General features: G+C 75.7%; 57 protein-coding genes (2 of these 57 cut by a window edge). 27 read left to right on the top strand and 30 right to left on the bottom strand.

Annotated features, from left to right (window positions below):
* Together ACI79R_RS02700 and ACI79R_RS02695 are read left to right on the top strand one after the other, a co-directional pair.
* On the top strand, window positions 1-478 hold the 3' portion of the coding sequence (locus tag ACI79R_RS02700) for a spermidine synthase (protein WP_456572035.1). It extends 377 nt beyond the left edge of the window; only the last 478 of its 855 coding nucleotides appear in the window; its start codon lies beyond the left edge, outside the window; its stop codon occupies window positions 476-478.
* A gap of 32 nt (window positions 479-510) precedes the next feature.
* Window positions 511-708, top strand: a complete 198-nt coding sequence (locus tag ACI79R_RS02695; RefSeq protein ID WP_456572034.1) for a PspC domain-containing protein — start codon at window positions 511-513, stop codon at window positions 706-708.
* A gap of 23 nt (window positions 709-731) precedes the next feature.
* Here the strand turns inward: ACI79R_RS02695 and ACI79R_RS02690 are convergent, their stop codons facing one another.
* The 11 genes from ACI79R_RS02690 to murD all read right to left on the bottom strand — a co-directional run bounded on the left by ACI79R_RS02690 (window position 732) and on the right by murD (window position 10,007).
* Complete coding sequence (locus ACI79R_RS02690; protein WP_456572033.1) at window positions 732-1,016, bottom strand: DUF2516 family protein; 285 nt, start codon at window positions 1,014-1,016, stop codon at window positions 732-734.
* Window positions 1,017-1,135: 119 nt separating this feature from the next.
* Window positions 1,136-1,942, bottom strand: a complete 807-nt coding sequence (locus ACI79R_RS02685; protein WP_456572032.1) for a hypothetical protein — start codon at window positions 1,940-1,942, stop codon at window positions 1,136-1,138.
* Window positions 1,939-2,433, bottom strand: coding sequence for a helix-turn-helix domain-containing protein (locus ACI79R_RS02680; protein WP_456572031.1), 495 nt, complete (start codon window positions 2,431-2,433; stop codon window positions 1,939-1,941). Before ACI79R_RS02680 ends, ACI79R_RS02685 begins: the two co-directional genes overlap by 4 nt.
* Before the next feature lie 88 nt (window positions 2,434-2,521).
* Complete coding sequence (locus ACI79R_RS02675) at window positions 2,522-3,505, bottom strand: asparaginase (protein WP_456572030.1); 984 nt, start codon at window positions 3,503-3,505, stop codon at window positions 2,522-2,524.
* A gap of 8 nt (window positions 3,506-3,513) precedes the next feature.
* Window positions 3,514-4,071 carry an RsiG family protein gene (locus tag ACI79R_RS02670; protein WP_456572029.1) on the bottom strand — a complete coding sequence of 186 codons (558 nt, stop codon included), beginning with the start codon at window positions 4,069-4,071 and terminating at the stop codon, window positions 3,514-3,516.
* A complete protein-coding gene (locus ACI79R_RS02665; RefSeq protein WP_456572028.1) occupies window positions 4,068-4,835 on the bottom strand; it encodes a 3-keto-5-aminohexanoate cleavage protein in 768 nt (255 codons plus the stop codon). Before ACI79R_RS02665 ends, ACI79R_RS02670 begins: the two co-directional genes overlap by 4 nt.
* Window positions 4,832-5,926: a CAF17-like 4Fe-4S cluster assembly/insertion protein YgfZ gene (ygfZ, locus tag ACI79R_RS02660; RefSeq protein ID WP_456572027.1), complete on the bottom strand. Its 1,095-nt coding sequence runs from the start codon at window positions 5,924-5,926 to the stop codon at window positions 4,832-4,834. The genes ACI79R_RS02665 and ygfZ overlap by 4 nt, the downstream gene beginning before the upstream one ends.
* Window positions 5,927-5,928: 2 nt before the next feature.
* Window positions 5,929-6,399 (bottom strand): Fur family transcriptional regulator, encoded by a 471-nt coding sequence (locus ACI79R_RS02655; RefSeq protein ID WP_456572026.1) that lies wholly within the window; start codon window positions 6,397-6,399, stop codon window positions 5,929-5,931.
* Between the two features lie 9 nt (window positions 6,400-6,408).
* Window positions 6,409-7,269, bottom strand: a complete 861-nt coding sequence (locus ACI79R_RS02650) for a glutamate cyclase domain-containing protein (RefSeq protein WP_456572025.1) — start codon at window positions 7,267-7,269, stop codon at window positions 6,409-6,411.
* 35 nt (window positions 7,270-7,304) lie between these two features.
* On the bottom strand, window positions 7,305-8,624 hold the full coding sequence (locus ACI79R_RS02645; RefSeq protein WP_456572024.1) for a hypothetical protein: 1,320 nt from the start codon (window positions 8,622-8,624) through the stop codon (window positions 7,305-7,307).
* Between the two features lie 18 nt (window positions 8,625-8,642).
* Window positions 8,643-10,007 carry a UDP-N-acetylmuramoyl-L-alanine--D-glutamate ligase gene (murD, locus tag ACI79R_RS02640; RefSeq protein WP_456572023.1) on the bottom strand — a complete coding sequence of 455 codons (1,365 nt, stop codon included), beginning with the start codon at window positions 10,005-10,007 and terminating at the stop codon, window positions 8,643-8,645.
* Between the two features lie 133 nt (window positions 10,008-10,140).
* Here murD and nhaA point away from each other — a divergent pair, with 133 nt between their 5' ends.
* A complete protein-coding gene (nhaA, locus tag ACI79R_RS02635; protein WP_456572022.1) occupies window positions 10,141-11,526 on the top strand; it encodes a Na+/H+ antiporter NhaA in 1,386 nt (461 codons plus the stop codon).
* A 333-nt stretch (window positions 11,527-11,859) separates the two neighbouring features.
* A complete protein-coding gene (locus ACI79R_RS02630; protein ID WP_456572021.1) occupies window positions 11,860-12,570 on the top strand; it encodes a hypothetical protein in 711 nt (236 codons plus the stop codon).
* A 23-nt stretch (window positions 12,571-12,593) separates the two neighbouring features.
* Here the strand turns inward: ACI79R_RS02630 and ACI79R_RS02625 are convergent, their stop codons facing one another.
* The 3 genes from ACI79R_RS02625 to ACI79R_RS02615 form a co-directional block, all read right to left on the bottom strand.
* Window positions 12,594-14,276: a DUF885 domain-containing protein gene (locus ACI79R_RS02625; RefSeq protein WP_456572020.1), complete on the bottom strand. Its 1,683-nt coding sequence runs from the start codon at window positions 14,274-14,276 to the stop codon at window positions 12,594-12,596.
* The gene (locus ACI79R_RS02620) at window positions 14,273-14,818 is read right to left on the bottom strand and encodes an FABP family protein (RefSeq protein ID WP_456572019.1); all 546 of its coding nucleotides are present in this window, start codon (window positions 14,816-14,818) and stop codon (window positions 14,273-14,275) included. The genes ACI79R_RS02625 and ACI79R_RS02620 overlap by 4 nt, the downstream gene beginning before the upstream one ends.
* Before the next feature lie 136 nt (window positions 14,819-14,954).
* Window positions 14,955-15,887 carry an NAD-dependent epimerase/dehydratase family protein gene (locus ACI79R_RS02615; RefSeq protein WP_456572018.1) on the bottom strand — a complete coding sequence of 311 codons (933 nt, stop codon included), beginning with the start codon at window positions 15,885-15,887 and terminating at the stop codon, window positions 14,955-14,957.
* A 130-nt stretch (window positions 15,888-16,017) separates the two neighbouring features.
* Between ACI79R_RS02615 and ACI79R_RS02610 the strand changes: the two genes are divergently transcribed.
* Entirely contained in the window at window positions 16,018-16,698 is a 681-nt protein-coding gene (locus ACI79R_RS02610) for a TetR/AcrR family transcriptional regulator (protein ID WP_456572017.1), read from the top strand.
* Window positions 16,699-16,816: 118 nt separating this feature from the next.
* A complete protein-coding gene (locus ACI79R_RS02605; RefSeq protein WP_456572016.1) occupies window positions 16,817-18,469 on the top strand; it encodes a SpoIIE family protein phosphatase in 1,653 nt (550 codons plus the stop codon).
* Here the strand turns inward: ACI79R_RS02605 and ACI79R_RS02600 are convergent.
* The 8 genes from ACI79R_RS02600 to ACI79R_RS02565 form a co-directional block, all read right to left on the bottom strand.
* Window positions 18,466-20,163 (bottom strand): DUF885 domain-containing protein, encoded by a 1,698-nt coding sequence (locus tag ACI79R_RS02600; protein ID WP_456572015.1) that lies wholly within the window; start codon window positions 20,161-20,163, stop codon window positions 18,466-18,468. The genes ACI79R_RS02605 and ACI79R_RS02600 overlap by 4 nt on opposite strands.
* An 83-nt stretch (window positions 20,164-20,246) precedes the next feature.
* Complete coding sequence (locus ACI79R_RS02595; protein WP_456572014.1) at window positions 20,247-20,540, bottom strand: DUF1416 domain-containing protein; 294 nt, start codon at window positions 20,538-20,540, stop codon at window positions 20,247-20,249.
* An 8-nt stretch (window positions 20,541-20,548) separates the two neighbouring features.
* Entirely contained in the window at window positions 20,549-21,376 is an 828-nt protein-coding gene (locus ACI79R_RS02590; RefSeq protein WP_456572013.1) for a sulfurtransferase, read from the bottom strand.
* Between the two features lie 36 nt (window positions 21,377-21,412).
* Window positions 21,413-21,859 carry a DUF4395 domain-containing protein gene (locus tag ACI79R_RS02585; RefSeq protein WP_456572012.1) on the bottom strand — a complete coding sequence of 149 codons (447 nt, stop codon included), beginning with the start codon at window positions 21,857-21,859 and terminating at the stop codon, window positions 21,413-21,415.
* 149 nt (window positions 21,860-22,008) lie between these two features.
* The gene (locus ACI79R_RS02580) at window positions 22,009-22,449 is read right to left on the bottom strand and encodes a thioredoxin family protein (protein ID WP_456572011.1); all 441 of its coding nucleotides are present in this window, start codon (window positions 22,447-22,449) and stop codon (window positions 22,009-22,011) included.
* Between the two features lie 46 nt (window positions 22,450-22,495).
* Window positions 22,496-23,182, bottom strand: coding sequence for an LmeA family phospholipid-binding protein (locus ACI79R_RS02575; protein WP_456572010.1), 687 nt, complete (start codon window positions 23,180-23,182; stop codon window positions 22,496-22,498).
* 10 nt (window positions 23,183-23,192) lie between these two features.
* Entirely contained in the window at window positions 23,193-24,014 is an 822-nt protein-coding gene (locus ACI79R_RS02570; RefSeq protein WP_456572009.1) for a hypothetical protein, read from the bottom strand.
* Window positions 24,011-24,802, bottom strand: a complete 792-nt coding sequence (locus ACI79R_RS02565) for an alpha/beta hydrolase family protein (protein ID WP_456572008.1) — start codon at window positions 24,800-24,802, stop codon at window positions 24,011-24,013. Before ACI79R_RS02565 ends, ACI79R_RS02570 begins: the two co-directional genes overlap by 4 nt.
* Before the next feature lie 85 nt (window positions 24,803-24,887).
* Here ACI79R_RS02565 and ACI79R_RS02560 point away from each other — a divergent pair, with 85 nt between their 5' ends.
* The 6 genes from ACI79R_RS02560 to pstB all read left to right on the top strand — a co-directional run bounded on the left by ACI79R_RS02560 (window position 24,888) and on the right by pstB (window position 30,897).
* Complete coding sequence (locus ACI79R_RS02560; RefSeq protein WP_456572007.1) at window positions 24,888-25,634, top strand: winged helix-turn-helix transcriptional regulator; 747 nt, start codon at window positions 24,888-24,890, stop codon at window positions 25,632-25,634.
* Complete coding sequence (gene mshD / locus ACI79R_RS02555; RefSeq protein WP_456572273.1) at window positions 25,631-26,578, top strand: mycothiol synthase; 948 nt, start codon at window positions 25,631-25,633, stop codon at window positions 26,576-26,578. The genes ACI79R_RS02560 and mshD overlap by 4 nt, the downstream gene beginning before the upstream one ends.
* Window positions 26,579-26,830: 252 nt before the next feature.
* A complete protein-coding gene (gene pstS, locus ACI79R_RS02550) occupies window positions 26,831-27,946 on the top strand; it encodes a phosphate ABC transporter substrate-binding protein PstS (protein WP_456572006.1) in 1,116 nt (371 codons plus the stop codon).
* 103 nt (window positions 27,947-28,049) lie between these two features.
* Window positions 28,050-29,003 (top strand): phosphate ABC transporter permease subunit PstC, encoded by a 954-nt coding sequence (gene pstC / locus ACI79R_RS02545; RefSeq protein ID WP_456572005.1) that lies wholly within the window; start codon window positions 28,050-28,052, stop codon window positions 29,001-29,003.
* Window positions 29,003-30,082 carry a phosphate ABC transporter permease PstA gene (gene pstA / locus ACI79R_RS02540; protein WP_456572004.1) on the top strand — a complete coding sequence of 360 codons (1,080 nt, stop codon included), beginning with the start codon at window positions 29,003-29,005 and terminating at the stop codon, window positions 30,080-30,082. Before pstC ends, pstA begins: the two co-directional genes overlap by 1 nt.
* Before the next feature lie 35 nt (window positions 30,083-30,117).
* Window positions 30,118-30,897: a phosphate ABC transporter ATP-binding protein PstB gene (gene pstB / locus ACI79R_RS02535; protein WP_456572003.1), complete on the top strand. Its 780-nt coding sequence runs from the start codon at window positions 30,118-30,120 to the stop codon at window positions 30,895-30,897.
* Between the two features lie 64 nt (window positions 30,898-30,961).
* Here the strand turns inward: pstB and ACI79R_RS02530 are convergent, their stop codons facing one another.
* Window positions 30,962-33,097 (bottom strand): LCP family protein, encoded by a 2,136-nt coding sequence (locus ACI79R_RS02530; protein WP_456572002.1) that lies wholly within the window; start codon window positions 33,095-33,097, stop codon window positions 30,962-30,964.
* 169 nt (window positions 33,098-33,266) lie between these two features.
* Here ACI79R_RS02530 and ACI79R_RS02525 point away from each other — a divergent pair, with 169 nt between their 5' ends.
* A complete protein-coding gene (locus ACI79R_RS02525) occupies window positions 33,267-34,160 on the top strand; it encodes an alanine-zipper protein (RefSeq protein ID WP_456572001.1) in 894 nt (297 codons plus the stop codon).
* A gap of 21 nt (window positions 34,161-34,181) precedes the next feature.
* Here ACI79R_RS02525 and ACI79R_RS02520 read toward each other — a convergent pair whose 3' ends face one another.
* On the bottom strand, window positions 34,182-34,613 hold the full coding sequence (locus tag ACI79R_RS02520) for a DUF2795 domain-containing protein (protein ID WP_456572000.1): 432 nt from the start codon (window positions 34,611-34,613) through the stop codon (window positions 34,182-34,184).
* 46 nt (window positions 34,614-34,659) lie between these two features.
* Window positions 34,660-34,869 (bottom strand): DUF2945 domain-containing protein, encoded by a 210-nt coding sequence (locus ACI79R_RS02515; RefSeq protein ID WP_456571999.1) that lies wholly within the window; start codon window positions 34,867-34,869, stop codon window positions 34,660-34,662.
* Between the two features lie 310 nt (window positions 34,870-35,179).
* Here ACI79R_RS02515 and ACI79R_RS02510 point away from each other — a divergent pair, with 310 nt between their 5' ends.
* The 8 genes from ACI79R_RS02510 (at window position 35,180) to ACI79R_RS02475 (ending at window position 43,361) form a co-directional block, all read left to right on the top strand.
* Window positions 35,180-35,971 carry a siderophore-interacting protein gene (locus tag ACI79R_RS02510; protein ID WP_456571998.1) on the top strand — a complete coding sequence of 264 codons (792 nt, stop codon included), beginning with the start codon at window positions 35,180-35,182 and terminating at the stop codon, window positions 35,969-35,971.
* 67 nt (window positions 35,972-36,038) lie between these two features.
* Complete coding sequence (locus tag ACI79R_RS02505) at window positions 36,039-36,803, top strand: response regulator transcription factor (RefSeq protein WP_456571997.1); 765 nt, start codon at window positions 36,039-36,041, stop codon at window positions 36,801-36,803.
* Between the two features lie 16 nt (window positions 36,804-36,819).
* Window positions 36,820-38,340: a sensor histidine kinase gene (locus tag ACI79R_RS02500; protein ID WP_456571996.1), complete on the top strand. Its 1,521-nt coding sequence runs from the start codon at window positions 36,820-36,822 to the stop codon at window positions 38,338-38,340.
* Window positions 38,341-38,370: 30 nt separating this feature from the next.
* Window positions 38,371-39,090, top strand: coding sequence for a PaaI family thioesterase (locus ACI79R_RS02495; protein ID WP_456571995.1), 720 nt, complete (start codon window positions 38,371-38,373; stop codon window positions 39,088-39,090).
* Window positions 39,083-39,817: an inositol monophosphatase family protein gene (locus tag ACI79R_RS02490; RefSeq protein WP_456571994.1), complete on the top strand. Its 735-nt coding sequence runs from the start codon at window positions 39,083-39,085 to the stop codon at window positions 39,815-39,817. Before ACI79R_RS02495 ends, ACI79R_RS02490 begins: the two co-directional genes overlap by 8 nt.
* A gap of 99 nt (window positions 39,818-39,916) precedes the next feature.
* Complete coding sequence (gene cysD / locus ACI79R_RS02485) at window positions 39,917-40,825, top strand: sulfate adenylyltransferase subunit CysD (RefSeq protein WP_456571993.1); 909 nt, start codon at window positions 39,917-39,919, stop codon at window positions 40,823-40,825.
* Entirely contained in the window at window positions 40,825-42,162 is a 1,338-nt protein-coding gene (locus ACI79R_RS02480) for a sulfate adenylyltransferase subunit 1 (protein WP_456571992.1), read from the top strand. The genes cysD and ACI79R_RS02480 overlap by 1 nt, the downstream gene beginning before the upstream one ends.
* Window positions 42,159-43,361 (top strand): MFS transporter, encoded by a 1,203-nt coding sequence (locus ACI79R_RS02475; RefSeq protein WP_456571991.1) that lies wholly within the window; start codon window positions 42,159-42,161, stop codon window positions 43,359-43,361. Before ACI79R_RS02480 ends, ACI79R_RS02475 begins: the two co-directional genes overlap by 4 nt.
* A 69-nt stretch (window positions 43,362-43,430) precedes the next feature.
* Here the strand turns inward: ACI79R_RS02475 and ACI79R_RS02470 are convergent, their stop codons facing one another.
* Together ACI79R_RS02470 and ACI79R_RS02465 are read right to left on the bottom strand one after the other, a co-directional pair.
* Window positions 43,431-43,601: a hypothetical protein gene (locus tag ACI79R_RS02470; protein WP_456571990.1), complete on the bottom strand. Its 171-nt coding sequence runs from the start codon at window positions 43,599-43,601 to the stop codon at window positions 43,431-43,433.
* A 100-nt stretch (window positions 43,602-43,701) separates the two neighbouring features.
* Window positions 43,702-44,091, bottom strand: a complete 390-nt coding sequence (locus tag ACI79R_RS02465; protein ID WP_456571989.1) for an ATP-binding protein — start codon at window positions 44,089-44,091, stop codon at window positions 43,702-43,704.
* A gap of 200 nt (window positions 44,092-44,291) precedes the next feature.
* Between ACI79R_RS02465 and ACI79R_RS02460 the strand changes: the two genes are divergently transcribed.
* Window positions 44,292-44,666, top strand: coding sequence for a hypothetical protein (locus tag ACI79R_RS02460; RefSeq protein ID WP_456571988.1), 375 nt, complete (start codon window positions 44,292-44,294; stop codon window positions 44,664-44,666).
* On the opposite strand, the gene hrpA is transcribed toward ACI79R_RS02460, so the two are convergent.
* Complete coding sequence (hrpA, locus tag ACI79R_RS02455) at window positions 44,667-48,659, bottom strand: ATP-dependent RNA helicase HrpA (RefSeq protein ID WP_456571987.1); 3,993 nt, start codon at window positions 48,657-48,659, stop codon at window positions 44,667-44,669. It lies immediately after the preceding gene.
* A 233-nt stretch (window positions 48,660-48,892) separates the two neighbouring features.
* On the opposite strand from hrpA, the gene ACI79R_RS02450 reads away from it, so the two are divergent.
* From ACI79R_RS02450 to ACI79R_RS02440, 3 genes are all read left to right on the top strand, one after another.
* The gene (locus tag ACI79R_RS02450) at window positions 48,893-49,405 is read left to right on the top strand and encodes a MarR family winged helix-turn-helix transcriptional regulator (protein WP_456571986.1); all 513 of its coding nucleotides are present in this window, start codon (window positions 48,893-48,895) and stop codon (window positions 49,403-49,405) included.
* Window positions 49,402-51,168 (top strand): MDR family MFS transporter, encoded by a 1,767-nt coding sequence (locus ACI79R_RS02445; protein WP_456571985.1) that lies wholly within the window; start codon window positions 49,402-49,404, stop codon window positions 51,166-51,168. Before ACI79R_RS02450 ends, ACI79R_RS02445 begins: the two co-directional genes overlap by 4 nt.
* Before the next feature lie 88 nt (window positions 51,169-51,256).
* On the top strand, window positions 51,257-53,050 hold the full coding sequence (locus tag ACI79R_RS02440) for an acyl-CoA dehydrogenase (protein WP_456571984.1): 1,794 nt from the start codon (window positions 51,257-51,259) through the stop codon (window positions 53,048-53,050).
* 49 nt (window positions 53,051-53,099) lie between these two features.
* On the opposite strand, the gene ACI79R_RS02435 is transcribed toward ACI79R_RS02440, so the two are convergent.
* Entirely contained in the window at window positions 53,100-53,249 is a 150-nt protein-coding gene (locus ACI79R_RS02435; protein ID WP_456571983.1) for a hypothetical protein, read from the bottom strand.
* 222 nt (window positions 53,250-53,471) lie between these two features.
* On the opposite strand from ACI79R_RS02435, the gene ACI79R_RS02430 reads away from it, so the two are divergent.
* Together ACI79R_RS02430 and ACI79R_RS02425 are read left to right on the top strand one after the other, a co-directional pair.
* On the top strand, window positions 53,472-54,989 hold the full coding sequence (locus tag ACI79R_RS02430; protein WP_456571982.1) for an MFS transporter: 1,518 nt from the start codon (window positions 53,472-53,474) through the stop codon (window positions 54,987-54,989).
* Window positions 54,990-55,083: 94 nt separating this feature from the next.
* Entirely contained in the window at window positions 55,084-56,127 is a 1,044-nt protein-coding gene (locus tag ACI79R_RS02425) for a YihY/virulence factor BrkB family protein (RefSeq protein WP_456571981.1), read from the top strand.
* Window positions 56,128-56,188: 61 nt separating this feature from the next.
* Here the strand turns inward: ACI79R_RS02425 and ACI79R_RS02420 are convergent, their stop codons facing one another.
* Window positions 56,189-56,466, bottom strand: partial view of a hemerythrin domain-containing protein gene (locus ACI79R_RS02420; RefSeq protein ID WP_456571980.1) — the 3' end only. It continues 430 nt past the right edge of the window; the window shows 278 of its 708 coding nt (coding positions 431-708); its start codon lies beyond the right edge, outside the window; the stop codon is at window positions 56,189-56,191.

Raw genomic sequence — 56,466 nt, 5'->3', positions numbered from 1 at the left:
ACGCCCCGCCGACGCCCGCGCGGGGCTGGCGGCGACGCACGACGCGAGCTGCGACGTCGTCCTCAGCGACGTCTTCGCCGGCGCGCGCACGCCGGCGCACCTCACCACGGTCGAGTACGCCGCGCAGGCGCGCCGGGTGCTGCGGCCGGGCGGGGTGTTCGCGGCCAACGTCGCCGACGGCCCCCCGCTGCGGTTCGCCCGCGGCCAGGTGGCGACGCTGCGCGCCGTCTTCGCGCACGTGCTGCTGGTGGCCGAGCCGGGGACGCTGCGCGGGCGGCGCTTCGGCAACCTGGTGGCGGTCGCCTCGGACGCGCCACTGCCGGTCGCGGCGCTCACCCGGCGCTGCGCGGGCGACCCGATGCCCTCGCGGGTGGTGGAGGGCGCCGACCTCGACCGGTTCGCCGGGGACGCCGTGCCGGTCACCGACGCGGACGCGGTGCCCTCCCCCGCGCCGCCGCCGGGGGTCTTCAACCGCTGACCGGATCGCCCGGGAGGGCCTACGGTCGGGTCATGACCGCGCCCGCACGCCGACTCCGCCGCGATCCCCGCTCCGCCGTCCTGGGCGGTGTGTGCGCGGGCATCGCCCGCCGCTACGGGATCTCCACCCGCCGGCTGCGGCTGGCGTTCGTGGTCTCCTGCATCCTGCCGGGCCCGCAGATCGTGGCCTACCTCGTGCTGTGGGTGCTCATCCCCGCCGAGCGGTACTGAGCCCGGCGCATCGGGCCCCGGGCTCACCAGCCGGTGTTGCCCCGGCGCAGCCCGCGCACGGCCGGCCGCACGTCGACCAGGTAGACCACCGCGGCGATGACCGCCGGCAGCCCGAGGAAGCTCATCGGGCCCTGCCAGTAGAGGACCAGCCCGGCCAGCGCGGTGATCGCCAGCCACGCGGGCTTGGTGAGCTTGCCCGTGGCGACGTAGCTGCCCGCCGGGCGGATCAGGGCGTCGACGAAGGCCCACGCAGTGAGGGCGAGGGTGGCGTAGTACAGGCCGACGAGCAGCAGGCCGTCGAACGACATGCCTGGAGGGTACCCGCCGGGAGCGCTCCGTCCGGCCTCCGCGCGGAGAACTCACCCGGACAGGACAGGGCCCCGGAGCGCTGTCGCAGCTCCGGGGCCCTGGTCCGTGGGACCCGAGGTCAGTCGTTCTTGGCGGGAACGGCCGTGGGGTCGGTGCGCTTGGCGGTGCGGGCGCGGGTCACGCGGGCGGAGGTGCCCTTCGCCGCGGGGGTGGCGCGCTTGGCCGCCGAGCTCTTCTTGACCGGCTTGGTCGCGGGCTTCTCGGCGTCGGCCAGCTCGGCCTTCACCGAGTCGGCGGCCTCGTCGACGGCCTTCTCCGCCTTGCCGGCGGCCTTGGCGGTCTTCGCGGCGGCCTTCTGCACCACCGAGGTCACCTCGTTGGAGGCCTCGGTGACGGTCTCGGCGGTCTCCTCGAGCACGTCCTCGAGGCGGTCCTCGACGGCGTCGACGGCGCGCTCGGTGCGGGCGATGACCGTGCGGAAGCCCGGGGAGCGGCGCAGCTCGTCGAGGACGCCGGCGCCGCGCTCGGCCAGCTGCTCGACGGTGGCGACGGCCTGGGTGCGGGCGGTCTCGACCAGCTCGGCCACGGTGGCGCGGACGGTCTCGGGGTTCACCGCGGAGACCAGCTGGGTGGCGGTGCTGCGGGCCTGGGAGACGGCGCCGCGGGCACGGCCGGCGGCCTCCTCGGCGCGGGTCCGGGCCTCCTTGGCGGCCAGGTCGGCCTGCACCTGGGCCTCGCCCGGGAGCGACTCGGCGCGGGCGACGAGCTGGCCGACGACGGCGCGGGCGCGCTCGACGGCCAGGTCACCGGCGCCGACGAGGGCGAGCACCGGGGTGCGGCCGCGCCCGGCGATCTGCTCGGCGACGGTGCGGCCCTGGGCGACGGCGGTCTCGCCGTAGGTCTTGAGGGTCTGGGCGGGGGTCATGCCGACTCCTTCGTGGTGGGGGTCTGGGGTGCGGGGGCGGGCTGCGTGGCGTGCTCGCGGACGTAGGTCTCGTAGAGCTCCAGCAGCACGGCCTTGTGCCGTTCGGAGAGCGCGGGATCGGACCGGATGGCCGCGACCGTGTCCGGGTTGCCGGCCCGGCGGTCGAGGATCCCGGCCTGCTCGTAGAGCGTCTCGGCCGAGATCTTCAGCCCGCGGGCGATGGCGGCGAGGATCTCCGCCGACGGCTTGCGCAGACCGCGTTCCACCTGCGAGAGGTAGGGGTTGCTCACCCCGGCGGTGCGGGCCAGCTCGCGGAGCGACACCCGGGCGGCGTTGCGCTGCTCCCGGATGAACTCCCCGACCTGCGAGCCGACCGCCGAGACGTCGCCGGACTTCTCGGCGACGGTCTCCGCGACGCTGCCCGCGAGGGCGTCCACCTTCTCGCGGACGGTGGTCACCTGCTCGCGGACGAACTCGCCGGGTGTCTGCACGTCTCCGACGCTAACCGCGGGTGCTAGCTCCTGCAAGCGGAGCAGCTAGCACCCGGGCGTGAGTCCGCTCACAGGCGGTGCGCTCGGCTCAAGGAGCGAGCAGCGCGGCCGAGCGGACCTCCCCCACCACGCCGTCCCCACCGCTGACGGGGGTGGCGGCCCAGGGCGCGAGCAGGTCGTCGGCGACGCCCAGCAGGCGCAGGCCGGCGGCCAGCAGCGGCTGCCGGCCGCGCTCCCCGCCGTCGTCCAGCTTGAGCGCGACCGCACCGCGGCCGGGCAGCGCGGCCACGTGGACGCCGTCGGCACCGGCCTTGACCAGCAGGCCCTCGACGGCCTGCATGAGCCCGGTGTCCTCCTTGCCGGTGCCGGCCACCAGCCAGGGGTGGGCGCGCATGGCGTCGGCGACCGCGCGCTCGGGGGTGCCCTCGGCGGCCCCGACCAGGCCCAGCACGCCCCGGGCCAGGCCGGTCAGGGAGAGGGCGTGCTGCGGAGCGCCGCAGCCGTCGACGACGACGGCGGTCACCGGCTCGCCGGCCGCCTCGCCCAGCCGCGCCTCGATCGCCTGCTGCAGCGGATGGGTGCGGTCCAGGTAGCCCTCGGTCGGCCAGCCGGCCGCGACGCAGGCCGACAGCATCGCCGCGTGCTTGCCCGAGCAGTTCATCGCCAGCCGGTCCGGCGCCCGCCCGGCGGCCAGCCACCGGGCGAACGTGGGGTCGTCGGCGGGCAGCGCCGGTGGGCAGCCGAGCGCGGAGACGTCGAGGCCGGCGGCGGCGAGCATGCCGGCGACCAGGTCGCGGTGGCCGTCCTCACCGGTGTGCGAGCCGGCGCCGATCGCCAGCTCCTCCGCCGAGCGCGGCTGCCATCCGGCGGCCAGCAGCGCGGTGGCCTGCACCGGCTTGTTCGACGACCGGGGCAGCACCGGCCGGTCGACGTCCCCGAACGCGGCCGTCCGGGCGCCGTCGGGCCCGAGCACCACCAGGGCACCGCGGTGCACCGACTCCAGGAACCCCGACCGCCACGCCTCCACGAGCACGGGGTTCTCCGGCCACCCGTGCGAGGTGCTGGGTGGCACGGGGGACGTCAGCGCCCCTCGTCGGCCAGCAGGGCGGCGACGTCGGCCTCGCCGTTGCGGTACCGGCGGGCCAGCTCGCCGGCCAGCGCGTCCATCACCTGCTGGACGCCGCGGCGGCGCTCGGACAGCGAGCCCTCGGCGGCGGCCAGCGCGCGGGCGGCCTGCTCGAGGTCGGCGTCGGGGAGGTCGGCGAGCGCGACGAGGTCGACGCCGGGGGTGAGCCCGTTGACCCAGGACTCGTACTCCTCCGGCGCGGCCGGCTGCACGGTCTGGTGCCGGCCGAGCCCGTGCGCGGGCCCGCGGCCCTTCTCGGCGAGGATCTCCGGCAGCAGGTCCAGCAGCGACCGGCCGTCGTGCTCGGCCCGGCGCTGCAGCTCGCGGCGGACGATGTCCAGCCGGCCCTGCAGCAGCCGCCGCGTGTAGGAGAGGTTGACCTCCTCCTGCTCGGCCTGGCGGCGCAGCCGGCGCACGTCGGCCATCGGCCGGTGGACGGCGGCCTCGAGGAAGCCGGGGTCCAGCAGCGCGTCGACGGCGGCGCCGCCCGCGGGCGTCGGTTCGGTGCTCACAGGGCCTCCACGGAACGGTTCGTCGGGACGGCGTCGGTACCGGTCAGGTCGATCAGCGGTGCGCCCAGCAGCGAGCGGGCGGCGGCCGGGGCCAGCGGCGGGCGCTGGGCGATCCGCGCCAGCCCCGCGGCGCGGGCCACGAGCTGCAGGTCGCCGCGGGCCGGGCCGTCGGCGTCGTCGGGGGTGTCGGCGCAGCCGGCGCGCACGTGCACCCCCGCCGACAGCGCGGCCAGCAGCACCGGCAGCGCCCCGGCGCCCAGGCCGGTGGCCGAGACCACGGCGCCGGGCGGGAGGAGCGGCAGGCAGCCGGCCAGCGCGGGCAGCGTGGCGGGCAGGCCGCCGGGGGCGCCGAGCAGCAGGGTCACCGCGACGACACCGCCGGCGGGCGGACCGCCTCCGTCCAGCAGCGCGGCCAGGGCGGTCAGCTGGGCCTCGGTGGTGGCCGTGTAGGCGGCCGGGGTGCCGCGGCGGACGAGCTCGCCGTGCAGCTCGGCCAGGAGCCCGGCGGGGAGGTCCAGCGGCAGGGAGACGAGGTCGGGCCCGGCGTCCAAGCCGCCGACCGGGGTCTGCACCAGCAGGTCGCTGTCCTCGCGGAGGGCGGCGAGGGCCTCCGCCGTCCAGCCGGCGTCCGCGGCGGGGAGGACGGCCACGGCGGCGCCGACCGCCTGGCAGTCACGGGCGGCGGCGGCGACGTCCTCGGGGTCCCCCGCCGCCGGTGCCACCGTCACGAGGGTCCCGGAGGACGCGACCACGCCGCTGCTCACCGCCCGATGGTCGCAGACCGCACCGCCTGTACCCGCTCGCGGGCTGCCACCCGGGTGTCGTCGAGCGCCTCGGGCGCGTCGTCGGGGTCGATGGCGGCACGGGAACCGCCCACGGCGAGCGCGGCGTCCATGGGCACGGACTGCTTGACCAGGGCCAGCGCCACGACGCCCAGCTCGTGGTGGCGCACCACCGAGCCGACCCGGCCGACTTCGCGCGCGCCCAGCAGGACCGGCGTGCCCGCCGCGGGGAGGTCCTCGCTGACGCCGTCCAGGTGGAGCAGGACCAGCCGGCGCGGCGGCCGGCCGAGGTTGTGCACGCGGGCGACGGTCTCCTGCCCGCGGTAGCAGCCCTTGTCCAGGTGGACGGCGGTGCGCAGCCACTCCAGCTCGTTGGGGATCGTGCGGTGGTCGGTGTCCACGCCCAGCCGCGGCCGGCGGGCCTCCACCCGCAGCGCCTCGAACGCGTCCAGGCCGGCGGGCGAGGCACCGGCGGCCAGCAGCCGGTCGGCGACCGCGGCGAGCTCCCCGCGCGGGACGAGCAGGTCGACCACGGGCGCGCCCTCGCCGATGGGCGGCAGGCGGCGGGCGAAGCCGCCGCCGGGCAGCGCGACCACGCCGTCGGGCACCGGCAGCCCGGCCGCGGCGAGCACGTCCGCCGTCCGCGGGCCGACCAGGGTGAGCACCGCCCACGCGTCGGTGACCAGCGCGGGCTCCACGCGCAGCATGAAGACCATCCGGGACAGGAACGCCACCAGCGCCTCGCCGGTGCCGGGCTCGACGTCGAGCCAGACGGCGTCGCCGAGACCGGCGACCACCATGTGGTGCTCGACGTGGCCCTGCGGGGAGAGCAGCAGCGCCTCGGTGCCGGTGCCGTCGGCCAGCGACAGCAGCTGCTGGCTGGTCAGGTCGTTGAGCCAGGAGAGCCGGTCGGTGCCGCGGACGACGAGCACGTCGCGGTCGCTGCGGTCGACCAGGCCGGCGCCCTCGGCGAGCGCCCGCTGCTCGCGCAGGGGGTCGCCGTAGTGGGCCGCCACCGTGCCGCTGTCGACGGCGACGGCACCCGGACGGGTCAGCAGGGGAGACGTGCGCACGGTCATGACCTCTCGTTCCCGGCCCGCTCGCGGCAGCTCCGGCAGGTTCCGGAGAGCGCGACGTGGCCCACGTCCACGGTGAAACCCAGGTCGGCCGCCAGACGTTCCGCGGCGGCGTCGAGGACGTGCGGATCGGCCGAGGCGATCTCGCCGCAGGACTGGCACACCACGTGCAGGTGGGGGTGCTCCGAGGCGTGGTAGACCGGCGCGCCCTTGCCCAGGTGGGTGTGCCAGACCAGGCCCAGCCGCTCGAGCAGCTCCAGGTTGCGGTAGACCGTCGAGGTGTCCGGCGCGGCGCCGTCGGGGCCGGCCTCCTCGCGCAGCCGCGCGCCGATCGCCTCCGGCGTGGCGTGCTCGAGCGCGGCGACGGCGGCCAGCACCCGGCGGCGCTGGGTGGTCAGGCGCAGGCCCTGGGCGCGCAGCCGCTCGGCGAGCGGCGCCTCGGGGCCGTGCTCGTGCGGCGTCTCGGACACGCGGCGAGCCTATTCCCGGGCCCGGGCCAGGTCGGCCAGCTCGGCCAGCAGCCCGGCGTAGTCGCCGGCCGCGATGCCGTCCACGGTGCGGCCGGGCTCCCCGGTCACCCCGTCGATGCCGCCGGCGGCGCCCGCCGCGTCGAGCAGCGCGCCGTCCACCGCCGGGTCCAGCAGCGCGGTCAGGCCGGCCGCCGCGGCCGGGTGCGCGCGGGCCAGGGCGGCCACCAGGCCGTAGCAGCCCCAGTTGGAGGTGCCGGCCACCACCAGCGACCCCACCGGCGTGCGGCAGGCGATCTCCGGGCCGTGCGCGATCGAGGCGGCCACCACCGCGGCGGGCACGTTGCCCATGCCGATCTCGTTGCCGCCGTCACCGACGGCGCCGGTGAGCAGGCCCGGCAGGGCGAACGCCGCGTGCAGCGGCGCGGTGGTGGCGGTGATGTCGACGGCCCGCATGGTCAGCACCCGGCCGCGGGCGCCGGGGCCCAGCCGCTCGACGGCGAGCAGCGCCGCGAGGTCCAGCCCGGCGACCTCGGCGGCGGCCTCCTCCTCCGTCAGCGCCACCGGCACCACCAGGGGCCCGGCCAGGCCGGCGGCGGCCGTGCACGCGGCGACGACCGGACCGCAGGGCTCGTCGGTGACGACGACCGGCTCGGCCCCCAGCAGCGCCAGCGCCCGGGCGAGGACGGCGGCGCCCACGGGGCCGTCGGTCTCGGCGGCCGGCCGCGGCGCCCAGGCGATGTGCACCCCGGTGACCAGCCCGATCCGGCCGCCGGCGCGCGCGACCTCCGCGAGCTGTCCGGCCAGCCGGGCGAGCTGGCCGGCCACCGCCGCCCCCAGGGCGGTGACGTCGCGCGCCCCCGGGCGCTGCACGGCCCGCTCCAGCGGGTCCACGGCGGGGCCGGGGGTCAGGCGACCGGCGGGCGGGCGTCCGCGAGCACCCGCTGGAGCGCGGTCAGGTACCGCTCCGGGACGGCGTGCTCGCCGCGCGGCGGCAGGAAGCCCGCCACGGTGGCGCCGGTGACCGCCGCCGAGGCCGTGGCCTCGTGACCGAGCTCGCGGACCACCGGCTGGTCGCCCCAGGCCGCGCTCCCGGCCAGGTGCGCCATCGCCGCGGCGCTCTCCGCCCGCTCCCCCACGCAGTCGAACGGCTTCTCCGTCGCCCACAGCCGGCGGAAGCCGTCGGCCAGCGCGGGGTCGGCGAGCGGATTGCCGCCGAACATCTCCAGGGCCTGCTCGGGGGTCAGGAACACCGCGAACATCAGGAAGGTGAACAGGCACTTGTCGCAGTGCAGGCACCAGCGCTGCTCGGCCCGGCCGCCGACGTGCTCCTGGGTGTAGGAGCGGTTGCAGCTGAGGATCGAGGTGCGCAGCGGCAGCCCGGCGACCGCGGCCACGGTCGCCAGCTCCGACAGCTGCCGGGTGAGGCTGAAGTAGCCGACGCCGAGCTCGGCGGCGGCCGCGGCGAAGAGCAGCTCGAACTCGTAGGACTTCGAGTACTGGTGGTTCACCCGCGCGCCGCCGATGGTCAGCGTCTCCTCGTCGGCGGATCGCTCGTTGGCGAAGACCACCGGGTCGCACCCGCCGAGGACGGCGACCAGCGTCGCGATGGCGGAGTTGATGGCGGTCACCGGCACGTGCCCGTTGAGGCCGCCCTCCGCCGTCCGGCGGGCGAGCAGCGGGTCCAGCCGGCGCCGCACCGTGACCAGCGGGGCCCCGGCCGCGGCGACGACGTCGCGCTGGGCGGCCGTGGGGTTGATGGCCAGCGCCGTCCCGTCCGGGATGACGACGAGCGCGAGTGCGGAGTCCTTGCCGCCGCCCACCGGCAGCAGCGCGCCGCGGCTGCCGGCCGCCGGGGTCGGGCCCGCCTCGCGGACCTGCACGTCCCAGCTCACCTCGTGCGGCACGGGCAGCCGGTTGACCGCGGCGAACTCGCCGAGGCCGTCGCGGTAGGCCGCCCGCGCGACCGCCAGCTGCGCCGTGGTCACCGGCCGGGTCACCGCGATCCGGCCGGGCGCGCGCAGCTTGTAGTAGCTGGTGCCCATGACCAGGTGCACCAGGTCGAGGGCGGCGTCCAGCTGCACCGGGGCCGCGTCGCCCAGCAGCTCCGGGTCGAGGGCGAGGGTCTCGGTGAACTCGTCGTCCCCGAGCCGGTAGCGGAAACGAGCCTCGCCGGTGGCCGGGTCGAGGTCGCGGTCGGAGACGGTGAAGACGTCGGGGGCGGTCACGGGCGCCGGCCCGCGCGCTCAGACCGGCTGCGCACCGGCGTCTCGCAGGATTCGCGCATAGGTCGCTGCCAACTCCTCGTAGTTGCGGAAGCGGTTGTAGCTGGGGGCGCCCGGCGACAGCAGCACGACGCCACCGGACGGCGTCCGGTCGATCGCGGCGGCCACCGCGGCGCCGAGGTCGGGGGCCTCGGTGACCGCCACCGGGGTGCCGTCCGCGGCCGCCCGGACGTCGGCGGCCAGCCGGGCGCCGGTGTCGGGCACGGTGACCAGCGCGACGGCGTCCCGCCGGTCGGCCAGCGCGCGCGCCAGGCCGGTGTAGTCCAGGCCGCGGTCGGCGCCGCCGGCGATCAGCGTGATCGGCCGGCCGGCCAGGGCGTCGAGCGCGGCGAGCACCGACACCGGCGTGGTGCTCAGGGTGTCGTCGACGAAGGTGACGCCGCCCAGCGTCGCCACCGGCGAGAGCCGGTGCGGCAGCGCGCGGAAGTCCGCGACCGCGCGCACGACCGCGTCGGCGGCGGCGGTGAGGTCCAGGCCGAGCAGCGCGCAGGCGGCCAGCGCGACGGCGGTGTTGCCGAGGTTGTGCACGCCCGGCAGGTGCTCCGGGCGGGCCGCGGCGAGCAGGTCGGCGGGGACGACGGCGGCCGGGTCGACCAGCAGTGCGGAGTCCAGGTAGCGCTCGGCCAGCGGCCGGGCCTGCGGGCCGACGACCACCGAGCCCGGCGGGCAGGCGCCGAAGATCCGCAGCTTGTCGCGGTAGTAGGTCTCCTCCGAGCCGTGCCAGTCCAGGTGCTCCGGCGCCAGGGAGGTGAGCGCGCCGCGGCCGGTGAAGTCGGGCACCGCGGCGGCCTGGTAGCTGGAGATCTCCACGACGAGGGTCCGCCCGTCGGCGGTGCCGTCGAGCAGCACGTCCAGCAGCGGGGTGCCGATGTTGCCGGCATGCACGGCCGGCCGGCCGGCGCCGGTGAGGACGGCGGCGGCCAGCGCGCTGGTCGTGCTCTTGCCCTTGGTGCCCGTGACGCAGAGGGTCGGCACCCCGCGGACGGCGAACTCGGCCAGCGCCATGCCGGTGCCGGTGGTCACGCAGGTGCGGTCGGCCAGCGCGCGGGCGTCGTCCCGGTAGGGGCTGATCCCCGGCGACCTGACGACGACGTCGCAGCCGGCGAGCGTGCCCACGTCGGTCGAGGAGGCCACCCCCGCGGGGAGCGTGGCGGGGTCCACCGGGCGGGCGTCGACCACCAGCACCGCGGCGGCCCCGGCGGCCAGCGCGGCCCGCACCGCGGCGTGCCCCTCGCGGCCGTGCCCCCAGACCCCGACCCGCTGCCCGGCGAGCTCGGCCGGCCGGAGGGAGCGCTCCCGCGGCGGCGGTGCGGGGCGGGCGTCCACGGCTGTCCACCATACGGACCGGACGCACCTGCCGACCCGGCGCGCCGGGACCACCGCCGGTAGGCTGGCCCGCGGTGCGCCGGGAAGTCTGGTCGGCAGTTCCCGACCGGACCCCTCCTCCAGGAGCCGCCCCATGCCGTCGACCTCCTCCCGCACCCTCCTCGGCCGCGGGTCGTGGGCCGAGACCTCCCGGATCGCCGGCGTCCTCCGCAAGGAGACCGTCGGCGGCGTCCTCCTGCTGATCGGCGCGGCCGTCGCGCTGATCTGGGCGAACTCCCCGTGGTCCGCGGCCTACGAGACGCTGCGCGACACCCGGGTGGGCCCCGCGTCGCTGCACCTCGACCTGACCCTGGGCACCTGGGCGGCCGACGGCCTGCTGGCGATCTTCTTCTTCGTCGCCGGCCTCGAGCTCAAGCGCGAGTTCGTCGCCGGCGACCTGCGCGAGCCCCGCCGGGCGGCGCTGCCGGTGGCCGCGGCCGTGGGCGGCATGGCCGTGCCCGCGCTGTTCTTCGTGCTGTTCAACCTGGGCCGCGACGACGGCGCGCTGGGCGGGTGGGCCATCCCGAGCGCCACGGACATCGCCTTCGCCCTCGCCGTCCTCGCGGTGATCAGCACGCACCTGCCCAGCGCGCTGCGCACCTTCCTGCTGACCCTGGCCGTGGTCGACGACCTGCTGGCGATCGTCGTCATCGCGATCTTCTACACGAGCGACCTGGCGGTGACGCCGCTGCTGCTGGCCCTCGTGCCGCTGGCGATCTTCGGGTTCCTCGTGCAGAAGCGGATCCGCTCGTGGTGGCTGCTGCTGCCGCTGGCGGCCGTCACCTGGGTGCTGGTGCACGAGTCCGGCGTCCACGCCACCGTCGCCGGCGTGCTCCTGGCCTTCACCGTGCCGGTGGTGCGCAGCGAGGCCGCCGGCGGTCCCGACGCCGGTCCCGGCCTCGCCGAGCACTTCGAGCACCGCATCCGGCCGCTGTCGGCCGGCGTCGCCGTCCCGGTGTTCGCGTTCTTCTCCGCCGGCGTCACCATCGGCGGGCTGTCCGGGCTGGCCGCCTCCGCCACCGACAGCGTGGCCCTCGGCATCGCCGTCGGGCTGGTGGCCGGCAAGGCCATCGGCATCACCCTGGCGACGTGGCTGGTCGCCCGGTTCACCCGGGCGCAGCTGGACGAGAACCTGGGCTGGCCGGACGTCGTCGGGCTCGCGCTGCTCGGCGGGATGGGCTTCACGGTGTCGCTGCTCATCACCGAGCTGGCCTACGGGCTCGGCTCGCCGACGTACGACCACGCCAAGGTCGGCATCCTCGTCGGCACGTTCGTCGCCGCGCTCCTCGCGGCGGTCGTGCTGCGCACGCGCAACCGCCGCTACCGCCGGATGTTCGAGGAGGAGCAGGTCGACCGCGACGCCGACGGCATCCCCGACGTCTACCAGGTCGAGACGGTCGACGACCGGGCCGCCCACGACCCCGGCTGGAAGGGCGTACCGCCCCCGGGACGCACCGTGGGCGATTCAGCCGAGGGCTGACAAAACGTCGTTGCCGCACCCCCGGAGGCGTCGTACCGTCGAGGTACACGAGAGAGGAGGTGGTCCGTACTTTGCATGCTTATCGGACTCGTGAGGTGGCTGTCCGCTAGCCGCCGTCCAGATGGGCCGCCCGTTCAGGCGTCGTGGAAGACCCACCGCACCTGAGCGACGGCATGATCGCCCGTCCGTCGTACGGCGGCGAGCGAGAACCGGACAGTCACCCGACCCCCGGGCCGCCGACCGTTGTCCAGTCGGCCCGCGAGCTGCCGTCCCTGCGGGGATGGCGCCGCGGAGCAGCCCGGGGGTTGTCCGTTTTCTGGGTAGGTTGAGGCCGTGTTGCTCGCCGGCCGCCCCCTCGCCGCGGACGTCTCCGCCGGCGGCTGGCTGACCCGCGAGGTCCGCGCCGCGCGACCGGGCACCGTCGCCGCGCTCGTGCCCGCCGTCTTCCCGACCTACGCCCGGGTGCTGCACCCGGCGGTCCGCTACGCCGGGGACGACGACGTCGACGTCCGCTGGGACGAGGTCGCCGCCCACAACGGCACCACCGCGCACCGGCTGATGCAGTGGCCGGCGATCACCGGGGCGTGGGAGTACGTCGGCGAGGACGACCAGCCCGGGGTGTGGAACGACAGCCCCGCCGAGGGTCACCTGGCCGCGCACGTGGCCGGCGCGCTGGCCGCCCTGCTGTCCGAGGCCACCGCCACCCCGCAGGAGTGCTGGTTCGGCGTCTGCGACGACGTCGCCCACCCCTCCTACCGGCGGCTGGCCCTGAGCGACTGCGAGGCGCTGCTGGTCGGCGGCCCCCTGACGCTGGCCTCGGCCAACTTCGCCCCCGAGCCCCGGGAGCAGAGCGCGCACGTGTGGTGGCCGGCCGACCGCGCCTGGTGCGTGATGACCGGGCCCACGCTGATGAGCACCTACGTCGGGGGCCCGGCCGAGGTGGTCGACGCCCTGCTCACCTCGCGGCTGGAGGCCCACCCCGCCCGGCCCGAGGACCCGGTCGGCATCGGCACCGACCCGGTCAACCCGACGCCGCGCCGATAGGGGCGGGAACCACGGGGGTCCTGCTAGAGGGCGGCGAGCTCCGCGGCCAGGTCGTCGAGACCGAGGGTGCCCTGGGAGAGCGCGGCCATGTGCCACGCGCGGGCGTCGAAGTCCGCCCCGCGCGCCCGGCGGGCGACCTCCCGGCCGGCCAGCCACGCCCGCTCGCCGAGCTTGTAGCTGATCGCCTGCCCGGGGACGCCGAGGTAGCGCACCAGCTCGCTGTCGAGGAACGCCTCGGTGCTGCCGCTGTGCTCGCCGAGGAAGGCGCGGGCCAGCTCCGGCGTCCAGGGGCGGCCGCCGTGCGCGGCCAGGACGCCGTCGGCGTCGTCGGGCACGGGCAGCTGCAGGTGCATCCCGAGGTCGACGACGACGCGCATCGCCCGCAGCTGCTGGCCGTCGAGGTAGCCCATGCGCGACCACGGCTCGGCGAAGTAGCCGAGCTCGTCCATCAGCCGCTCGGCGTAGAGCGCCCAGCCCTCGATGTCCGCCCCGACCATGCCCACCGACGTCTGGAAGGTGGACAGCTCGCCGGAGACCAGCACCCACTGGGCCAGCTGCAGGTGGTGGCCCGGAACGCCCTCGTGGTACCAGATCGAGACGAGGTCCCAGAGCGGGAACCGCTCGCGGCCCAGCACCGGCAGCCAGGTGCGGCCGGGCCGGCTGAAGTCCTGGCTGGGCTGCGTGTAGTAGGCACCGGCGGCGCTGCCCGGCGGGGAGACCGCCGACTCCACCCGGCGCAGCGGCGGTGCGAGGTCGAAGTGGACGCCGTCCAGCGCACCGATCGCGCGGTCCATCACGCCCTGCAGGTACTCGCGGGTCGCCTCCACGCCGTCGATGGCCGGCCCGTGCACCGCCAGCCAGGCCATCGCCTCGCGCGGCCCGGCGCCGTCGAGGACCGCCCGGGCGGCGGCCCGCTGCTCGGCCAGCAGCCGCCGGTGCTCGGCCCAGCCCCAGGCGTAGGCCTCCTCCAGACCGTCACCGGCCCCGAGGTCCGAGCCGGTCCACCGGCGGGCGGCCAGCGCGTAGCGGTCCCGGCCGACGGCGTCCGGCGTGCCCTCGGCGCGGGGCAGGTAGTCCTGGCGGAGGAAGTCGCGCACGGCGGCGACCGCCCCGTCGGCGGCGGCCGCCGCGGCGTCGAGGTCGCGCCGGAGCGCGTCGGGCCCGGCGGCGGCGAACCGGGCGAACCACGGGCCGGCCAGCCAGGCGTCCAGCTGGCCGACGACGGTGGCGACCTGCCGCGGCGCCACGAACAGGCCCCGGCGGGCGCCCTCCTCCAGGCTGGCCAGGAAGCCGCGGTAGGCCGCGGGCACCCGGGCCATCCGGCGGGCGATGACGGACCAGTCCGTCGCGCCGTCGGCGGGCATCTGCAGGAACACCTGGCGGATCGCGTGCAGCGGGCTGAACAGGTTCGACAGGGCCCGCAGCCCCTCGCCGGCCTCGTGCGCGGCCAGCTCCGCGCCGAGTCGCTCGCGCAGCAGCCGGGCGCAGCGGCGGTCGACGGGGTCGGCGAGGTCGGCCCGGTCGAGGGCGGCCAGGGTGGCCCGGGCGAGGTCGGCCTGCGCCTCGAGCCCGTCGGGGCCGGGGTCGGGCAGCCGGTCGTCGCCGGGACGGGTGCCCAGCGAGGTCGCCACCAGCGGATCGAGGTCGCAGAGCGCCTCGACGTGCCGGTCGGCGACCGCCCGGGCGGTCGGGGCCGGAGCCGTCACCGGATCCGTTCGAGCCGCGCCGACATCACCGGCCGCGCCGGCTGCTCGCCGGTGGCCCGGTCGATGGCGTACGCCAGCGCGCCGTCGACGATCCCGTACAGCCGCACCTCGCGGGTGACGTCCGCGGCGTCCGGCGTCCGGGCCAGGACGTCGCTGATCAGCTCCCAGCTCGTGCTGGTCCGCGCCCGGCCGACGGCGATCTGCACCAGCCCGGCCGGATCGACGACGAGCAGCTCGACGTCGTCCTCACCCCGGGCCCGCCAGAAGCCGGACTCCCGCACCCCCGGCTCCTCGACCCGGCCGTCGTCGGACAGCAGCCAGGTGCGCGACTCGTAGGCGAGGAAGCCGCGGCCGTCGTGGGCGAAGCGCGCCCACTGGCCGAACCGCCGGTCGCGGTCGCGCCCGTCCACCCCGGCGGCCAGCACGCCCTCGCCGTGCCACTCGCCGAGCAGCGGCAGCAGCCCCAGCAGCTCGTGCCCGACCTCGGGGCCGGTGCGGACGTCGACGGTGTCCTCGAACGGCAGCTCGGTGCGGTCGCTCACGAGCGCACCGACCGCGGACGGCGGGCCAGACGGAAGGCGCCGTACCCGCTGCCGAGGGCAGCCAGCGACGCCAGGGCGACGAGGACCCAGGCAGAGACCATGACCCCCACCGTAGGACGGCCACCCGCGCCGGCGCTCAGCCGGCCGCCACCTCCGCCGCGCCCGCGGTCGCCGCGACCACGGAGGCCCACGGGGTGGCGGTCAGCCCGAACGTCGCCGTGGTGGCCGCGGCGTCCTGCACGTACGCCTGGTCCCACTGGTGCCGGATGGCGACGATCTCGCGCATCACGGGAGCGAACGCGCCGACCGCGCGCAGCACCGGCCAGGGGATGCCGCTGACCGGCACCGGCGGCCGGCCCATGGCCGCGGCGAGGTCGGCCAGGGCCTGCCGCTGCGACCGCGGCGGCGGGCTCGGCACGTGCCAGGCGCGGCCGTACGCCCGCTCGTCGGTGCCGAGGGCGGCGAGGGTGGCGGCGACGTCGGGCAGGTAGGCCCAGCTGCGCGGGACGTCGGGGTCGCCCACCACCCAGGCGCGGCGGCCGCGGCGCAGCGCGGGCAGCTGGCGGACGAGGTGCGAGTGGTCGGCCGGCACCTGCGGGCCGACGAAGTCCGCGGCCCGCGCCTCGGTCACCCGCACCCGGCCGGCCTCGTGGGCGGCGAGCGCGTCGGCCCACATGCGCGCCCGGATCCGGCCCTTGACGTCGGTGGCGGCCAGCGGCGTGTCCGGCGTCATCAACCCGTCCGGCCGCCCGTAGCCGTAGAGGTTGCCCATGATCACCAGCGCGGCGCCGGTGCGCTCCGCGGCGGCGAGCAGGGCCGCGGCCATGGGCGGCCAGTCGGTGGTCCACCGCGGATACGGCGGGTTGACCGCGTTGTAGAGCGCGGCGGCTCCGCGGGCGGCCTCGGTGAGCGCCTCGGCATCGGCCGCGTCGACCCGCCGGTGCTCCACGGCGTCGGTGGAGACGCCGCCGCTGCGGGAGAGCACCCGCACCCGGTGCCCCTGGGCGGCCAGCACCTCCGCCGTCGTCGTCCCGACCGCACCCTTGCCCACGATCACGTGCAGTGCCATCCGCTTCCTCCTGCCGGTCGTCCGAGAGCGGTGCTCTCGGTTGCGGACGACGCTCGCAGAAGACCGGCCGCTACGTCAAGAGCACTGCTCGTACTTGCGGACGGTGCTCTCGTAGCGGCAGGCTGGCCTGGTGTCCCCCACCGCCCGCGAGCGCGTCCGCGCCGAGCTCACCGCCGAGATCACCGACGCCGCACGGCGGCAGCTGGCCGAGGTGGGCGCCGCCGCGCTGTCCCTCCGCGCGGTCGCGCGGGAGCTGGGGATGGCCTCCTCGGCGCTGTACCGCTACTTCCCGAGCCGCGACGACCTGCTGACCCGGCTGATCATCGACGGCTACGACGCCCTGGGCGCCGCCGCCGAGGCCGCCGACGACCCGGCCGCTCCCCCGCGCGAGCGCTGGCTGGCGGTCTGCCGGGCGGTCCGCGGCTGGGCGCGGCAGCACCCGCACGAGTACGCGCTGCTCTACGGCTCGCCGGTGCCCGGGTACGCCGCTCCGCGCGACACCGTGCCGGCCGCGTCGCGGGTCGGTGTCGTGCTCGGCCGGATACTGGGTGACGCCGCGCGCTCGGGGGCGCTGCCCGAGGCGGCCGGCGAGCGCGATCCGGGGCTGGTGAGCGACGAGGCGGTCGCCGTCCTCGGCGGGGACGCCCCGGGCCTCGACGACGGCGTGCGGCTGCGGGCGCTGCTGGCCTGGAGCTCGGTGTACGGGACGATCAGCTTCGAGCTGTTCGGCCACTTCGTCGGGTCGGTGGCCGACGGCGACCGGTACTTCGACCGCGCGATGGGCGAACTGGCCGCGCTGATCGGCCTCTGACCCGCACGGGAGCCGGGGGAAGGGGTCGGAGGCGGATCCGGGTAGGGCAGGCTCGGGAGCGGCGGGACACGCGGGGCGAGGAGGGGACATCGACGAGCAGCACGGCGGGCAGCCGGCGGTGCCGCCCTGGTTCCGCGCGCTCCGGGACGCCGTCTTCGTGTCCGCCTGGGTGCTGACCCCCGGTGGCCGGCTGCTGGCCGCCAACCGGCTGGCCGTCGAGGGCTGCGGCTTCGACCGCCGCGACGTGCTCGGCCGGCCGTTCTGGGAGACCGGCTGGTGGGCCCTCGGGGACGACGTCCGCGCGCAGCTGCACGCGTGGGTCGACGCCGTCGGCGAGGACGGTCGCGAGGTGCGGGCGGTCACCCCGTACACCACCGCCACCGGCGAGGTGCGCACGGTCGACCTCGCGGTCCAGCGGGTCGCCGACGACCCCGGCGGGCCGGCGTACGTGCTGGTCACGGGCGTGGACGTCACCGACCGGGTCCTGGCCGAGCACCGCGAGCGCGACCTGGCCGAGCTGCGCGCGGCCGAGGCCGACCTCTCCCGGGCGCTGGCGCTGTCCGAGCGGGTGCTCGGCAACGTCGCCGACGGCATCTACGGCCTCGACCGCCACGGCCGGGTCGAGTTCGTCAACCCCGCCGCCGTGGCCATGACCGGGCTCCGCGCCGACCGGCAGCTCGGCGCCGACCAGCACGCCCTGCTGCACGACCGGCGCCCCGACGGCTCCCCGTACCCGCGCGAGGAGTGCCCGGTCTGGCGGGCGCTGCGCTCCGGTGAGGTGGTGACCGCCGACGAGGAGGTCTTCTGGCGCGCCGACGGCACGCCGTTGCCGGTCACCCTGATCGCCGTGCCGACCATCGAGGACGGCGTGGTGACCGGCCTGGTCGTCTCCTTCCGCGACCTCACCGACCGGATCGCCGCGCAACGGCAGGCCGCCGAGCTGGCGCGGCTGAGCGCCGAGGCAGCCGCCACCCGGGCCCTGGCCGACCGCCTGCAGGCCGCGCTGCTCACGCCGCCGCCGGAGCCCGACCACCTGCAGATCGCGGTGCGCTACCGGCCGGCGGTGCACGGCGCGCAGGTCGGCGGCGACTGGTACGACGCCTTCCTCTCCCCCGACGGCGCGACCACCCTGGTGATCGGCGACGTGGTGGGTCACGACAGCGGCGCGGCCGCGGCCATGGGGCAGCTGCGCGGGCTGGTCCGCGCGCTGGCCTTCGACAACGCCGAGACGCCGGCGGCCACGCTGCGCCGGGTCGAGCGCACCGCGCGCGGCCTGGGCGTCGGCGCCCTCGCCACCGCCGTCCTCGCCCGGGTGGAGCGCATCCCCGGCGTGCCGGTCGCCGGGGCGCGGCGGCTGCGGTGGAGCAACGCGGGGCACCTCCCGCCGCTGCTGCTGGCCCCCGACGGGTCGAGCACCTACCTGGAGAGCCGGCCGGAGTTCATGCTCGGCATCGACCCGGAGGCTGCGCGGTCCGACCACACGGCCGAGCTGCGCGACGAGCACACCCTCCTGCTGGTCACCGACGGGCTGGTGGAGCGGCGCGACGCCGACCTCGACGCCGGCCTGGCCGCCCTGCAGGCGGCGCTGGCCGATCTCGGCCGGTCGCCGCTGGAGGAGCTGTGCGACCGGCTGCTGGACCGCCTGCTGCCCCACGGCGCCGCCGACGACGTCGCCATCGTCGCGGTCCGCGCCTATCCGGAGGACCGCCCGCGGCCGCCCGAGGCCGGGCCCAACCGGCTCCCGCCCGGGTTCGAGGAGCCGGCCGGCTAGAGCTGCGCGAGCTCGGCCTCGAGGTCGTCGAGACCGAGCGAGCCCTGCGACAGCGCGGCCATGTGCCAGGCCTTGAGGTCGAAGTCGGCGCCCCGGGCCCGCTGCGCGGCCGCCCGCCCGGCCAGCCAGGCACGCTCGCCGAGCTTGTAGCTGATCGCCTGGCCGGGCAGGCCGAGGTAGCGGATCAGCTCGCTGTCGAGGAACGCCGGGTCGCTGCCCAGGTGCTCACCGGCGAAGGCCCGCGCGAGCTCGGGCGTCCACGGCCGGCCGCGGTGCTCGGCGAGCACGCCGTCGGCGTCGCCGGGCACGGGCAGCTGCAGGTGCATGCCGATGTCGATGACCACCCGGATCGCGCGCAGCTGCTGGGCGTCGAGGTAGCCCATCCGCGCGCCGGGGGCGGTCAGGTAGCCGAGCTCGTCCATGAGCCGCTCGGCGTAGAGCGCCCAGCCCTCCACGTTCGCGCTCACCGACCCCAGCGAGGTCTGGTAGGTCGACAGGTCCTTCGAGACGTAGGCCCACTGCGCCAGCTGCAGGTGGTGGCCCGGGACGCCCTCGTGGTACCAGATCGAGACGAGGTCCCAGAGCGGGAACCGCTCCCGGCCCAGCGTCGGCAACCAGGTGCGGCCCGGCCGCGAGAAGTCCTGCGCGGGGCGGGTGTAGTACGGCGCCGCGGCGCTGCCGGGCGGCGCGATCATCGCCTCGACCCGGCGGACCGGCTCGGCGAGGTCGAAGTGCGTGCCGTCCAGCGCGGCGATCGCCTCGTCCATCATCGCCTGCAGCCGCTCCCGGATGGCCTCGACGCCGTCGACGGCGGGGCCGTGCTCGTCGAGCCAGGCCATCGCCTCCCGCGGGGTCGCGCCCGGCCGCAGCGCCTCGGCCTCCGCCCGCTGCTCGGCCAGCAGCCGCTGGTGCTCGGCCCAGCCCCAGGCGTAGGCCTCCTCCAGCCCCTGCCCGGCGCCGAGGTCGGAGCCGTTCCACCGGCGGGCGGCGACCGCGTAGCGGTCCCGGCCGACGGCGTCGGGCGTGCCCTCGGCCCGCGGCAGGTACTCGTCGCGGAGGAAGTCGCGCACCTCGGCCACCGCGGCGTCGGCGTCGCGGGCGGCGGCCTCGAGCTCCGCGCGGAGGGACTCCGGGCCGGCCGCGGCCAGCCCGCCGAAGAACGGGCCGGACAGCCACTCGCCGAGCTGGCCGACCACGGTGGAGACCTGGCGCGGCGCCACGAGCAGGTCGCGGCGGGCGCCCTCGCGCAGCGTCTCGAGGTAGCCGCGGTAGGCCGCGGGGACGCGCGCCATGCGCCGGGCCACGACCGACCAGTCGTCGTCGGTCGCCCGCGGCATCAGCAGGAACACCTGGCGGATCGAGTGCACCGGGCTGAACAGGTTCGACAGCGCCCGGAAGCCCTCGCCGGCCTCGTGCGAGGCGAGCTCGGCGCCCAGCCGCTCGCGCAGCAGCCGGGCGCAGCGGCGCTCGATCGGGTCGTCGGCCAGGGCCGGGTCGGCGGCCAGCACGGCGTCCAGCTCGGTGAGGGTGCGACGGGTCAGCTCCGCCTCGACCTCCAGGCCCGCCGGGCTGGGGTCGGGGAGGCCGTCGTCGCCGGGGCGGGTGCCCAGCGAGGTGGCGACGATCGGGTCGAGGTCGCAGACGGCGTCGACGTAGCGGTCGGCCACCGACCGGGGAGTGCCGAGGTTCGCCATGCCGTCACCGTAACCACGGCCCGGATGGCACAGCGCCCGCCCCGGCGGAAGCCGGGACGGGCGCTGCACAGGGGGTCCTCCAGCTACGCGATGACGACCGTCGTCTCGTTCAGGCCGACCTCGGCGCTGATGACGCGCTCGCCCTTGCCGGCCTGCGCCAGCGAGCGCAGCTTCCACTCGCCGGGAGCGGCGAAGAAGCGGAACTCACCCTCGGGGCTGGTGACGACCTCGGCGGTGAACTCGTCGGTGCCGTCGAGCAGCCGCACGTAGGCGCCGGCGACGGGGGCTCCGTCGTGCCACACCTGGCCCTGGATGACGGTCTGCGTGCTCAGGTCGATGCCGACGAGGGCACCACCCTGCTTCGGGGCTGCGCACATGGGTCAGCTCACTTCTCGATCGGGACGCCGACCAGCGAGCCGTACTCGACCCAGCTGCCGTCGTAGTTCTTGACGTCGGTCTTGCCGAGCAGCTCGCGCAGCACGAACCAGGTGTGGCTCGAGCGCTCGCCGATGCGGCAGTAGGCGATGGTGGCCTTGCTGTCGTCGAAGCCCTGCTCGGCGTAGAGCTTGGCCAGCTCCTCGTCGGACTTGAAGGTGCCGTCCTCGTTGGCCGCCTTGCTCCACGGGATGTTGATCGCGGAGGGCACGTGGCCGGCACGCTGCGACTGCTCCTGCGGCAGGTGCGCCGGGGCGAGGATCTTGCCGGAGAACTCGTCGGGCGAGCGGACGTCGACGATGTTCTTGCTGCCGATCGAGGCGACGACCTCGTCGCGGAAGGCGCGGATCGACAGGTCGGGCTCCTGCGCCGTGTACTGCGTCGCCGGGCGCTCGACGGCGTCCTTGCTCAGCGGGCGGCCGTCGAGCTCCCACTTCTTGCGGCCGCCGTCCATCAGCTTGACGTCGGAGTGGCCGTACAGCTTGAAGTACCAGTACGCGTAGGCGGCGAACCAGTTGTTGTTGCCGCCGTAGAGGATCACGGTGTCGTCGTTGGCGATCCCGCGCGAGGACAGCAGCGCCTCGAAACCGGCCTTGTCCACGAAGTCGCGGCGCAGCGGGTCCTGGAGGTCCTTCTTCCAGTCCAGCTTCACCGCACCCTCGATGTGGCCGCCGTCGTAGGCGCTGGTGTCCTCGTCGACCTCGACGAGGACGATGCCGGGGTCGCCGAGGTGCTCCTGCACCCAGTCGGCGGTGACGAGCACGTCGTTGCGGCTCATGGGGGGTGTTCCTCCCTGGTCGGTGGTGCGGTCGGGTCAGGCGGTGTGCGCCGGGGCGGCCCGGCGGACGGTGAGGTAGAGCTCGCAGCCCAGGCAGAAGCCGGTGGCCGCGTTGAGCAGGGCCGCCACCAGCGCCAGGCCGGTGGCGACGGCGCCGACGACGGGCGCGCCGAGCAGGTAGCCGGCGGCACCGACGACGGCGAAGACGAGGCCCACGAGCTGGGCGAAGCGCAGCGGCGCCTCGGGCTCGCGCTCCCGCACCGGGCCCAGCCGCGGGGCGACCAGGACGCGGTACAGCAGGCCGTAGGGCGCCCGCCGCATCCCGCCGAGGGCGCCGGCGGCGAAGACGGCGGCCTGGGCGGCCACCAGCCAGCCCGAGGCGGTGAGCAGCGCGACGGCGAGGACGGCACTGGTGACCCACGCGGCGAAGCGCGGGCCCCGGACGTCCACGACCGCGGGTGCGGCGGCATGGCGAGCAGGCATGGAAGCAAGGTCTCCGGACGGCGGTCAGGGCACGTCTGGGCGGGGGTCAGCCCACCCTCAGGAGGCCGGACACAGGCAGCTGCCGACGCGGCACAGGTCCACTGTGCGGCGCGAGGTCAGCAGGGTGCCCATGGGGCGAGAGTAGCCGATCACGAGCGCGCCCCCGTGTGGGCGTCGACGAGAGCGGTCAGCTCCTCCGGCCGCGGGGCGCCGCTGCTGCGCCCGAGCAGGGCGCCGGTGCGGTCCAGGTAGAACAGCGTGGGGGTGCGCCGGACGTCGAGCTCGCGGACGGCCTCGAGGTGGCTCTCGGCGTCCACGTGCACGTAGGCCAGGCCCGGCCGGGTCGCCTGCAGCTGCTGCAGCCGGGCCCGCGTGGCCCGGCAGGGACCGCAGAACGCGGTCGAGAACTGGACGACGGTGAGGTCGGCCTCCTGCGGGCGGACCCCCAGCCCGGCGAGCACCTCGACCGGCTGCACGGCGGCTCCCTCCTCGACGGCGCGGACCGCGCCGCTGCGGGTGCGCAGCCAGACCGCCACCGCGGCGGCGACCAGCAGCGCCGCGGCCAGCACGACCGCCCCCGTCCCGTCCATCCCCGCTGCCAACCGCGGCCGCGCGGACGGCATTCCCGCCGGCGGCTCAGCCGCGCAGCACCGTGTCCGTGGCCTCGACGGCGACGGCCACGCCGTCCTCGGCCGGCTCGACGGAGGTGAGCCGGAGGCCGAACGGCAGGCTGAGCCGGTAGCGCAGGTCGAGCAGGTCGCTGGCCTCGTCCACCAGCGGCGAGGGCAGCTCGATGCCGGCGCCCGCGGCCTCCTCGACGTCGATCACCAGCTCGTCCCCGTCCAGCGAGACCTGGCCGACGGCGGTCAGCGGGAACGACTGCCCGAGCAGCTCGACGGTCCGGGTGATCCGCAGGCCGTCGCCCTCCCGGGTCAGCGTGGTGTCCGCACCGAGCTGCTCGGACAGCAGCGCGTACGACAGCGTGGCGGTCCCGTCGATCCGGTCGACCGGCACCTCGGTGACCGAGCCGCCCAGCACCGCCGACAGCGGCACGTGCACGCCGCGCAGCGTGACGTCGGCGCGGGTGCCCTCCGGCTGGCCGAGGTCGGAGGCGGTGAGGGCGATGCGCACCTCCTCGTAGTCGCCGGCGACGGCCTGGGTGAGGAACGGCCACCCCTCGATCGCGACCGACGGCGTGCCGGACAGGCCCCCCCGGTCGGCCATGGCCTCGGCGACGCGGTCCTCGGCCACGCCCACGGCCACCCGGTCGGCGACCAGCGCCAGGCCGAGCAGGACGACGAGGACCACCAGCAGACCCTTCACGCGGGCGGCCTCAGAACCCCGTCTGGAGGGCGACGGAGAACGCGACCGGCGCGGTGGCCGCGATGGGCAGCGCCGCCTGCACCACCGGCAGCGACCAGCCGCGCCCGCGCCCCTCGGCGACGACGTAGCTGGCGGCCAGGCCGATCAGCACGGCGACCGCGGAGAGCACCAGGCCCACGGTCACCGAGGAGAGCGTGTCCAGCAGCCCGCCCGGGGAGTGCCGCACCAGCGCGACCGCCGCACCGGCCAGCACGGCCAGCAGCAGGGCCAGGACGCCGACCGGCACGCCGGGTGCGACCTGCGGCCGCGGCAGGACGGTGTCGACCAGGTGCCCCACGACCAGCGCACCGCCGACGACCAGGGCCGCGGTGGCCGCCGCGCCGTCGCCACCGGCGACGTCGGGCACCCGCAGCCACACCGCGCCGGCGCACACCGCGCAGACCAGCAGCACCACCCCGGCCAGCGAGCCGACGACGTCGGCCCGTGGCGCCTTCCGCAGCATCTGGTGCAGCACCGCGGCGACGAAGGCCACCCCCGGCACGGCCAGCAGCGCGCCCAGCTCGGGGCGCTCGGGCAGCACGAGCAGCAGGTCGGCGGCGGCCGCCGCGGCCAGGCCGATGACCAGCGACCCGGCCGGGCCGCGCATGCGGGTGGCCGGGCCCCACGCCGCGACCAGGGCCAGCTGCAGCGCCAGGACGGCGGCCAGCCGGCCCTGGTCGCCGAGCCGGTCGGGCAGGACGACGAGCAGCGCGGTGGCGGCCGCCACCACCAGCGCGGCCGGCAGGTGGTGCGCCCGCGCGGGCAGCTCCAGGTCCGGCGTGGCGGCAGTCACGCCCCGATCGTCGCAGACGCCCAGCGCCCGATCCGCTCGACGAGCGGCGCGGTGGCCCCGCTCTCGGCGTGTCCGAAGCCCGGGACCACCCACGCGGTGGCCGCCGGACCGGCCGCGGCGACCAGGAGGCGGAAGTGCTCGAGCGGGAAGTACTCGTCGCGGTCGCCGTGCACGAGCAGCAGCGGCGTCGGCGCGATCCGGCTGACCACCTCCAGCGGCGCCGGCGGCGGGGTGAGCCAGGGGTCGTCCAGGCGCAGCCGCACCACCCGCGAGGCCAGCCGCCGGCCGGGCGTCGTCTCCAGCAGCCAGTGCACCCGGCGCATGGGGGCGGTGTCCCGGACGTACCAGCGGCTCACGGCGCTGACGCTGACCACGGCGTCGGGCCGGTGCCGGCCCAGCGCCGCCTGCCGCAGCGCCGCACCGCCGCCCATCGACATGCCCACGGTGACCACCGCGTCCGCGCCGTCGGCGCGGGCGGCGGCCACCGCGGCGTCGACGTCGCGCATCTCGGGGTCGCCGCCGGCCCCGCTGGCACCGCCCGAGCGGCCGTGGCCCCGGAAGTCCAGGCCCCTGACCTCGCCGAACCGCGACAGCCAGCCGGCCAGCCGGCGGAAGTCCGGACGGGCGGTGGAGTTGGTGAACCCGTGGGCGACGACGAAGGTGAGCGCCCGCTCCCCCGCCGCGGGCGGCCGGGCGGCGGGGACGACGACGCCCGCGAGCGTCACGCCGTCCTCGGTCCGGGCGGTCACCGAGCGGATGATCGCGACGTCCGGGGCCGGGGGAGACACGTCGGTTATCCTGCTGACTCACGCGACAGCGGCGTCGTGGGCCCCCGGACGACCCCGTCGTCCCAGGCTCCCCTGAGGAGACGACATGCGACTCGTGCTCATGACCGCGGCGCGCCAGGCCACGACCGAGGTCCTGCCGGCCCTCGGGCTGCTCGGCCACCAGGTCCGCGTGGTGGCCCCCGAGCTGTCCAGCCTGCTCGACGGCGACTCCGGGGACGTCGTCCTCGTCGACGCCCGCCACGACCTCATCCAGGCCCGCACCCTCTGCGGCCTGCTCTCCTCCACCGGGGTCGCCTCGGCCCTCGTTGCGGTGCTCTCCGAGGGCGGCCTGGTCGCGCTGTCGGCCGACTGGGGCGTCGACGACGTGCTGCTCGACACCGCCGGGCCAGCCGAGGTCGACGCCCGGCTGAAGTGGGCCACCGCCCGCCGGCTGGCCGCGGCCACCCCTGCCGACGGCGTGGACGGCGGCATCACGCAGGCCGGCGAGCTGGTCATCGACGAGCACAGCTACTCGGCCAAGCTCCGCGGCCGCCCGCTCGACCTCACGTACAAGGAGTTCGAGCTCCTGAAGTACCTCGCCCAGCACCCCGGCCGGGTCTTCTCCCGCGCCCAGCTGCTGCAGGAGATCTGGGGCTACGACTACTTCGGCGGCACCCGCACCGTCGACGTCCACGTGCGGCGGCTGCGCGCCAAGCTCGGCACCGAGCACGAGGCGCTGATCGGCACGGTGCGCAACGTCGGCTACAAGCTCGACCAGCAGGTCGCCGACGCCACGGCGGCTGCCGCGCGCGCCGAGGCCGAGGCGGCCGAGCCCGCCGCTCCGCTGCTCTGAGCACCGGCCCGGCGGCCGTCGTCCGCACCGTCGCCCGGCTCGACGCCGGGCAGGTCGCCGACGTCCTGGCCCTGCTGCGGGCGGCCACCTCCGCCGACGGGGTGCGCCCCCTGTCGGAGGAGGCCGAGCTGCGGCTGCAGCACGGCGGCCCGGCCGGCGGCCAGGACGTGCTCGCCGTCGACGACGCCGGCGCGCTCGCCGGCTACGCGCGCTTCGAGGGCGGCGACGGCACCGGCGACGCCGAGGCCGAGCTGGTCGTCGCGCCCGCGGCACGGCGCCGCGGCGTCGGTACCGCCCTGCTCGGCGAGCTGGAGCGGCTGGCCGGCGGCCGGCCGCTGCGCGTGTGGGCGCACGGCGACCTGCCCGGTTCGGCCCAGCTGGCCGGCGGCCGCGGCTACGGGCGCGCCCGCGTACTGCTCCAGATGCGCCGCGACCTCGCCGGGGTCGATCCCGACCCCCGCCCCGCGCTGCCCGAGGGCGTCACCATCGCGACCTTCCGGCCCGGCCGCGACGAGGCCGCCTGGCTGCGGGTCAACGCCCGCGCCTTCGCCACCCACCCCGAGCAGGGCAGCTGGACCGCCGAGGACGTCGCGCTGCGCGAGGCCGAGCCCTGGTTCGACCCGGCCGGGTTCTTCCTGGCCTGGCGCGGGGACCCCGACGCCGGCGGCACCCTCCTCGGCTCCCACTGGACCAAGGTCCACCCGCCCGGCGACGCCGCGGACGAGGAGATCGGCGAGGTCTACGTCGTCGGCATCGACCCGGACGCGCAGGGCCTGGGCCTGGGCCGGGCGCTCACCGAGGTCGGCCTGGCCTACCTGCGCCGGCGCGGCCTGGCCGAGGTGCTCCTCTACGTCGAGGAGGAGAACACCGCCGCGGTGACCCTCTACGAGCACCGGGGGTTCACCCGGTACGCCGTCGACGTCGCCTGGCGGCGCCCCGCCTGACGCCGGGCGGGCGCCGGAGACGCCCGGCCAACCGGCCACTCTGCCCACCCGCGGGGTGCTCGGGCGAGCGGAAACGCGCTCGTTCACCGGCTCGACGTGACCTGGTTCTCACCCGGTCGGCAAGACCTCGGCGGCCGTTCACCGGTCGTTCACCGAGCGACCCGGAGGCGGCCACCTCGGCTTCCTAGCGTGCCTGTCGTTGGTCACTCCCTGCCCGGCATCGAGGTCCGGGCTCCATCGAAAGGCACTGAGTTGAAGCTCAGCACCAGGTCGCGCGCCGTCGTCCTCTCCACGGCGCTGGCCAGCACCCTCGCGCTCGCCGCGTGCGGTGCCGCGAACGAGACCGACACCGCCGGCGGCAGCAGCGACAGCGGCGGCAGCGCCGAGCAGCTGAGCGGCAGCCTCGTCGGCGCCGGCGCGAGCAGCCAGCAGGCCGCCATGGAGGCCTGGCAGGCCGGCTTCCAGGGCGAGTACCCGGACGTGGACTTCAGCTACGACCCGGCCGGCTCCGGCGCCGGCCGCGAGCAGTTCATCGCGGGCACCACCGCCTTCGCCGGGTCGGACGCCGCGCTGGACGACGAGGAGCTGGCGGCCGCGCAGGAGCGCTGCGCCGGCGGCGAGGTCTTCGAGCTGCCGAACTACATCTCGCCGATCGCGGTCATCTTCAACCTCGAGGGCGTCGACGAGCTGAACCTGTCGCCCGCGACGATCGCCGGCATCTTCACCGGCGCCATCACCACGTGGAACGACCCGGCGATCGCCGCGGAGAACCCCGACGCGACGCTGCCGGCCACGGCCATCACCCCCGTGCACCGCGCCGACGACTCCGGCACCACGGACAACTTCACCGACTACCTGTTCCAGACGGCCGGTGACGTGTGGACCTCCGAGCCGGACGGCGTCTGGCCGCTGGAGGGCGGCGAGGCCGCCCAGGGCACCTCCGGCGTGGTCGACGTCGTGGGCAGCGTGGACGGCGCCATCGGCTACGCCGACGCCAGCCGCGCCGGCGACCTGGGCGTGGCGAGCATCGCCGTCGGCGAGGAGTACGTCGCCCCGACCCCCGACGCGGCCGCGGCGGTCGTCGAGAACTCCCCGGCCGTCGAGGGCCGCGGCGAGTACGACTTCGCCATCGAGCTGAACCGCGAGACCTCGGGCTCGGGCGAGTACCCGATCGTCCTCGTCAGCTACCACATCGGCTGCATCACCTACGACGACCAGGAGACCGCCGACAACGTGGCGGCCTTCATGTCCTACGTGATCAGCGAGGACGGCCAGTCCGCGGCTGCCGAGAACGCCGGCAACGCGCCGATCTCCGACACGCTGCGCGAGCAGGCGCAGACGGCGGTCGACGCCATCACCGCCGGCTGACCCGGCCCTCCGCGGTGGCCCGGGGCGTCGGATCGACGCCCCGGGCCATCGCCCCGCCCGGCCCCGGGCACCCGAACCCACGAGCCATCCCCACGGAGCAGCGGTGACCGCCACGAAGGCCCCGACCGAACCCCCGCCGTCGTCGCGCGCCGTGCGCCGGCCCGGCGACCGCATCTTCGCCGGCACCGCCCGCGGTTCCGGCATCTTCATCCTGCTCGTCCTGGCCGGGGTCGCCGCCTTCCTCATCAGCGAGGCGGTCCCCGCGCTCACCGCCTCCGCGGAGGACATCCCCGGCGGCGAGGGCCTCGGCGCCTACGTCGGCCCGCTGGTCCTCGGGACGCTCCTCGGCGCCGTGCTCGCGCTGCTGGTGGCCACGCCGCTGGCCGTCGGCATCGCCCTCTACGTGACCTACTACGCCCCCCGGCGGATCGCCGCGGGCCTGGGCTACGTCATCGACCTGCTGGCCGCCATCCCCAGCGTCGTCTACGGCTTCTGGGGCTACGTGGTCCTGGCCCCCCAGCTCGTGCCCCTGCACCAGTGGCTGGCCGACCACCTGGCCTTCCTCCCGTTCTTCGCGGGCCCCGCCTCCACCAGCGGCCGCACGATGCTCACCGTCGGCCTGGTGCTCGGCGTGATGATCCTGCCGATCATCTCGGCCATCGCCCGCGAGGTCTTCGGCCAGGCCCCCGCGCTGCACCGCGAGGCGGCCCTGGCCCTCGGCGCCACGCGGTGGGAGATGATCAAGATGGCGGTGCTGCCCTACGGGAAGTCCGGCGTCATCGCCGGCGCGATGCTGGGCCTGGGCCGGGCACTGGGCGAGACCATGGCCGTCGCGATCATCCTGTCCGGCGGTGCCGGTGCGACGATCAACCTGATCAGCAACTCCAACCCCTCGACCATCGCGTCGAACATCGCGTTGAGCTTCCCCGAGGCCACCGGGCTGGGCGTCAACACCCTGATCGCCAGCGGCCTGGTGCTCTTCGTCATCACCCTCGCGGTCAACATGCTCGCCCGCTGGATCGTCAACCGGCGCGCCGACTTCTCCGGAGCCAACTGATGAGCACCGACACGCAGTCCGCGCCCCTGGCCAAGGCACCGCAGCGGGGGCCCGTGCGGGTGCAGCGCCGACTGCCGCGCTACGCCCCGACGGGTCTGTACCTGGCCGGTCTCGCGCTGGGGGCCGCGCTGGCGGCGGTCACCGGGTCCGGCATCGCCCTGGCCGTGGTCTACGGCGTCGTCCTGGGCACGCTGGCCGTCTACCTCGCCTCGCGGGCCGTCGAGGGCCGCCGCAAGGGCACCGACCGGCTGGTCACCTGCCTGGTGACCACCGCCTTCGCCATCGCGATGATCCCGCTGCTCTCGCTGGTCTACACGGTGCTGGACAACGGGCTGGCCCGGCTCGACGGCGACTTCTTCAGCAACTCGATGTTCCGGGTGGTCGGCGAGGGCGGCGGCGCCTACCACGCCATCCTCGGGACGCTGATCATCACGGCCCTGGCCACCGTCATCTCCGTGCCGATCGGGCTGATGACCGCCATCTACCTCGTCGAGTACGGCACCGGCCGGCTGAAGCGGGCCATCACGTTCTTCGTCGACGTCATGACCGGCATCCCGTCGATCGTCGCGGGCCTGTTCGCCTACGCCCTGTTCACGCTCGTCTTCGGCAACGACTTCCGCGCCGGCGTCATGGGCGCGGTCGCCCTGTCGGTGCTGATGATCCCGGTGGTCGTGCGCTCCTGCGAGGAGGTGCTCAAGCTCGTCCCCAACGAGCTGCGCGAGGCCAGCTACGCGCTGGGCGTGCCGAAGTGGCGGACCGTCGTCAAGGTGGTCCTCCCCACCGCTATGGCGGGCCTCGGAACGGGTATCACCCTCGCCATCGCCCGCGTGGTGGGCGAGACCGCTCCGCTGCTGATCACCGTCGGGCTCATCACGGGCACCAACCTCAACCCCTTCGACGGACGCATGGCGACGCTGCCGGTGTTCGCCTTCTACCAGCTGACCCAGCCCGGGGTGGCCGAGCAGGCGTTCTACGACCGGGCCTGGACCGCCGCCCTCCTGCTCATCGTCCTGGTCATGGCGCTCAACGTCGTCGCCCGTCTGATCAGCCGCTTCTTCGCCCCCAAGACCGGTCGCTGACCGAGTCCCGCCGACCGACCAGGAGGACATCTCCCGTGGCCAAGCGCATCGAGGTCTCCGACCTCAACATCTACTACGGCAACTTCCTCGCCGTGGAGGGCGTCAACGTCGCCATCGAGCCGCGCAGCATCACCGCGCTGATCGGCCCCTCGGGCTGCGGCAAGTCCACTTTCCTCCGGTCGCTCAACCGGATGCACGAGGTGCTCCCGGGCGCGCGGGTCGAGGGCAAGGTCGTCATGGACGGCCAGGACCTCTACGGCAGCGACGTCGACCCGGTCGACGTCCGCCGCCAGATCGGGATGGTCTTCCAGCGGCCCAACCCGTTCCCGACGATGTCGATCTACGACAACGTCATCGCCGGCAACCGGCTGAACAGCAAGCGGATGAGGAAGTCCGAGGCCGACGACATCGTCGAGCGCTCGCTGCGCGGCGCCAACCTCTGGAACGAGGTCAAGGACCGCCTCGACCGGCCCGGTTCGGGCCTGTCCGGTGGCCAGCAGCAGCGGCTGTGCATCGCCCGGGCGATCGCGGTGGAGCCCGACGTGCTGCTCATGGACGAGCCCTGCTCGGCCCTGGACCCGATCTCCACGCTGGCCATCGAGGACCTGATGACCGAGCTCAAGGAGCGGTTCACCATCGTCATCGTCACCCACAACATGCAGCAGGCCGCCCGGGTGAGCGAGTCGACCGGCTTCTTCAACCTCAACGGCGTGGGGCAGCCCGGCCGGCTCATCGAGTTCAACCCGACCGAGAAGATCTTCAGCAACCCGGAGCAGAAGGCCACCGAGGACTACATCTCCGGCCGCTTCGGCTGAATCGACCCGGGCGCTCGACCCGACTCCGGCCCGTCCCCCACCCGGGGGGCGGGCCGGAGTCGTCTCAGCAGGTGACGGGCGTGGTGCTCGACGCCGGCTCCGTCGACGGCTGGGCGGCGGTGTCGGCCGCCGGGGTCTCGGGCACCGCCGCGGCCACGGGCGCGCCGACCTGGACCGGGACGACGGTCGAGTAGCCCGGCCCGATCACCAGCTGCACCCCGTCGCCGATCGAGTCGCTGGCCTGCAGCACCGCACCCGGCACCGCGGCGGCGACGGTCCGGGCGGCCTCGAGGGCGCCGGGCGCGTGCCGCACGACGGTCTGCGAGACGTCACCGGGCTCGTTGCCGACCTGGCCGACGACGAACCCGCCGGCCCGCAGCGCGTCGGCGACGGTGGCGGCCAGGCCACTGGTGCCGGTGCCGTTGAGGACGTCGACGGTGATCGCCCCCGGCGCCACGGTGAGCGGCTGGACGGCCGGGGTGGCGGGGGGCTGCTCCGCGCCGGTGGCCGGGGCATCGGGCGCGGTCTCGGCCGCGGCCGCGTCGTCCGCCGCGTCGTCCGTGGCGACGAGGTCGTCGGGCAGCCGGCCGTCCTCGATGACGGTCTCGAACAGCGCGCGGGTGGCCGGGGCGTCGAGGACGACGTAGGCCTGGTCGGTGCCCACCGGCACGTAGCCGACCTGGGCCACGGGCAGCCCGGCCCGCTGCACCTGGTCACCGGAGAGGTCCCCGAGGGTGCCGGCCAGCGTCCGCAGGTCGCCGAGGTTGGTCTGCTCGTCGACGGTCAGCGCGTCGGCCGCGCGGGTGAGGAACGAGGTGAGGGTGACGGGGTTGCCGAGCACGCCCATCGACATGGCCCGCCGCAGGGTGCTGGTGAGCAGCAGCTGCGCCCGCTCCGCGGTGGCCGCACCGGTGACGTCGGCGCCGGAGTCCCCGGGCCGGAGGTAGTCGCCGGCGGCGGCGCCGTCGAGCTCGGTCGTGCCGGCCTCCAGCGGGCGTGCCGACGCGGCGACGGCCGGGGACGGCGCGGTCAGGCAGACGCTGATGCCGTCGAGCGCGTCGACCATCGCCGGCAGCCGGCCGAGGTCGACGCCGAGGTAGTGGTCCACCCGCAGGCCGGACAGCTGCTGCACCGCCCGCACCATGCACGCCGGGCCGCCGTCGAGCAGCGAGGCGGCGAAGGCCTCCGTGGTCGGCTCGCGGAGGTCGCCGTCGGCGTCCCGGCACTGCGGGGTGTCGACCAGCGCGGTCGGCGGCACGCTCAGCAGCACCGCGCGGTCGCCCTCGGCGGAGACGTGCGCGAGCAGCGTGGCCACCGCCGCCGGCCCCTCCGCGCCGGGCAGGCCGGTGCCCACGACGAGGTAGGTGGCCGAGCCCTCCTGCAGCCCCGGGGCGACGACCTCCTGGCCGTCGGGGGCCAGCGCCTCGACCCGCTCGATGCTCTGGTCGACGTAGAAGTAGAGGCCGACGTGGTAGGCGACCACCACGCCCACCAGCGCGGCCAGGCCGATGGCCGCCCGGATCAGCCGGCGCCGGGCGGGGCTGCGGGCGGCCCGGCGGGCGGCGCGGGTCTCGCGGCGGCCGGGCGGGCGCGCCGCGGTGGCGCCCGAGCGGCCGGGGGCGTCCAGGCCGGGGATCGGCGGCAGCGGGGCGCCCTTGCGCGGCGGCTGGCCCGGCAGCGGCGGCACCGGCGCGGAGTGACGGATCGGTCCGCCACCCGGGAGCGGGGGCACCGGACCGGAGTGCCGCACCGGACCGCCGCCGGGCAGGGGCGGGATCGGCGTGGAGTGGCGGACGCCGTCACCACCGGGCAGCGGCGGGATCGGCGTCGAGTGCCGGACGCCGGCGGAGGCGGCCGGCGTGGGCGCGGCGGGCGCGGGCGCGGCCGGGGTGGGCGCGGCCGGCGCCGCAGCGGCGGGCACCGGCGGCAGGCCGCGGCGCGGCCCCTGCTCCTCGGCCGGGGCGGGGCGGCGCGAGGCGTCGGGTGCCGGCACGGCCGGGCGCGGTCCGCGGTGCGCGGGCAGCGACTCGCCCGGCAGCAGCGGGATGGGCACCTCGCCGGTGCGCCGGGCGGCGCGGCGGCCGCTCGGTCCTGCGCCCTGGCGGGCGATGAGCTGCTCGAGGGTCAGCGGTTCACCGGAGCGGTCGACAGGGGCCGACGTGCCGTCGCCGGCACCGCCCCCCGTCCGCTCGTCCCGCACCGGTGTCGACTTCCCATCGTCGTGGTCCGCGCCACTTCCCCGATCCGGCGCACGCGCCGGCGGCCGCGCACAGCCGCGGCCCTCCCACGATACGGCCGAGCCGCTCCCCGGACGGCCGACGCGCGGAGATCGTCGGGCGTGGCGCTGTGCACGGACGTAGCGTCGGCCCGTGAGGTTGCCATCCATCCCGGGCCCGTCCGACGTCCTCTCCGCCGTGGAGGGGCTGCGGGAGGGGGTGGCCGACGCGCTGGCGCTGGTGCCCCGGGTGGTCACCGCGGTGGGGCGGCTGGAGGGGCTGCTCGACCGGGTCGGCTCGGTGGTCGACCGCGTCGAGGGGCTGCTGGACCGGGCCGACCTCGCGGTCACCGCGCTGGAGGCCACCCGCCGGCAGGCGGAGCAGACCATCGACCGGGCCGGCGGCACGCTGAGCGAGGCCGACGCCGCCATCAGCGCCGTGGGCGAGACCCAGCAGAAGGCCGACGAGGCCATCTCCCGGGTGGGCGAGACCCAGCAGAAGGCCGACGAGGCCATCTCCCGGGTCGGGGAGACCCAGCAGAAGGCCGACGAGGCCATCTCCCGGGTGGGCGAGACGCAGCAGAAAGCCGACGACGCGATCGCCAGCGTCGGCGAGACGCAGGCCAAGGCCGACCGGGCGGTGGACGCGATCGGCGGCACGATCGGCCGGAGCGACGACGCGGTCAGCGGGGCCGAGGGGCTGGTGGCACGGCTCGACCCGCTGCTGGCCGGCTACGAGGGGCCGCTGCGCGACCTCGCGCCGTCCGTGCGCCGGCTGGCCGAGACGCTCGCGCCGGAGGAGGTGGAGTCGATGGTGTCGCTGATTGACCGGCTCCCGACGCTGCTCGGGCACCTGGACGAGGACGTCCTGCCGGTGCTGAAGTCGATGGAGGGCGTCGGCCCCGACGTGCACGACCTGGTCGACACGATGCAGGACCTGCGGCAGCTGGTGAAGGGCTTCCCCGGGTCGCGGCTGTTCCGCCGGCGCGGCGCCGAGGAGATCGCCGACGAGGAGGAGGACGGCGGGGCGGAGGAGCGCGACGCCTGATCGCGCTCCCCCGCCGGCCGGTCAGGTCTCGGTCGGGTAGCCCAGCGCGCGGACGACGTCGCCGATCCGCTCGAAGGTCTGGCCCTCGGGCAGCCGCTGCAGCTCGGCCACCACGGCATCGGGTGCCCGGTGGTCCAGCGCCGCCTCGACCAGTTCGGGGCCGGTGTTCGGGAAGTCGGCACGGTCCAGCCACCGGGCCAGCTCGGCGCGGGCGACGACGGCGTCGGCGTCCATGCCCACCGGGGTGCCGCCGACCAGCGTGCCGGCCGGGTCGGCGGTGAGGTCCGGCTCGCCCTCGGCGACCGGCTCGACCTCGCGCCACTCATGCGACCGGGTGGCGTGCTCGGCCTTGAGCATCCCCTGGATCTCGTGCTCGAGCTCCTCGTCGACCCGGGGACTGTGCTTGGTGCTGCGTGCGGACGTGCCGGCGAACTGGTCTCCGGTCTCGCTCACGGGTGGCCTCCTGTTCCTGGTGGTGCTGGCGCGTGCCCTCGTGGGCTCACTTCTCGTGCAGGGCTGAGGGCTTGTGGACCGCGTGCCCCCCGCTCTTCTCGCTCTCGACCTCGTACTGGGGGTCGTCGGAGCTGGCCCGGACCTTGCGGCCCGCGGCCTCGGTGTCCTCGGTGATCTTGCGGACCACCTCGCCCTCGGCCTTGCTGCCGTGGCTGTTCCAGGTGACGTGGTCACCCTTCGAGAACTCGTCGGCCATGAGTCCGCTCCCCGGTCGTCGCGCCGCCTCTCGGCGCTCCGGTGCTGCCCTGCCCGCCCGCGAGCCCCGACACACATTTCCCGTCCGGTGCCCACGATCACCCCTGCGTGCACTGGCGCCCGCGCTCCCGTCACGTAGCGTGTTCACCGACGGCACCGCCTCCGGCGTCCTCCCTGGTGAGGGTGGACGCACCGGCTACCCACGGTGAGGCGGCCGTCCTCGATCGCCGGCCCGGTCGACCTCATTCCCCCGGGGTCGGCCGGGTCGGCCCCTTCCGGGCCCGCCCCGGCGCGCTCCCTACGCTGACCGTGTGACCGCTGCCGATCCGACGGTTCCCGGGGGCCCGCGCCCGGTCGACGTCCTGACCGTCGTCTCCGTCACGGACGTCACGCCCTCCGTGCGCCGGGTGCTGCTGTCCGGCACCCCCGAGGCGGTCGCGGCCGCGGGCCCGACGGTGAACCTGCTGGTGCCACGGGTGGGGGACCCCGACCCGCAGTGGCCCCAGGTGGCCCGGGACGGGCGGATCGTGTGGCCGGCCGGCGCGCACGGGGTGAGCCTGCGCAGCTACACCGCCCGCCGGCAGGATCCCGCCCGCGGCGAGGTGGAGATCGACTTCGTGCTGCACGGGGACGGGCCGGCCGCGGCCTGGGCGGCCGCCGCGTCCCCCGGCGCGCAGCTGGCGGTGGCCGGCGCGGGGTCGCTGGGCGAGCGGCCCGCCGGCTGGCTGCTGCTCGCCGGCGACGAGACCGCGCTACCGGCGATCAGCCGGTTGCTGGCCGCCGCGCCGCCGGACACCCGGGGCGTCGCGCTCGTCGAGGTCGCCGGGCCGGAGGAGGAGCAGCCGCTGGCCGCGCCGGCCGGGCTGGCGGTGCGCTGGCTGCACCGCGGGGGGACCCCGCCCGGGGAGAGCACCCTGCTCGCCGACGCCGTCGCCGCGCTGGACCCGCCCGGCGGGGACGACGTCTTCGCCTGGGTCGCCGCGGAGTCGGCGACCGTCCGCACGATCCGCGCCGACCTGCGCTCGCGGTGGGGGCTGGGCCGGGCCCAGCACCACGCGATCGGGTACTGGCGCCGCGGGCGGGCGATGTCCCCCTCGTCGTGACCGGCTCCCAGCCGACTCACAGGTAGCGTCCAGTCCGGCCGCAGTCGCCGTCCGGACCATCGGATCCATGACGACGGCATCGGCACGCGCGACGGGAGGCTTCGTGGCGGGCACCCATGGATCGGCGGGACGGGCACCGGAGGCCCGGCTGCTCGTGGTCGACGACGAGCCCAACATCCGCGAGCTGCTGTCGGCCAGCCTCCGCTACGCCGGCTTCGAGGTGGCCACCGCCGCCGACGGCCAGCAGGCGCTGGCGATGGCGACGTCCTTCCGCCCCGACCTGCTGGTCCTCGACGTGATGATGCCCGGGCTGGACGGCTTCGGCGTCGTCCGCCGGCTGCGGGAGAGCGGCCGGCACACGCCGGTGCTGTTCCTGACCGCGCGCGACGCCGCGGAGGACAAGGTCTCCGGCCTCACGCTCGGCGGCGACGACTACGTGACCAAGCCGTTCAGCCTCGACGAGGTGCTCGCCCGCATCCGGGCGGTGCTGCGGCGCAGCAGCGGCCAGCAGCGCGCGGCCGAGGCGCCCCGGCTGAGCTTCGCCGACATCGAGCTCGACGAGGAGTCCCACGAGGTGCTCAAGGCCGGCACCCTCGTCAGCCTCTCCCCCACCGAGTTCAAGCTGCTGCGCTACCTGATGGCCAACGCCGGGCGGGTGCTGTCGAAGGCCCAGATCCTCGACCACGTGTGGAACTACGACTTCAACGGCGAGGCCAACGTCGTCGAGTCCTACATCTCCTACCTGCGCCGCAAGGTCGACACGACCGAGCCGCGGCTGCTGCACACCATCCGCGGGGTCGGCTACACCCTGCGACTCCCCCGCGGCGCGTGAGGACCCGGAGCCGGCCGTGGCCGGCCTGACGACGGGCGGTACCGGCGCCGGTCCGCGGGTGCCGCTGCGGATCACCCTGGTGGCGCTGCTCGTCGTCCTCGTGGCGGTCGCGCTGACCGCGACCGGCTTCGCCGCCACCAAGCTGCTGCGCGGCTACCTGGAGGGCCAGCAGGACCAGCAGCTGGTCGAGGCGCTCCAGGACGCCGCGCGCAGCGGGGCGGTCCTGCAGTCGTGCGTGGACGGCGGCACCCGCCGGCTGCCGGTCCCCTACTACGTCGCCTGCCTGACGCCGGACGGCGACGACCCCGTCGTCGTCTCGGCACCACCCGGGCCGGAGTCCGGGCTGCCGCGGATCAGCGACCGGAAGGCCGAGGAGATCCGCGAGCACGGCGACCCCACGACGACGTGGTCCCGCGACGGCACCCCGTGGCGGGTGGTGAGCGCCGACCTCGGCGGCGGCTACGTGCTGGTGCTCGCCACCGACCTGGAGCGCGACCAGGCCGTGATCGGGCACCTGGTGGCCATCGAGGTGGTCGTCGGCCTCATCGTGCTGACGGTGCTCGGCGGGGCCGGGTACCTGCTGGTCGGCAACAGCCTGCGCCCGCTGGCCGCGGTGGAGCGCACCGCGCAGGCGATCGCCGCCGGCGACCTGTCGCAGCGGGTGCCGGCGGGTGACACCCGCACGGAGGTGGGCCGGCTGACCAGCGCGCTCAACGGGATGCTGGCCCGGATCGAGAGCTCGTTCGCCGCCCAGCGCGCCTCGGAGGAGCAGGCCCGCGCCTCGGAGAGCCGCATGCGCCGGTTCGTCGCCGACGCCAGCCACGAGCTGCGCACGCCGCTGACCTCGATCCGCGGCTTCGCCGAGCTCTACCGGCAGGGCGCGGTCCGCGATCCGGAGGAGACCGCCCGGCTGATGCAGCGCATCGAGTCCGAGGGCGCCCGCATGGGGGTGCTGGTCGAGGACCTGCTGCAGCTGGCCCGCCTGGACCAGCAGCGGCCGCTGACGATCACGCCGGTCGACCTCGCCGAGGTCGCGGGGGACGCCGTCCACGACGCCCGGGCCGTGCAGCCCGACCGGCCCCTGGAGCTGGTGCTCGACCCGTCACTGACGGAGGTGCCGGTGGTGCTCGGGGACGAGGCGCGGCTGCGGCAGGTGATCGGCAACCTGGTCACCAACGCGCTCGTCCACACGCCGCCGGATGCACCGGTCACCGTCACCATCGCCGAGGAGCCCGGCAGCGGTCCGGCCGGCGAGGGCAGCGCGGACGACGACGGCGGCTTCCTGGTCGTCCGGGTCGCCGACGGGGGCCCCGGCCTGGCACCCGAGGACGCCGCGCGCGTGTTCGAGCGCTTCTACCGGGCCGATCCGTCCCGTGCCCGCGTCGCCGGCGGCACCGGCCTGGGGCTGACGATCGTCGCCTCGCTGGTGCAGGCGCACGGCGGCACCGTGGACCTGCGCACCGCCCCCGGAGAGGGCGCGGTGTTCACCGTCCGCCTGCCGCGCAGCGGCCCCCCGGCCCCCGGGGTGGCCGGGTGAGCCGGCCGGCGCGGTGGTTACCGTCCCCCGGTGAGCGCGAACGAGGGTGGCACCCCCTACGACCCGGACCTCATGGCCGCGGTGGCCGAGCTGGGACAGGCCCTGCGCGAGCTGGTCGAGGCCTCCGTGCTCACCACGGTCGGCGCCGCTGAGCTGCGCGCCGCCGCGGCCACGGCCCGGGCGGAGACCGCGCGCCTGTCGGCCTCGACCCGGCCGCCGCACCAGCTGCCGGAGCTGGACGACCCGATCACGTTCCGCAGGGTCTACAACCCGGTGAGCGGGGTGGGCAGCGCGCTCGCCCCACCGGTCCTCTTCCGGGGTGACCCCGGCGGCGGGGTCGTCGCCGAGGCCACCTTCGGCGCCGCCTACGAGGGCCCGCCCGGGTACGTGCACGGCGGCATGAGCGGCCTGGTGATGGACCAGCTGCTCGGCGCGGCGACCATCCGCGCGGGGTTGTGGGGCATGACCGCCCGCCTGGAGCTGGACTACCGCGGGCCGGTGCCGATGAACACGCCCCTGGTGCTGCGGGCCCGCGTGACCGAGGCCGCGGGGCGCAAGTCCCTGGTGACCGGGTCGATCGCGCTGGCCGCCGAGCCGGACCGCCCGCTGGTGGAGGCCCGCGGCCTGTTCGTCATGCCGCGGGAGGAGCGGACGGCCGCGTACTTCGGGCACATCACCGACGCCGCCGGCACCCTCGCGCCACCGCGCCGGCCGACGGACTCCACCGCGCTGGTGGGCGACGATGACTGACGTCGCCGTCGCCGCGGCCGCCGCCCAGGCGGCCGCGGACGTCCTCCTGGAACTGCGCGCCGGCGGCCTCACCGGCCGGGAGCTGGGTGCGGCGGGCGACGCCGCGGCCCAGCGGGCCATCACCGGCGTGCTGCGGCGCGAGCGCCCGGACGACGTCGTCTTCAGCGAGGAGGCCGCCGACGACCGGCGGCGGCTGTCCGCCGGCCGGGTCTGGATCGTCGATCCGCTGGACGGCACCCGGGAGTACGGCGACGTCGAGCGCGGCGACTGGGCGGTGCACGTCGCGCTGTGGACGCCGGAGGGGCTGGGCGCCGCCGCGGTGGCGCTGCCCGGCGTCGGCGAGCTGCTCACCACCGACCCCCCGCCCCGCACCCCGCCGGTCGGCGAGCGGCGGCTGCGGATCGCGGTCAGCCGCACCCGCCCGCCGGCCGAGGCCGAGCCCGCCGCAGCCGCCCTCGGCGCCGAGCTGGTGCCGATGGGGTCGGCCGGCTACAAGACCACGGCGGTGGTCCGCGGTGAGGTCGACGCCTACGTGCACGCCGGGGGGATGTACCAGTGGGACTCCGCCGCGCCGGTCGCGATCGCGCTGGCCGCCGGGCTGTCGGCCACCCGGCTGGACGGCTCCCCGCTGCGCTACAACGAACCGGACCCCTCCCTGCCCGACCTGCTGGTCTGCCGCCCGGAGCTGGCGGCCGACCTCCTGGCCGCGGTGCGCTCGCAGCCGTAGCGGACACTGGAGCGGGAATCCCGCTCGTCCCGGTGCGGTTGGTGCTGGTTCGGGCCCTGTGGAGCCCAGCCCTGCCCCCGACGACCGGAGCACCCCCGCGTGACGACCCCTGACTACCGGCTGAGCCAGCTGGAGACCCTGGAGGCCGAGTCCATCCACGTGATCCGCGAGGTGGCCGCCGAGCTCGAACGCCCGGTGCTGCTGTTCTCCGGCGGCAAGGACTCGATCGTCATGCTGGAGCTGGCCCGCAAGGCCTTCGCCCCGGCACGGATCCCCTTCCCGGTCATGCACGTGGACACCGGCCTGAACTTCCCCGAGGTGCTGGAGTTCCGCGACAAGCGCGTCGCCGAGCTCGGCGTCCAGCTGGTGGTCGCCTCGGTGCCCGACGCGATCGCCGCCGGCACGGTCAAGGAGGAGCCCAACGGCTCGCGCAACCGGATCCAGACGCCGGTGCTGCTCGACGCCGTCGAGGAGCACGGCTTCACCGCGCTGTTCGGCGGGGCCCGCCGCGACGAGGACAAGGCGCGCGCCAAGGAGCGGGTCTTCTCCTTCCGCGACGAGTTCGGCCAGTGGGACCCGAAGAACCAGCGCCCGGAGCTGTGGGACCTCTACAACGGCCGGATCCACCTGGGCGAGTCGATCCGGGTGTTCCCGCTGAGCAACTGGACCGAGCTCGACATCTGGCAGTACATCGCCCACGAGCAGATCGCCATCCCCCCGCTGTACCTGGCCCAGGAGCGCGAGGTCGTCGAGCGGCAGGGGATGCTCTACGCGGTCAACGAGTTCATCCGCCCGCGCGACGGCGAGCGGGTGTTCCGCACCTCGTGCCGCTACCGCACCGTCGGCGACGCGAACCTGACCGCGGCGGTCCGCTCCGAGGCCACGACCGTCGAGGAGGTCATCGCCGAGATCGCGGTGACCCGGATGACCGAGCGCGGCGCGACCCGCGGTGACGACAAGGTCAGCGACGCCGCCATGGAGGACCGGAAGAAGGAGGGCTACTTCTGATGGCTCCCGACGACATGCACGACGACAGCACCACCCGGCCCGTGGACGTGCACTCCGCCGTCGCCGAGCACGCCGTGGAGATCGCCACCGCCCGCAAGGACATCCTGCGGATCGCCACCGCGGGCTCCGTGGACGACGGCAAGAGCACCCTCATCGGCCGGCTGCTCTACGACAGCAAGGCCGTCTTCGAGGACCAGTACGAGGCGGTGGCCCGCGCCAGCAAGGGCGAGTACGTCGACCTCGCGCTGCTCACCGACGGCCTGCGCGCCGAGCGCGAGCAGGGCATCACGATCGACGTCGCCTACCGCTACTTCAGCACGCCGCGGCGCACGTTCATCCTGGCCGACACCCCGGGCCACGTGCAGTACACCCGCAACATGGTCACCGGGGCCTCGACCGCAGACCTCGCCATCGTCCTGGTGGACGCGCGCAAGGGGATGCTCGAGCAGAGCCGCCGGCACGCCTTCCTCGCCTCGCTGCTGAGGGTGCCGCACATCGTCGTCGCGGTGAACAAGATGGACCTCGTCGACTGGTCCGAGGAGGTCTACGAGGCGATCCGCGACGAGTTCAGCGCGTTCACCGCCAAGCTCGCGGTGCCCGACCTCACCGTCGTCCCGATCTCGGCGCTGCACGGCGACAACGTCGTCACGCACTCGCCGAACACGCCCTGGTACCAGGGCCCGACGCTGCTGCACCACCTCGAGCACGTGCACGTGGCCAGCGACCGGAACCTGACCGACGTCCGGTTCCCGGTGCAGTACGTCATCCGGCCCCAGTCCGACGCGTTCCACGACTACCGCGGCTACGCCGGCACGGTGGCCAGCGGCGTGCTCCGCGCCGGCGACGAGGTGCAGGTGCTGCCCAGCGGCCTGACCACCACGGTCGCCGGCATCGACGGCCCGCGCGGCCCGGTCGAGGAGGCCTTCCCGCCGATGTCGGTCACCGTACGGCTCGCCGACGACCTCGACGTCTCCCGGGGCGACCTGATCTGCCGGCCGGCCAACCAGCCGGAGGTCACCCAGGACGTCGACGCGCTGGTGTGCTGGATGGCCGAGGAGCCGCTGCGCCCGCGCCAGCGGCTGGCGGTCAAGCACACCACCCGCACGGTGCGCGGCATGGTCAAGGAGCTGGCCTACCGGCTCGACGTGAACACGCTGCACCGCGACCTCGAGGCCACCGAGCTGGGGCTCAACGACATCGGCCGGGTGCGGCTGCGCACGACCCAGCCGCTGTTCGTCGACGACTACACCCGCAACCGGGTGACCGGCCGGTTCATCCTGGTGGACGAGGCGACCAACGCCACGGTCGGCGCCGGGATGCTGACACCCGCAGGGTGACGCGGGGCCGCTGGGCCGGCGTCGCGCTCGTCGCCGCCATCGTCGCGGTGGCGCTCAACCAGCGGCCGGCCGTCGTCGCGGTGGCGCCGGTGCTGGCCGACCTGCGGGCCGACACCGGCCTGTCGTCGGCGCTGGCCGGGCTGCTGACCACCGTGCCGGTGCTCTGCTTCGGCGCCTTCGCACCGGTCGCGCCCCGCCTGGCCCGCCGGGTGGGCCTGGAGACGGCGGTCGCGGCGTCGCTGCTGCTCCTGGCCGCGGGCATCGCGCTGCGGCTGCTGTCGCCGGTCGCGCTGCTGTACGCCGGCAGCCTGCTGGCCGGAGCGGCGATCGCGCTGGCCAACGTGCTGCTGCCGGCGTACGTCAAGCGCGAGTTCGTCCGCCCCGGTGCCGTCATGGGCCTGTACTCGGCCTCGCTGAACATCGGTGCGGCCGCCGGTGCGGCGGCCACCGTGCCGCTGGCCGGCGCGCTGGGCGTCGGCTGGCGGACCGCGCTCGGGCTCTGGCTGTTCCTCGCCCTCGGCGCGCTGGTGCTCTGGCTGCCCGTGGCCGGCACCGGCCGCGACCGCCGGGCCACCGGGCCGCTGCCCGAGGGCGGGTCGTGGTCCCTGCTGCGCCAGCCGCTCGCCCGGCAGGTCACCGCCTGGATCGGGCTGCAGAGCGTGCAGTTCTACTCGTTCGCCGCCTGGCTGCCCACGCTGCTGGCCGACTCCGGGGTGCCGGTCGGCGAGGGCGGCCTGCTGCTGGGGCTGTCCAACGTCGTCGGCGCCGCGGGGGCGCTGGTGGCGCCGGCGCAGGCCGGCCGGATGCGCACCCAGCGGCCGCTGATCGCCGCGGTCGTCGCCGCCTACCTGGTCGGCCTGGCCGGCCTGCTGGTCGCCCCGGCGCACGGCACGCTCGTGTGGGTGTGCGCCTTCGGCGTCGCCCAGGGCGCCGGGTTCGCGCTGGCGCTGACCCTCATCGTGCTGCGCAGCCCCTCCCCGCTGGTCGCCGCGCGGCTGGGCGGGGTGGCGCAGTGCGTGGGCTACCTGCTGGCCGCGGTCGGCCCGCTGGCGCTCGGCGCCCTGCACGACCTGACCGCGGGCTGGACCTGGCCGCTCCTGCTGCTGCTCGTGCTCCTGGCGCCGATGGCGTCGGCCGGGTGGGGCGCCGCGCGCGACGCCCAGCTCGATGTCGGGCAGCGGGAGCCCGCCCGGGTCTGACGCCCTCCGCACGCCGACGCCGCCCCGGCCCGCCGCGGCAGCGGCAGGGGGACGGCGTCGGGCGTCGGGTCAGGCCTGGTCGGTGGGGGCGGGCGCGGCGCCCGGGTCGCCGTCCCAGTCCTTGCCGGCGACGTCGGCGTTCTCCGAGGCGCTGTCGGTCTGCCCGGCGACGGTCTCGATCATCTCCTCGTCGGACAGGCCCGCACCGGCGGCCTCGACGGAGCCGTTCGGCTCGCTCATCGCGCATCTCCTTCGACTGGCGGATGGGTTCCCTCCGCCGGTCCCCGAGGAGCGCGCGCGGCAAACCCCGCGGGCCGCGTGCCCCGGCTCACGCCGCAGGTCAGCTGCCCGGCCACACCAGGTCGAACCACACCCGCTTGCCGCCGCGGTGCTCCTCGACGCCCCACCGGTCGGCGATCGCGGCGACCATCCGCATGCCCCGGCCGCGCAGCGACCCGGTCTCCGGCTCGCGCACCACCGGCAGCACCGGGGAGGCGTCGCCGACCGCGATCCGGAGCCAGCCGCCGGAGAGGGTGACCTCGACGGTCAGCGCGGCCGCCCCGCCGACGTGGTCGACCACGTTGGCCACCAGCTCGGTGACCAGCAACGCGGCGTCCTCGGGGTCGTGCGGCGCCCGCCAGCTGCGCAGGAGGTCCACGACGAGGTGCCGCGCGACGGGCACGGACCGTGCCACCGGGGGCAGGTCCACGCTGGCACTGAGGGTCGACATGCCGCCTCCGGGGCCCGGGGCTCCCGCCGGAACGGCACCCGTACGATCAGTTGTGCGCAACCTATCCGGCTCGCCGGGCAGGTGCAACCACCCTTGCATGGAGTGTCGGATTGCGTGTCACCTCGACTTGCACGCAAGGGGGGTTCAGGTGTGTAGTGGGCAACCGTATCGACAGCGACCCAACCTCGGCGAGGAGTCAGGTGAGCGCCAGCCCCCGGACGACGACCAGCACTGAGCCGGCGGTCGTCGCGCTCACCGGCCTGGTCGGCGCCATCGACGTCTGCATCGAGGAACTGGGCACCGCCCGCCGCCGCGCCGTCGACCTGCTCGCGCAGCGCTCCTCCGGCCGGCCCTGGCTGGAGATCGTCACCGCGGAGTCCCGGCCCCTGGTGGTGGAGAGCGTGAGCTCGGTGCTCGCCGCGCTCGCCACCGCCGGCAGCGCCTGGCGGCGCGAGCAGGCCCGCGCGCTGCACGACGAGCAGGTCAGCATCAACCGGATCGCGGCGCTGTTCGGCGTCACCCGGCAGCGGATCTCGGCCCTGCTGCGCGAGCAGGGCAACGCCGCCGCGGACTGATCAGGCCGGCACCCGGTCGAGCACCTGGTCGATGGCCTTGTAGACCCGCTGCTCGGACACCGGCCGGGGCGTGCCGATCGTCTGGGCGAACAGGCCCACCCGGAGCTCCTCGACCATCCAGCGGATCCGGGCCACCGGGTCGTCCGGACCCCCGGTCGGCGGCACCGAGCGGCGCAGCTGCTCGTACTCGGCGGTCACCGCGGCCACCTGCGCCATCCAGAGCTCGTCGCGGACGGCGTTGGCCGGCAGCTTCTCCAGCCGGTGCGCCATCGCCCTGAGGTACCGCACCAGGTCGGGCAGCCGCCGGCGGCCCGCGGCGGCGACGAACCCCTTGTGCAGCAGGCCGCCCATCTGCCGGCGCAGGTCGGCGACCGCCGCCTCCGGCACCCGCCGGCCGGGCGCCGCCCCGATGGCGACGGCGACCTCGCGGGCCTGGGTGAGCACCGCCTCCACCCGGCGGACGGCGTCCTGGGTGAGCGGCAGCAGCTCGGTGCGGGCCCGCTCGACGAGCGCCCGGAACGCGGCCTCGTCCCGCGGCGGCCCGCCGCCCGCGGCGACCAGCTCGTCGGCGGCGGCGTCGACGCAGTCGGCCACCAGGTCGGGGATCTCGCCGTCCGGGTTGAACTGCAGGGCCAGCCGGGTCCGCGGGGACAGCCCCTTGACCACCTGCCGCACCGGCGACCCGGCGACCAGCACCAGCAGCCGGCGGGCGCCCCGCCAGGCCAGCCGGGCGGCCTCGGCCTCGGTGGCCACCACCCGGACGCCGGCCGTTCCCCCCTCGTCGACCAGCGCGGGGTAGGCGGTCACGACGTGCCCGCCGCGCTGCACCTCGACGGTGCGCGGCAGCGTGCCGATCGTCCAGTCGGTCAGCCCGGTGCGCTCGTAGGTCGACGCCGCGCGGGCCAGGCTGGCTCGCGCCTGCGGCGCCACCTGCGCGCGCAGCGCGGCGAGGTCCTTGCCCTGGGCCAGCGGCCGCTGCCGGTCGTCGACCACCCGGAACGTCGCCCGCAGGTGGTCGGGCACCTGGTCCGGCGCCCACGCGTCCGGCGGGACGACGATCGCCGCCGATCGGCGCAGCTCGCGCTCCAGCGCCGGCAGCAGCGGCTCGGTGGGGTCGATGTGGGGGAGCACCTCGCGCACCCGGTCGGGGATGGGCACCAGCGCCCGGCGCAGCTGCTTGGGCAGCGTGCGCAGCAGCGCGGTGACCAGCTCCTCGCGCAGCCCGGGCACGGTGAAGGCCAGCGACTCCCCGGAGGTGCGCTCGGCGACGGTGTCCAGGACCGCGAGCGGGACGTCGACGGTCACGCCGTCCTCCGGCGTGCCGGGTGCGAACGCGTAGGAGAGCGGCAGGGTCAGCCCCTGGCTCAGCGGCACCTGGTCCGGGTAGTCCTCGGCGCGCACCTGCCCGGCCGCGGCCGCGTTGGTGAGCATCTCGGGCGTGAGGGTGAGCAGCTCGGGGGTCTCCCGGCGGGCGGCCTTCCACCACCGGTCGAAGTGCCGGGTGGAGACGACGTCGGCGGGGATGCGGGCGTCGTAGAGCTCGAACAGCGTCTCGTCGTCCACCCGGATGTCGCGGCGGCGGGCCCGCTCCTCCAGCTCCGCGACCCGCTCGATCGCGCGCTGGTTGTCGGCCCAGAACCGGTGGTGCGTCGTCCACTCGCCCTGCACCAGGGCGTGCCGGATGAACAGCTCGCGGGAGACCACCGGGTCGATGGAGCCGTACTGCACGCGGCGGCCGACCACGAGCGGGATGCCGTAGAGGGTGACCCGCTCCGTGGCGACCACCGATCCGCGCTGGGCGTCCCAGCGGGGCTCGGAGTACTGCCGCTTGACCAGGTGGTCGGCGAGCTTCTCGACCACCTCCGGGTCGATCCGGGCGACGGTGCGGGCGAACAGCCGGCTGGTCTCGACCAGCTCCGCGGCGACCACCCAGCGCGGCGGCTTCTTCGCCAGCGGGGTGCCTGGGGCGAGGACGAAGCGGGCGTTGCGGGCGCCGAGGTACTCGCGGCTGCCGCGCCGCCGCTCGCCGTCCTTGGTCCCCTGCTTGCGGGGCTCCTCCACCTGGACGCCGACCTGGGAGAGCAGGCCGGCCAGCAGCGCGGTGTGCACGCCGCGCTCGTCGGGCTCGGCGGCGAGCTCGCCGACGGCCATGCCCAGCCGGCGGGCGGTGCTGCGCAGCTGGCCGTGCAGGTCCTGCCACTCGCGGATGCGCAGGTAGTGGAGGAACTCGCGCTTGACCGTCCGGCGGAACTGGTTGCCCGACAGGGCCTCCTGCTGCTCGGTGAGGTACCGCCACAGGTTGAGCAGGGCCAGGAAGTCGGAGTGCTCGTCGGCGAACCGGGCGTGCATCTGGTCGGCGGCCTGCTGGTGCTCGGCCGGCCGCTCGCGGGGGTCCTGGATGGTCAGCCCCGCGGCGATGACCAGCACCTCCTCGAGCACGCCGCGCCGGTCGGCCTCGACGACCATGCGGGCCAGCCGCGGGTCCAGCGGCAGCGCGGCCAGCGCGCGGCCGGTGGGGGTGAGCCCGCCGTCGGGGTCGAGCGCGCCGAGCTCCTCGAGCAGCGCCAGGCCGTCGGCGACCGCGCGCCGGTCCGGCGGGTCGAGGAAGGGGAACTCCTCGACGTCGCCCAGCCCGAGGGCGGCCATCTGCAGCAGGACGGCGGCCAGGCTGGTGCGCAGGATCTCCGGATCGGTGTACTCCGGGCGGGAGAGGAAGTCCTCCTCGCTGTACAGCCGGATCGCGATGCCGTCGGAGGTGCGCCCGCAGCGCCCCGAGCGCTGCCGGGCCGAGGCCTGGCTGATCGGCTCGATCGGCAGCCGCTGCACCTTCGTACGCGCGCTGTAGCGGCTGATGCGGGCGGTGCCCGGGTCGACGACGTAGCGGATGCCCGGCACGGTCAGCGAGGTCTCGGCGACGTTCGTGGCCAGGACGACGCGGCGGCCGGTGTGCGGCTGGAACACCCGGTGCTGGTCGGCGGCCGACAGGCGGGAGTAGAGCGGCAGGACCTCCACGCCGGGGAAGCGCTCGGTGAGCACGTCGGCGGTGTCGCGGATCTCCCGCTCGCCGGCGAGGAAGACCAGGACGTCGCCCGGGCCCTCGGCGGTCAGCTCCTCGACCGCGTCGGCGATCGCGGTCACCTGGTCGCGGTCGGGGTCGGCGGCCGGGTCGCCCTCGGGCGCGTCCGGGTCGACCACCGGGCGGTAGCGGACCTCCACCGGGTAGGTGCGGCCGCTGACCTCCACGACGGGGACCTCGGCGCCATCGGCGCCGAAGTGCTTCGCGATGCGCTCGACGTCGATGGTCGCCGAGGTGATGACGACCTTGAGGTCGGGCCGGCGCGGGAGGATGCGGGCCAGGTAGCCCAGCAGGAAGTCGATGTTGAGGCTGCGCTCGTGCGCCTCGTCGATGATCAGCGTGTCGTACTGGCGCAGCAGCCGGTCGTGCGCGATCTCGGCGAGCAGGACGCCGTCGGTCATGACCTTGACCAGCGTGGCGTCGCCGACCTGGTCGGTGAAGCGGACCTTCCAGCCGACGACGTCGCCCAGGGGCCGCTCCAGCTCCTCGGCGATCCGCTCGGCGACGGTGCGCGCGGCGATGCGGCGCGGCTGGGTGTGCCCGATCCGGCCGCGCACGCCGCGGCCGAGCTCGAGGGCGATCTTGGGCAGCTGGGTGGTCTTGCCCGAACCGGTCTCCCCGGCGACCACGACCACCTGGTGCGCGGCCAGCGCCGCGGCGATGTCGTCGCGCCGCTCGGTCACCGGCAGTGCCGGCGGGTAGCTCACCGGCGGGACGGCGGCCCGGCGGCGGGCGATGCGCTCCTCGGCCGCCGCGACGTCGGCGGCGATGCGGGCGCGCTGGCGGGCGCGCGCCTCGGCGTCACGGGTGCGGCGGGTGCCGTCGAGCCGGCGGCGCAGCCGGTGCTCGTCCTCGAGCGTCAGACCGGCCAGCCGGGCGCGCAGGTCGTCGGCGACCACGGGCGGATCGGCGGGCACGGTCGGTCCTCTCACTGGGCAGGGGTGGCGGCAGCACCGCCGCGGGGGCACGGGAGTGCGGGCACGGGCGCGGGGTACCGCCTCCCAGGATCGCACCGCGCCCGGCCGGTTCCGGCGACCGTGGCGCAGAACACGATCCATGCACCGCACAACTGGATGCGTGCATCCAGCAACAGGTTGTACCGTGCATGTGTTCCCGGCCGTCCGGCCGCCCTCCTCCCCGCGGAGTGCCCGTGTCCCCTTCGCAGGACCTCGAGCAGCGGGACCGGCAGGCCGAGCTGCGCGCCCTCGGCGAGCAGCTGCCCCGCCTGATGCGGGTCGTGCAGGCCCTGAAGTCGGCGCACACCACCCCGGGCCGGGACCGCGCCGCGCTCGTGCTGCTCTACCCGCTGGTGCGACTCGGGCCGCTGCGCCAGGGCGCGCTCGCCGAGCAGGTCCACGCCGACCCCTCGACGGTGAGCCGGCACGTCGCCGTCCTCGTCGAGGACGGGCTGGTCCGGCGCGTCCCGGACGAGACCGACGGCCGGGCCAGCCGGCTGGTCGTCACCGACGCCGGCCACGCCGCGCTGGAGCAGCTCCGCGCCGAGCGCGAGGCCCACCTCGACCAGGTCACGGCCGGCTGGTCGGCCGACGAGCTGGCCGTCCTCACCCACTCCCTGCGCCGCCTCGTCGACGACCTGGCCGCCACCCTGCCCAGCGAGAGCGGCGAGCCCGCCCCCGCTCCGTCCCCGAGAGAGAACCGATGACCCAGACCAGCCGGGCGGCCGAGCGCACCGCCTCCCGCGCCGCCGCCTCCGCCCCGGACGCGAACGGCACGTTCACCCACCGGCAGATCGTCACGATCCTCGTCGGGCTGATGGTCGCGATGTTCCTCGCGGCCCTCGACCAGACCGTCGTCTCGACCGCGATCCGCACCATCGCCGACGACCTGCAGGGCTACGACCTGCAGGCCTGGGCGACGACGGCGTTCCTCATCACCTCGACGATCGCCACGCCGCTGTACGGCAAGCTCTCCGACATCTACGGCCGGCGGCCGTTCTACCTGTTCGCCATCGCCGTGTTCGTCGTCGGCTCCGTGCTCTGCGGCCTGGCCACCACGATGTACCAGCTCGCCGCGTTCCGGGCGGTCCAGGGGATCGGCGCCGGCGGCCTGATGTCGCTGGCCCTGGCCATCATCGGCGACATCGTGCCGCCGCGGGAGCGCTCCCGGTACCAGGGCTACTTCATGGCCGTCTTCGGCACCTCGAGCGTGCTCGGCCCGGTGATCGGCGGCTTCTTCGCCGGTCAGGGCTCGCTGGTCGGCATCGACGGCTGGCGCTGGATCTTCTACATCAACGTGCCGCTGGGCGTGCTGGCCTTCGCCGCCGTCTTCCGGGTGCTGCACCTGCCGCACGAGCGGCGCGAGCACCGCATCGACTGGCCCGGCGCGCTGGCGCTGATCACCTTCCTCGTGCCGCTGCTGATCGTCGCCGAGCAGGGCCGGATCTGGGGCTGGGCCTCGGGCCGCTCGCTGACCTGCTACGCCATCGGCGCCGTGGGCTTCGTGCTGTTCCTCCTGGCCGAGCGGGCCTACGGCGACGAGGCGCTGCTGCCGCTGCGGCTGTTCCGCAACCGCAGCTTCTCCGTCGTCGGCGTGGGCAGCGTGGTCATGGGCGCCGGCATGTTCGGCGGCCTGCTCCTCCTGCCTCAGTACCTGCAGATCGTCAGCGGCTCCAGCGCCACCGTCGCCGGCCTGCAGATGATCCCGCTGGTGCTCGGCATCATGACCGGCGCGATGAGCTCCGGCATCGCGATCTCGAAGACCGGCAAGTACAAGGTCTTCCCGCTCGTGGGCATCGTGTTCATGACCGCCGCGCTGCTGGCGATGTCGGTCATCGTCGACGCCGACACCTCCGTCTGGACGCTGGTGCCGTTCATGGTGCTGCTGGGCCTGGGCCTGGGCTTCAACTTCCAGCCGGCGATCCTCGCCGTCCAGAACGCCGTCTCGCCGCGCGAGATGGGCGTGGCCACCTCCTCGGTCACGTTCTTCCGGCAGATGGGCGGCACGATCGGCACCGCGGTGTTCCTGTCGCTGCTGTTCTCCCGGCTCCCGGTGGACATCGAGACGGCGCTGACCTCCTCGACCGACCCGCGGGTGCAGCAGGCGCTGGCCGGCGGTCAGCTGCAGGGCGGCGGTGACCTGTCGGACACCTCGTTCATCCAGACCCTGCCGCCGTACCTGGCCGCGCCCTTCAAGACCGGGTTCTCGACCTCCATCGACCTGGTCTTCCTCATCGCCGCCTGCGTCGTGGCGATCGGGTTCTTCGTGTTCCTGTTCCTGCCGCAACTGGCGCTCAGCGACAAGTCCGGCATCCAGGCCCGCCAGGCCGGCGGCGGGACCGCGGGCGAGCCCACGGGCGCCGACGCCGGCGCGCAGGCCGTGCAGGCCGCGGGTGCGGCGGCCCCGACCTCCACCGCTCCCCCGGTCGGCCGGCCCGGCGACGCGGCGACGGCGGACGGCGCCCGCTGACGACGCGGGGCGGCGCGCCCCCGGCCTATCGTGGGCCGTCGGGCGCCGCCGCCCCGCACCTCCCGCCGCCGTCGTCCGGAGAAGCCCCGTGCCGTCCTCGCTGATCCTGTCCCGCCGCGACCTGGACTTCCTGCTCTACGACTGGCTCGACGTCGAGAGCCTGGTGAAGCGGCCGCGCTTCGCCGAGCACTCCCGCGAGACCTTCGACGCGGTGCTGGAGCTCGCCGAGGAGATCGCGACGGAGCACTTCGCGCCGCACAACCGCACCGCCGACGAGCACGAGCCGCGGTTCGTCGACGGCCGGGTGGAGATGATCCCGGAGGTCGGGCAGGCGCTCGCGGTGTTCCGCGAGTCGGGGATCATGGCCGGCACCTTCGACGAGGAGTACGGCGGCATGCAGCTGCCGCAGACCGTCGGCCAGGCCGCGTTCGCCTGGTTCAAGGCGGCCAACGTGGGCACCTCGAGCTATCCGTTCCTGACGATGGGCAACGCCCGGCTGCTGCTGGCGCACGGCTCGCAGCAGCAGAAGGACACCTTCGTGCGGCCGATGCTCGAGGGCCGCTGGTTCGGCACGATGGCGCTGTCGGAGCCGCAGGCCGGCTCCTCGCTCGCCGACATCACCACCCGCGCCGAGCCGCAGGACGACGGCACCTACCGGCTCACCGGCAACAAGATGTGGATCTCGGCCGGCGACCACGAGCTGACCGAGAACATCGTCCACCTGGTGCTGGCCAAGATCCCCGGCGGCCCGCCCGGGGTGAAGGGCATCTCGCTGTTCGTCGTCCCCAAGGTGCTGGTCGCCGAGGACGGCTCGCTCGGGGAGCGCAACGACGTCGTCCTCGCCGGGCTCAACCACAAGATGGGCTACCGCGGGACGACGAACACGCTGCTGAACTTCGGCGAGGGCGTGCACCGCCCCGGCGGCCGGCCCGGCGCGGTCGGGTACCTGGTCGGGGAGCCGCACCAGGGGCTCTCCTACATGTTCCACATGATGAACGAGGCCCGGATCGGCGTCGGGATGGGCGCGACCGTCCTCGGCTACACCGGCTACCTGCACGCGCTGGAGTACGCGCGCACCCGCACCCAGGGCCGCCCGGCCACCAGCAAGGACCCGTCCACGCCGATGGTGCGGCTGGTCGACCACCCCGACGTCCGGCGGATGCTGCTGGCGGCCAAGAGCTACGCGCAGGGCGGGCTGGCGCTGGGCCTGTACTGCGCGCGGCTGGTCGACGAGGAGCGCACCGGCGAGACCGAGGAGGACCGCCGCCGCGCGCACCTGCTGCTCGACGTCCTGACGCCGATCGCCAAGGCGTGGCCCTCGCAGTGGGGACCGGTCGCCGACGACCTCGCCATCCAGGTGCACGGCGGCTACGGGTACACCCGCGACTACCCGGTCGAGCAGTTCTACCGGGACAACCGGCTCAACCCGATCCACGAGGGCACCAACGGCATCCAGGCCCTGGACCTGCTCGGCCGCAAGGTGACGATGCAGGGCGGGGCCGGGCTGGCGCTGCTGGCCGGGACGATCACCGCGACGACCGCGCGGGCGGCCGGCACGCCGTTCGCCGACCTCGCCGCCGACGTCGACGCCGCGGTCGCCCGCCTGGTCTCGGTCACCGGCACGCTGTGGGGCACCGGCGACCCCGCGCTGGCCCTGGCCAACGCCAGCGCCTACCTCGACGCCGCCGGGCACCTGGTCGTCGCCTGGCTGTGGCTGGAGCAGGCGCTGGCCACCGGGGACGACGACGGCGACTTCGCCCGCGGCAAGCGGGCCGCGGCGCGGTACTTCCAGCGCTGGGAGCTCCCGAAGGTGCACCCCTGGCTGGACCTGCTGGAGTCGCTGGACCGGACCGTCCTGGACACCGACGAGCGCTGCCTCTGAGGCGCCGCGGCTCGGGCTCGTCGCGGGCTCGCGAGCGGGGGCGCTGCTGCTATGCCGCGTGTGCCCCCACGCGCTCGGCACCCCGGGCGGCGCGGTTGCCGCTGCTGGCGGCGCGCTGCTCGGCCTCGTACCGGGAGGTCGTCGAGGTGCCCATCAGGATCACCAGGCCGGTCAGGACCAGGAAACCGATCAGGGTCACGGTCGGCCACAACACCATCTGAGAACTCCCCCTGCTGTGCTCGTCGCCGGCCCGCTCGGTGCCGCGGGCGGCGTCGTGTTCGGGGTGGTGTGTCCCCCGTCCGGCACCGTTCCAATCGTCGATATGCAGTTGTGACCTGACCGTGTGTGATCGACTTCACGTCTCGTCCCCGGCGCGGGACCGCCCGGCCGGCACCCGCGCCGCCGTGGTGTCATCGACGGCGTGGACGCCGACGCCGAGGCCAGCCCGGCAGGCGGCGATCCCGCCGAGCGCACGCCGCGGGCCGGCCTGCTGGTCCTGGCCCTCTCCCTCGGGGTGACCACCCTCTCGCTGCTGCAGAGCCTCGTGGTGCCGGTGCTGGACCGGATCGGCGACCAGCTCGAGGTGTCGGCGACGGCGGCCGGCTGGGTGCTGACCGCCAACCTGCTGGCCGCCGCGGTGTTCACCCCCGTGCTCGGCCGGCTGGGCGACCTGCGCGGGGAGCGGCCGGTGATGCTGGGCATCCTCACCGCGGTGGCGGCCGGCACGCTCCTGGCGCTGGTCGCGGAGTCGCTGCCGCTGCTGCTGGTCGCCCGGGTGCTCCAGGGCTCGTCGTACGGCCTGTTCCCGCTGTCGATCAGCGTGCTGCGCCGGGAACTGCCGGCGCAGCGGCTGAGCGTGGCGATGTCGGTGGTGAGCAGCACCCTGGCCGTCGGCGGGGTCGTGGGGCTGGTCGGCACCGGCCTGCTCACCCACCCCGGCTCCTCCTACCGCGATCCGTTCTGGATCGGGCTCGCGGTGTCGGTGGTCTCGCTGGCCCTGGCCGTCGTCGCCCTCCCCCGCCGGCCGGCCACCGCCACCGGCCGGGTCGACTGGTGGGGCGCGCTGGTGCTCGGCCTGGGCCTGGTGCTGCTGCTCCTGCCGGTCTCGCAGGGCGCGACCTGGGGGTGGACCTCGCCGGCCACGATCGGCTGCGCGGCGGGTGCGGTCGTCGTCCTGGCCGGCTGGGCGGTGCTCCAGCAGCGGCGCACCGATCCGCTGGTCCGCCCGGCGCTGCTCACCTCGCCCCGCACGTTGGTGCCCAACCTGGCCGGCCTGATGACCGGCATCGGGCTGTTCGTGTCGTTCCTGTTCGTCATGCAGTACGTGCAGATCCCGCCGGAGCTGACCGGCTACGGCTTCGGCGCGAGCGTGCTCGAGGCGGCGGTGGTCTACCTGCTGCCCGGCGGCATCGTCGGCATCGTCCTGGCGCCGGTCGCCGGCCGGGTGGTCACCCGGATCGGCGCGCTCCCCACGCTGCTGGCCGGGGCGGCGTTCGGCCTGGCCGGGTTCCTGGTGCTGGCGCTGCTGCGCGAGGAGCCGTGGCTGGTGGTCGCCGCCGGGCTCCTCGGGCAGCTGTGGGTGACCGTCGCCTTCGCCGCGCTGCCGACCCTCGTCGTGCAGGCGGTGCCGCCGGAGGAGACCGGGGTGGCCAACGCGGTCAACTCCATCTCCCGCTCGGTCGGCCAGGCGGTCGGCAGCGCCCTCACCACCACCCTGCTGGCCGCCGCGGTCCTGCCGGCCACCGGCCTGCCCCGCGCCGGCGCCTTCACCACGGTCGCCCTGATCGGCGTCGGCGCGGCGGGTGCGGTCGCCGTCGTCGCGCTGGCCGGCATGTACCTGGGCCGGGGCCGGCCGCCGGCCGGGCCGGACCCCCTGGCCGAGGTCGAGCGGGCCACCGCGCGGGCCGGGGAGTGGTCACCCGTCAGCGGGGTGCGCTGACCGCGACGCGCCGGTCGTCGCCGGGGCCCGCATGGAACGACACCGTCCGGGGCATCGAGGACCGCAGATCCCATCCCCAGACCGGAGGACGTCGATGGCCCGCCCCACCGGCTCACGCAGCGCGACCAGCGCTGACAAGGAGACCCGCTTCTCCGGCAACGTCGCCGGCGACCCCGCCCCGCAGGACGACAGCGTCAACGGCCTGCGCTCGGACTACGCCCCCGAGGGCGCCGACCCCAAGCCCACGACCGGCGGCACGCTCAAGCGCACGCTCAAGGAGTTCAGCGAGGACAACCTCACCGACTGGGCCGCCGCGCTGACCTACTACGGCGTGCTCGCGCTGTTCCCGGCGCTGATCGCCCTGGTGTCGATCGTCGGCCTGGTGGTCGACCCCCAGACGCTCTCCGACGCGCTCACCACGATCGTCCCCGGCTCCGCCGCCGCGACGATCAACCCGGTCATCCAGCAGATCGCCGGCAACACCGCCACGGCCGGCTTCGGCCTGGTCATCGGTCTCGCCGCGGCCATCTGGTCGGCGTCGGGCTACGTCGGCGCCTTCACCCGCGCGGCCAACGTGGTCTACGAGACGCCCGAGGGGCGCAAGATCTGGAAGCTCAAGCCGCTCCAGCTGCTGGTCACCCTGATCGGCGTCCTGTTCGCGGCGGTCATCGTCGCCGCCGTCGTGGTCAGCGGCCCCGTGGCCGACGCCATCGGCCAGGCCCTGGGCCTGGGCAGCACCGTGACCACGGTCTGGAACATCGCCAAGTGGCCGGTGATCGTGGTCCTGGTCGCCCTGATGATCGCCGTCCTGTACTACGCCACGCCCAACGTCCGGCTCCGCGGCTTCAAGTTCGTCAGCCCCGGTGCCGGCGTGGCGATCCTGGTGTGGGCGGTGGCCTCGGCCCTGTTCGCCTTCTACGTGGCCAACTTCGGCAGCTACAACAAGACCTACGGGGCGCTGGCCGGCGTGGTCATCTTCCTCATCTGGTTCTGGCTGACCAACGTCGCCCTGCTCTTCGGCATCGAGCTCGACGCCGAGATCGAGCGGACCAAGGAGCTGAAGGAGGGCGTGCCGCGGGCCGAGAAGGAGATCCAGCTCGACGCGCGGGCCGAGCCCAAGCGCCAGCAGACGACCTGACGCCCGGCACACGCAGGAGGGCCCGGTTCCCCGAGGGGAGCCGGGCCCTCCTGGCGTCTGCTCAGCGGCTGGTCGGCGGCTCGTCGCCCCGGCGGGCCGGGGGCGTGCGCTCGACCAGGCCCGCGAGGCCGGCGAGGCCGCGGCTGACCGCCTCCCCGACGGGGACGAGCGCGGCGGGGGCGCGGCGCACCCCGGCGTCGACCAGGTCGCGGCTGCGGTCCAGCAGCGACAGCGGCAGCGCCGAGACCGCGTTGCCCGGCGGACGCCGCGCCACGGTCGGGTGCGGGCGGGTCGGCGCGATCCGGCGGACCAGCTCCCACTGCCGGCCCAGCCGGCGCA

It is taken from the genome of Blastococcus sp. SYSU D00820 (genome assembly GCF_054050695.1).
Note: the sequence above shows the minus strand (reverse complement) of the source record. Positions and strands in the feature narration are given on the sequence as shown.

What these genes read in the sequence shown, in the direction of transcription:
- ACI79R_RS02695 (WP_456572034.1), top strand. Translation starts at nt 511, where the DNA reads ATGACCGCGCCCGCACGCCGACTCCGCCGCGATCCCCGCTCCGCCGTC.
- ACI79R_RS02690 (WP_456572033.1), bottom strand. Translation starts at nt 1,016, where the DNA reads ATGTCGTTCGACGGCCTGCTGCTCGTCGGCCTGTACTACGCCACCCTC.
- ACI79R_RS02685 (WP_456572032.1), bottom strand. Translation starts at nt 1,942, where the DNA reads ATGACCCCCGCCCAGACCCTCAAGACCTACGGCGAGACCGCCGTCGCC.
- nhaA (WP_456572022.1), top strand. Translation starts at nt 10,141, where the DNA reads ATGCCGTCGACCTCCTCCCGCACCCTCCTCGGCCGCGGGTCGTGGGCC.
- ACI79R_RS02615 (WP_456572018.1), bottom strand. Translation starts at nt 15,887, where the DNA reads ATGGCACTGCACGTGATCGTGGGCAAGGGTGCGGTCGGGACGACGACG.
- ACI79R_RS02600 (WP_456572015.1), bottom strand. Translation starts at nt 20,163, where the DNA reads ATGGCGAACCTCGGCACTCCCCGGTCGGTGGCCGACCGCTACGTCGAC.
- ACI79R_RS02595 (WP_456572014.1), bottom strand. Translation starts at nt 20,540, where the DNA reads ATGTGCGCAGCCCCGAAGCAGGGTGGTGCCCTCGTCGGCATCGACCTG.
- ACI79R_RS02590 (WP_456572013.1), bottom strand. Translation starts at nt 21,376, where the DNA reads ATGAGCCGCAACGACGTGCTCGTCACCGCCGACTGGGTGCAGGAGCAC.
- ACI79R_RS02585 (WP_456572012.1), bottom strand. Translation starts at nt 21,859, where the DNA reads ATGCCTGCTCGCCATGCCGCCGCACCCGCGGTCGTGGACGTCCGGGGC.
- ACI79R_RS02580 (WP_456572011.1), bottom strand. Translation starts at nt 22,449, where the DNA reads ATGGACGGGACGGGGGCGGTCGTGCTGGCCGCGGCGCTGCTGGTCGCC.
- ACI79R_RS02560 (WP_456572007.1), top strand. Translation starts at nt 24,888, where the DNA reads ATGCGACTCGTGCTCATGACCGCGGCGCGCCAGGCCACGACCGAGGTC.
- pstA (WP_456572004.1), top strand. Translation starts at nt 29,003, where the DNA reads ATGAGCACCGACACGCAGTCCGCGCCCCTGGCCAAGGCACCGCAGCGG.
- ACI79R_RS02515 (WP_456571999.1), bottom strand. Translation starts at nt 34,869, where the DNA reads ATGGCCGACGAGTTCTCGAAGGGTGACCACGTCACCTGGAACAGCCAC.
- ACI79R_RS02505 (WP_456571997.1), top strand. Translation starts at nt 36,039, where the DNA reads ATGACGACGGCATCGGCACGCGCGACGGGAGGCTTCGTGGCGGGCACC.
- ACI79R_RS02490 (WP_456571994.1), top strand. Translation starts at nt 39,083, where the DNA reads ATGACTGACGTCGCCGTCGCCGCGGCCGCCGCCCAGGCGGCCGCGGAC.
- ACI79R_RS02480 (WP_456571992.1), top strand. Translation starts at nt 40,825, where the DNA reads ATGGCTCCCGACGACATGCACGACGACAGCACCACCCGGCCCGTGGAC.
- ACI79R_RS02470 (WP_456571990.1), bottom strand. Translation starts at nt 43,601, where the DNA reads ATGAGCGAGCCGAACGGCTCCGTCGAGGCCGCCGGTGCGGGCCTGTCC.
- ACI79R_RS02465 (WP_456571989.1), bottom strand. Translation starts at nt 44,091, where the DNA reads ATGTCGACCCTCAGTGCCAGCGTGGACCTGCCCCCGGTGGCACGGTCC.
- ACI79R_RS02445 (WP_456571985.1), top strand. Translation starts at nt 49,402, where the DNA reads ATGACCCAGACCAGCCGGGCGGCCGAGCGCACCGCCTCCCGCGCCGCC.
- ACI79R_RS02425 (WP_456571981.1), top strand. Translation starts at nt 55,084, where the DNA reads ATGGCCCGCCCCACCGGCTCACGCAGCGCGACCAGCGCTGACAAGGAG.